This is a genomic window from Burkholderiales bacterium, assembly GCA_023511995.1.
GTDB lineage: Bacteria > Pseudomonadota > Gammaproteobacteria > Burkholderiales > Thiobacteraceae > Thiobacter.
In genome coordinates this window covers 1-51,046 of sequence record JAIMAL010000019.1, presented here as the reverse complement: position 1 = coordinate 51,046, position 51,046 = coordinate 1, and the positions used below count along the sequence as shown (strand labels likewise).

The 51,046-nt window shown below is 65.1% G+C and carries 49 protein-coding genes; 17 read left to right on the top strand and 32 right to left on the bottom strand.

What is annotated here, in order from left to right:
• Window positions 1-46 precede the first annotated feature (46 nt).
• From K6T56_10220 to K6T56_10195, 6 genes are all read right to left on the bottom strand, one after another.
• Complete coding sequence (locus K6T56_10220) at window positions 47-2,311, bottom strand: EAL domain-containing protein (GenBank protein ID MCL6556725.1); 2,265 nt, start codon at window positions 2,309-2,311, stop codon at window positions 47-49.
• Between the two features lie 199 nt (window positions 2,312-2,510).
• Window positions 2,511-4,148, bottom strand: coding sequence for a chaperonin GroEL (gene groL / locus K6T56_10215; protein ID MCL6556724.1), 1,638 nt, complete (start codon window positions 4,146-4,148; stop codon window positions 2,511-2,513).
• Between the two features lie 74 nt (window positions 4,149-4,222).
• Window positions 4,223-4,513 carry a co-chaperone GroES gene (gene groES, locus K6T56_10210; GenBank protein ID MCL6556723.1) on the bottom strand — a complete coding sequence of 97 codons (291 nt, stop codon included), beginning with the start codon at window positions 4,511-4,513 and terminating at the stop codon, window positions 4,223-4,225.
• Window positions 4,514-4,752: 239 nt separating this feature from the next.
• On the bottom strand, window positions 4,753-6,375 hold the full coding sequence (groL, locus tag K6T56_10205; GenBank protein ID MCL6556722.1) for a chaperonin GroEL: 1,623 nt from the start codon (window positions 6,373-6,375) through the stop codon (window positions 4,753-4,755).
• Window positions 6,376-6,411: 36 nt separating this feature from the next.
• Complete coding sequence (gene groES, locus K6T56_10200) at window positions 6,412-6,729, bottom strand: co-chaperone GroES (GenBank protein MCL6556721.1); 318 nt, start codon at window positions 6,727-6,729, stop codon at window positions 6,412-6,414.
• A gap of 148 nt (window positions 6,730-6,877) precedes the next feature.
• On the bottom strand, window positions 6,878-7,510 hold the full coding sequence (locus K6T56_10195; GenBank protein ID MCL6556720.1) for a diguanylate cyclase: 633 nt from the start codon (window positions 7,508-7,510) through the stop codon (window positions 6,878-6,880).
• Between the two features lie 101 nt (window positions 7,511-7,611).
• On the opposite strand from K6T56_10195, the gene K6T56_10190 reads away from it, so the two are divergent.
• Window positions 7,612-8,922: an adenosylmethionine--8-amino-7-oxononanoate transaminase gene (locus K6T56_10190; protein ID MCL6556719.1), complete on the top strand. Its 1,311-nt coding sequence runs from the start codon at window positions 7,612-7,614 to the stop codon at window positions 8,920-8,922.
• Between the two features lies 1 nt (window position 8,923).
• Here K6T56_10190 and K6T56_10185 read toward each other — a convergent pair whose 3' ends face one another.
• The gene (locus K6T56_10185) at window positions 8,924-9,682 is read right to left on the bottom strand and encodes a serine protease (GenBank protein ID MCL6556718.1); all 759 of its coding nucleotides are present in this window, start codon (window positions 9,680-9,682) and stop codon (window positions 8,924-8,926) included.
• Between the two features lie 114 nt (window positions 9,683-9,796).
• On the opposite strand from K6T56_10185, the gene K6T56_10180 reads away from it, so the two are divergent.
• The 3 genes from K6T56_10180 (at window position 9,797) to dacB (ending at window position 13,599) form a co-directional block, all read left to right on the top strand.
• Window positions 9,797-11,077 (top strand): nucleotide sugar dehydrogenase, encoded by a 1,281-nt coding sequence (locus tag K6T56_10180; protein MCL6556717.1) that lies wholly within the window; start codon window positions 9,797-9,799, stop codon window positions 11,075-11,077.
• 7 nt (window positions 11,078-11,084) lie between these two features.
• Window positions 11,085-12,128, top strand: a complete 1,044-nt coding sequence (gene tviC, locus K6T56_10175) for a Vi polysaccharide biosynthesis UDP-N-acetylglucosaminuronic acid C-4 epimerase TviC (protein ID MCL6556716.1) — start codon at window positions 11,085-11,087, stop codon at window positions 12,126-12,128.
• 100 nt (window positions 12,129-12,228) lie between these two features.
• A complete protein-coding gene (gene dacB, locus K6T56_10170) occupies window positions 12,229-13,599 on the top strand; it encodes a D-alanyl-D-alanine carboxypeptidase/D-alanyl-D-alanine-endopeptidase (protein ID MCL6556715.1) in 1,371 nt (456 codons plus the stop codon).
• A gap of 97 nt (window positions 13,600-13,696) precedes the next feature.
• Here the strand turns inward: dacB and K6T56_10165 are convergent, their stop codons facing one another.
• Together K6T56_10165 and K6T56_10160 are read right to left on the bottom strand one after the other, a co-directional pair.
• Window positions 13,697-14,452: a slipin family protein gene (locus tag K6T56_10165; protein MCL6556714.1), complete on the bottom strand. Its 756-nt coding sequence runs from the start codon at window positions 14,450-14,452 to the stop codon at window positions 13,697-13,699.
• Between the two features lie 15 nt (window positions 14,453-14,467).
• The gene (locus K6T56_10160; protein MCL6556713.1) at window positions 14,468-15,784 is read right to left on the bottom strand and encodes a nodulation protein NfeD; all 1,317 of its coding nucleotides are present in this window, start codon (window positions 15,782-15,784) and stop codon (window positions 14,468-14,470) included.
• Between the two features lie 39 nt (window positions 15,785-15,823).
• Between K6T56_10160 and K6T56_10155 the strand changes: the two genes are divergently transcribed.
• On the top strand, window positions 15,824-16,057 hold the full coding sequence (locus K6T56_10155) for a hypothetical protein (protein ID MCL6556712.1): 234 nt from the start codon (window positions 15,824-15,826) through the stop codon (window positions 16,055-16,057).
• 5 nt (window positions 16,058-16,062) lie between these two features.
• Here K6T56_10155 and K6T56_10150 read toward each other — a convergent pair whose 3' ends face one another.
• Together K6T56_10150 and K6T56_10145 are read right to left on the bottom strand one after the other, a co-directional pair.
• Window positions 16,063-16,626: a phosphoribosyltransferase domain-containing protein gene (locus tag K6T56_10150; protein MCL6556711.1), complete on the bottom strand. Its 564-nt coding sequence runs from the start codon at window positions 16,624-16,626 to the stop codon at window positions 16,063-16,065.
• Window positions 16,623-17,657 (bottom strand): aminopeptidase, encoded by a 1,035-nt coding sequence (locus K6T56_10145; GenBank protein ID MCL6556710.1) that lies wholly within the window; start codon window positions 17,655-17,657, stop codon window positions 16,623-16,625. The genes K6T56_10150 and K6T56_10145 overlap by 4 nt, the downstream gene beginning before the upstream one ends.
• A 161-nt stretch (window positions 17,658-17,818) precedes the next feature.
• Here K6T56_10145 and phoB point away from each other — a divergent pair, with 161 nt between their 5' ends.
• Window positions 17,819-18,508: a phosphate regulon transcriptional regulator PhoB gene (gene phoB, locus K6T56_10140; protein MCL6556709.1), complete on the top strand. Its 690-nt coding sequence runs from the start codon at window positions 17,819-17,821 to the stop codon at window positions 18,506-18,508.
• Between the two features lie 57 nt (window positions 18,509-18,565).
• Entirely contained in the window at window positions 18,566-19,897 is a 1,332-nt protein-coding gene (phoR, locus tag K6T56_10135) for a phosphate regulon sensor histidine kinase PhoR (protein MCL6556708.1), read from the top strand.
• A gap of 20 nt (window positions 19,898-19,917) precedes the next feature.
• Here phoR and K6T56_10130 read toward each other — a convergent pair whose 3' ends face one another.
• The 4 genes from K6T56_10130 to K6T56_10115 form a co-directional block, all read right to left on the bottom strand.
• On the bottom strand, window positions 19,918-21,549 hold the full coding sequence (locus tag K6T56_10130; GenBank protein ID MCL6556707.1) for a hypothetical protein: 1,632 nt from the start codon (window positions 21,547-21,549) through the stop codon (window positions 19,918-19,920).
• Between the two features lie 126 nt (window positions 21,550-21,675).
• Window positions 21,676-25,494, bottom strand: coding sequence for a DUF3683 domain-containing protein (locus K6T56_10125; GenBank protein MCL6556706.1), 3,819 nt, complete (start codon window positions 25,492-25,494; stop codon window positions 21,676-21,678).
• Between the two features lie 76 nt (window positions 25,495-25,570).
• Window positions 25,571-25,963, bottom strand: a complete 393-nt coding sequence (locus tag K6T56_10120) for a DedA family protein (GenBank protein ID MCL6556705.1) — start codon at window positions 25,961-25,963, stop codon at window positions 25,571-25,573.
• A gap of 35 nt (window positions 25,964-25,998) precedes the next feature.
• Window positions 25,999-26,517: a TlpA family protein disulfide reductase gene (locus K6T56_10115; protein ID MCL6556704.1), complete on the bottom strand. Its 519-nt coding sequence runs from the start codon at window positions 26,515-26,517 to the stop codon at window positions 25,999-26,001.
• A gap of 198 nt (window positions 26,518-26,715) precedes the next feature.
• Between K6T56_10115 and hemJ the strand changes: the two genes are divergently transcribed.
• Window positions 26,716-27,129 carry a protoporphyrinogen oxidase HemJ gene (gene hemJ, locus K6T56_10110; protein ID MCL6556703.1) on the top strand — a complete coding sequence of 138 codons (414 nt, stop codon included), beginning with the start codon at window positions 26,716-26,718 and terminating at the stop codon, window positions 27,127-27,129.
• A complete protein-coding gene (locus K6T56_10105; GenBank protein ID MCL6556702.1) occupies window positions 27,130-28,290 on the top strand; it encodes a methyltransferase in 1,161 nt (386 codons plus the stop codon).
• A 5-nt stretch (window positions 28,291-28,295) separates the two neighbouring features.
• Here K6T56_10105 and K6T56_10100 read toward each other — a convergent pair whose 3' ends face one another.
• Together K6T56_10100 and K6T56_10095 are read right to left on the bottom strand one after the other, a co-directional pair.
• A complete protein-coding gene (locus K6T56_10100) occupies window positions 28,296-29,432 on the bottom strand; it encodes a PilT/PilU family type 4a pilus ATPase (protein MCL6556701.1) in 1,137 nt (378 codons plus the stop codon).
• A 71-nt stretch (window positions 29,433-29,503) separates the two neighbouring features.
• The gene (locus K6T56_10095; GenBank protein MCL6556700.1) at window positions 29,504-30,541 is read right to left on the bottom strand and encodes a type IV pilus twitching motility protein PilT; all 1,038 of its coding nucleotides are present in this window, start codon (window positions 30,539-30,541) and stop codon (window positions 29,504-29,506) included.
• Window positions 30,542-30,735: 194 nt separating this feature from the next.
• On the opposite strand from K6T56_10095, the gene K6T56_10090 reads away from it, so the two are divergent.
• Genes K6T56_10090 through K6T56_10070 form a run of 5 tightly spaced genes read left to right on the top strand, consistent with a single transcriptional unit; the run spans window position 30,736 to window position 35,171 of the window.
• Complete coding sequence (locus K6T56_10090) at window positions 30,736-31,434, top strand: YggS family pyridoxal phosphate-dependent enzyme (GenBank protein MCL6556699.1); 699 nt, start codon at window positions 30,736-30,738, stop codon at window positions 31,432-31,434.
• Between the two features lie 49 nt (window positions 31,435-31,483).
• Entirely contained in the window at window positions 31,484-32,299 is an 816-nt protein-coding gene (gene proC / locus K6T56_10085) for a pyrroline-5-carboxylate reductase (GenBank protein MCL6556698.1), read from the top strand.
• Window positions 32,300-32,335: 36 nt separating this feature from the next.
• A complete protein-coding gene (locus K6T56_10080; protein MCL6556697.1) occupies window positions 32,336-32,938 on the top strand; it encodes a YggT family protein in 603 nt (200 codons plus the stop codon).
• A complete protein-coding gene (locus tag K6T56_10075; protein MCL6556696.1) occupies window positions 32,935-33,231 on the top strand; it encodes a DUF167 domain-containing protein in 297 nt (98 codons plus the stop codon). Before K6T56_10080 ends, K6T56_10075 begins: the two co-directional genes overlap by 4 nt.
• The gene (locus K6T56_10070) at window positions 33,228-35,171 is read left to right on the top strand and encodes a dynamin family protein (protein ID MCL6556695.1); all 1,944 of its coding nucleotides are present in this window, start codon (window positions 33,228-33,230) and stop codon (window positions 35,169-35,171) included. The genes K6T56_10075 and K6T56_10070 overlap by 4 nt, the downstream gene beginning before the upstream one ends.
• 3 nt (window positions 35,172-35,174) lie before the next feature.
• Here K6T56_10070 and lipB read toward each other — a convergent pair whose 3' ends face one another.
• The 10 genes from lipB to gshA all read right to left on the bottom strand — a co-directional run bounded on the left by lipB (window position 35,175) and on the right by gshA (window position 43,938).
• Entirely contained in the window at window positions 35,175-35,795 is a 621-nt protein-coding gene (lipB, locus tag K6T56_10065) for a lipoyl(octanoyl) transferase LipB (protein ID MCL6556694.1), read from the bottom strand.
• Window positions 35,796-35,802: 7 nt separating this feature from the next.
• Window positions 35,803-36,066 carry a DUF493 domain-containing protein gene (locus K6T56_10060; protein MCL6556693.1) on the bottom strand — a complete coding sequence of 88 codons (264 nt, stop codon included), beginning with the start codon at window positions 36,064-36,066 and terminating at the stop codon, window positions 35,803-35,805.
• Between the two features lies 1 nt (window position 36,067).
• Window positions 36,068-36,931 (bottom strand): D-amino acid aminotransferase, encoded by an 864-nt coding sequence (locus tag K6T56_10055; protein MCL6556692.1) that lies wholly within the window; start codon window positions 36,929-36,931, stop codon window positions 36,068-36,070.
• On the bottom strand, window positions 36,928-38,064 hold the full coding sequence (locus K6T56_10050; protein MCL6556691.1) for a D-alanyl-D-alanine carboxypeptidase: 1,137 nt from the start codon (window positions 38,062-38,064) through the stop codon (window positions 36,928-36,930). Before K6T56_10050 ends, K6T56_10055 begins: the two co-directional genes overlap by 4 nt.
• A gap of 45 nt (window positions 38,065-38,109) precedes the next feature.
• Entirely contained in the window at window positions 38,110-39,840 is a 1,731-nt protein-coding gene (gene ptsP, locus K6T56_10045) for a phosphoenolpyruvate--protein phosphotransferase (GenBank protein MCL6556690.1), read from the bottom strand.
• A gap of 35 nt (window positions 39,841-39,875) precedes the next feature.
• Window positions 39,876-40,145 carry an HPr family phosphocarrier protein gene (locus K6T56_10040; protein ID MCL6556689.1) on the bottom strand — a complete coding sequence of 90 codons (270 nt, stop codon included), beginning with the start codon at window positions 40,143-40,145 and terminating at the stop codon, window positions 39,876-39,878.
• Complete coding sequence (locus K6T56_10035; GenBank protein ID MCL6556688.1) at window positions 40,126-40,539, bottom strand: PTS sugar transporter subunit IIA; 414 nt, start codon at window positions 40,537-40,539, stop codon at window positions 40,126-40,128. The genes K6T56_10040 and K6T56_10035 overlap by 20 nt, the downstream gene beginning before the upstream one ends.
• A 118-nt stretch (window positions 40,540-40,657) precedes the next feature.
• Window positions 40,658-41,695 (bottom strand): FAD:protein FMN transferase, encoded by a 1,038-nt coding sequence (locus K6T56_10030; GenBank protein ID MCL6556687.1) that lies wholly within the window; start codon window positions 41,693-41,695, stop codon window positions 40,658-40,660.
• Window positions 41,692-42,627, bottom strand: a complete 936-nt coding sequence (gshB, locus tag K6T56_10025) for a glutathione synthase (GenBank protein MCL6556686.1) — start codon at window positions 42,625-42,627, stop codon at window positions 41,692-41,694. The genes K6T56_10030 and gshB overlap by 4 nt, the downstream gene beginning before the upstream one ends.
• A 21-nt stretch (window positions 42,628-42,648) precedes the next feature.
• Window positions 42,649-43,938, bottom strand: coding sequence for a glutamate--cysteine ligase (gene gshA / locus K6T56_10020; GenBank protein ID MCL6556685.1), 1,290 nt, complete (start codon window positions 43,936-43,938; stop codon window positions 42,649-42,651).
• A 144-nt stretch (window positions 43,939-44,082) separates the two neighbouring features.
• On the opposite strand from gshA, the gene K6T56_10015 reads away from it, so the two are divergent.
• Window positions 44,083-44,853, top strand: coding sequence for a hypothetical protein (locus tag K6T56_10015; GenBank protein MCL6556684.1), 771 nt, complete (start codon window positions 44,083-44,085; stop codon window positions 44,851-44,853).
• Between the two features lie 63 nt (window positions 44,854-44,916).
• On the opposite strand, the gene amt is transcribed toward K6T56_10015, so the two are convergent.
• The 3 genes from amt to K6T56_10000 are packed head-to-tail and all read right to left on the bottom strand — an operon-like array spanning window position 44,917 to window position 47,595.
• Window positions 44,917-46,419 (bottom strand): ammonium transporter, encoded by a 1,503-nt coding sequence (amt, locus tag K6T56_10010; GenBank protein MCL6556683.1) that lies wholly within the window; start codon window positions 46,417-46,419, stop codon window positions 44,917-44,919.
• 10 nt (window positions 46,420-46,429) lie between these two features.
• The gene (gene glnK / locus K6T56_10005) at window positions 46,430-46,768 is read right to left on the bottom strand and encodes a P-II family nitrogen regulator (protein ID MCL6556682.1); all 339 of its coding nucleotides are present in this window, start codon (window positions 46,766-46,768) and stop codon (window positions 46,430-46,432) included.
• A gap of 20 nt (window positions 46,769-46,788) precedes the next feature.
• Complete coding sequence (locus K6T56_10000; GenBank protein ID MCL6556681.1) at window positions 46,789-47,595, bottom strand: TorF family putative porin; 807 nt, start codon at window positions 47,593-47,595, stop codon at window positions 46,789-46,791.
• Between the two features lie 319 nt (window positions 47,596-47,914).
• Between K6T56_10000 and K6T56_09995 the strand changes: the two genes are divergently transcribed.
• Both K6T56_09995 and K6T56_09990 read left to right on the top strand, forming a co-directional pair.
• Window positions 47,915-48,163 carry an accessory factor UbiK family protein gene (locus K6T56_09995; GenBank protein MCL6556680.1) on the top strand — a complete coding sequence of 83 codons (249 nt, stop codon included), beginning with the start codon at window positions 47,915-47,917 and terminating at the stop codon, window positions 48,161-48,163.
• Window positions 48,164-48,191: 28 nt separating this feature from the next.
• Window positions 48,192-49,682: a YifB family Mg chelatase-like AAA ATPase gene (locus tag K6T56_09990; GenBank protein MCL6556679.1), complete on the top strand. Its 1,491-nt coding sequence runs from the start codon at window positions 48,192-48,194 to the stop codon at window positions 49,680-49,682.
• A gap of 80 nt (window positions 49,683-49,762) precedes the next feature.
• Here the strand turns inward: K6T56_09990 and K6T56_09985 are convergent, their stop codons facing one another.
• Together K6T56_09985 and K6T56_09980 are read right to left on the bottom strand one after the other, a co-directional pair.
• Entirely contained in the window at window positions 49,763-50,101 is a 339-nt protein-coding gene (locus K6T56_09985) for a hypothetical protein (GenBank protein MCL6556678.1), read from the bottom strand.
• Window positions 50,098-50,964, bottom strand: a complete 867-nt coding sequence (locus tag K6T56_09980; protein MCL6556677.1) for an STAS domain-containing protein — start codon at window positions 50,962-50,964, stop codon at window positions 50,098-50,100. Before K6T56_09980 ends, K6T56_09985 begins: the two co-directional genes overlap by 4 nt.
• Window positions 50,965-51,046 lie beyond the last annotated feature (82 nt).

The window sequence follows — 51,046 nt, the reverse complement described above, 5'->3', positions numbered from 1 at the left end:
TTGATGGGGCAAAATGCTCGCACATTCTGACCCACCTACCCGTTAATCAAAATTGCACTTCAAACTTGAATCCGCGAATGGTGGCAAGCCCCATCACATGGCCGATCCGCGTGATCGCCTCCACCATGGCGAAATCCACCGCATCGGTGAGCATGTCGCGCACGAAGCCACCGTCGATCTTGATGGAATCCACGGGCAGGGTCTTGAGGTAAGCGAAGGAGGACATGCCGCTGCCGAAATCGTCGAGGGAGAAACGGCAGCCGGCGGCGCGCAAGGTGTTCATCAGACGCAGCGCGCGGGAGAGGTTGGCGATGGCCACCGTCTCTGTGATTTCGAAGCAGATGTGGCGGGCGTCGATCCCCCGCTTGCGGATTTCATCGAGAACGAAATCGCCGAAGGCCTCATCCCCGAGGGACTGGCCGGACAGATTGATGGAAAGCAGGGCATCGGGGCACAGGCCATCGCGGTTGCGTGCCAGCCACTCGAAGGTAGTGCGCACCACCCAGCGGTCCAGGGTGGGCATGAGGTTGTAGCGTTCCGCGGCAGGGATGAAGGCCATGGGGGGCACCAGCTGCCCATCGCCATCCACCATGCGCAGCAGGATTTCCCGCCGGCGGCACGGCTGACCCAGGGGCAGGGGATGAATTTCCTGGAAATAAAGGCGGAAACGTCCCTCCTCGAAGGCGCGGGTCAAACGGTCCACCCATTCGATTTCCCCATGACGCCGGCGCACATCGGCATCGGCCGCCCGGTGGACGAAGACCCGGTTGCGTCCCCGTTCCTTCGCCATGTAACAGGCGGTGTCGGCAGCAGCCAGCACCGAAGCGAGCCCCCCGCAGTGGGGGCCCAGCTCCACCACGCCGACGGAAGCGCCCACGGTGAAGGTCTTGTCTTCCCAGACGAAGCGGAACTCGGCGATTTCCTGCCGCAGATGTTCCGCCACCGCCACCCCCTCTACGCTGCTGCGGCCGGGCAGGAGCACTCCGAACTCGTCACCCCCGAGGCGGGCCAGGGTGTCTTCCGCCCGCAGCTTCTGTCTCAGCACCGCCGCCAACTGGCGCAAAAGCTCGTCACCGGCGATGTGGCCGCAGACGTCGTTGACCAGCTTGAACTGGTCGAGATCGAGATAGAGCAGCACGTGATGTTCCTTGCCACTGCGCGCCCGCTCGGCCAAAACGGAAAGGCGCCGTTCGAATTCGTGCCGGTTGACGAGACCGGTCAAGGCATCGTGGCTCGCCTGCCAGGCCAGCTCCTGGGCGAGGGTGCGTTCCGTGGTGACGTCGCGGAAGACCACTACCGCGCCCAGGATGCGCCCGTCCCCGGCGCGGATGGGGGAGACCGTCTGCTCGATGGCGTATTCCGCGCCCTTGCGGCTGATGAGGAGCGGCATGGTGGGCGTGACGGTCGTGGGATCATTACCCAACGCCGCCTGGATGGCGCGCTTAAGAGGCCGGCGGTCCCGTTCATCCACGACGCGGTAGATTTCATCCACCTCCCGCCCCTTCGCCTCGGCCAATGACCAGCCGGTCAGCCGTTCCGCCATGGGGTTGAGGTGGAGGATGCGGCCGGCGGCATCGGTACTGATCACCGCATCGCCGATGGAATGCAGGGTGATTTCCGCGCGATCCCGTTCTTGGGCCAGGGCACGCTCGGCAGCAAGGGTGCGGCGCACCACACGCACGGAGACGATCACCGCCAGGCCCAAGGCGGAAAGACCCAGCAACATGACCAGGCCGAAGGCAAACTGATAACTGCGCCGCGCCTCCGCTGCCGCCTGCGCGCTGGCTTCCTCCTGCAGCGCGAGGAGTTCACGGAAATGGCCATAGACCGCCTGCTGCGCGGGCAACGCCTGCTCAAGCAGGAGACGATCCGCCTCGAAGTCGCGGTTTTCCTCCAGAAGCTGCACCACCTCCTCCATGAGGGCCGTGGAGGTGCGGATTTTCTGCCGGGCCGCCTCCAGCGCCTGCCGCTCCACCTCGGTCAAGGGCAGGGCCCTCAGGGCATCGCGGTGGCGGACGAATTCGGCGCCATACTCCCGGAAGCGCAACATCAGCGCGTCCCGCTCGAAGGGGTCCGTGGAAAGCAACATGGACTGGACCGCAAGCGCCCGCTCCCGGGAGGCGGACTGCATGGCGTTGACATGGGTGATTTTGGCGTTGGCCTCCTCGACGATGCGGGCAAGCCGCGCGTTGGTTTCGCGCATCTGCCACAGCGCCGTGGCCCCCACCACGGCAAGCAGCAGACAGACCACGGCAAACCCCGCAATCAGGGTGCGCGCGGAGCGGGAAAAGGAAAAAGCGCTTTCGGACATGGGATCAGCACAAGGGCGGCAGGCGCGCCCACCCGCCACCCGGGCCCCCGCCGGCGAAAACCGACTGAAGCGGCACATGATAACGGCAAATCCGGCCCGGGGGGCATGACCCTCTAACGGCCGCCGGCGGCGATTCTTGACCCCCCCAAAAAAAAAGAACCCCGCTTCGCGCGGGGTTCTTTGCCTGGGACCTTGGCGGTCACATCATGTCCATGCCACCCATGCCGCCCATGCCACCGCCGCCGGCCGCCGGTTTCTCCTCCGGCACCTCGGCGACCATGCAGTCGGTGGTGAGCATGAGGCCGGCTACCGAAGCGGCATTCTGCAGGGCGGTGCGGGTCACCTTGGTGGGATCCAGCACCCCCATCTCCATCATGTCGCCATACTGGCCGGTCTGGGCGTTGTAGCCGAAGTTGCCACTGCCCTCCATGACCCGGTTGACTACCACGGAAGGCTCTTCGCCACAGTTGGCCACGATCTGGCGCAGGGGCTCCTGCAGAGCACGCAGCACGATCTTGATGCCACAGTCCTGATCGTGGTTGTCGCCCTTGAGGGCGGCCACGGCCTTGGAGGCGCGCAGCAGGGCGACGCCGCCACCGGGCACGATGCCTTCCTCCACCGCCGCCCGCGTGGCATGCAGCGCGTCTTCCACCCGCGCCTTCTTCTCCTTCATCTCCACTTCCGTGGCGGCACCCACCTTGATCACCGCCACGCCACCGGCAAGCTTCGCCACTCGCTCCTGCAGCTTCTCCTTGTCGTAGTCGCTGGTGGCCTCTTCGATCTGCTTGCGGATCTGCTTGACGCGGGCCTGGATGTTTTCCGGTTTGCCGGCACCATCGATGATGGTGGTGTGTTCCTTCGCCACCTCGATGCGCTTGGCCTGGCCCAGGTCCGCCAGGGTGGCCTTCTCCAGGGTAAGCCCCACTTCCTCGGCGATCACCGTGCCGCCGGTGAGGATGGCGATGTCCTCCAGCATGGCCTTGCGCCGGTCACCGAAGCCGGGCGCCTTGACGGCGCAGGTCTTGAGGATGCCGCGGATGTTGTTGACCACCAGGGTGGCGAGGGCCTCGCCCTCCACATCCTCGGCGATGATGAGCAGCGGCCGCCCCGCCTTGGCCACCTGCTCGAGGATGGGCAGCAGATCGCGGATGCTGGAGATTTTCTTGTCGTGGAGCAGGACGAAGGGATTGTCCAGCACGGCAAGCTGGCGATCGGGATTGTTGATGAAGTAGGGGGACAGATAACCCCGGTCGAACTGCATGCCCTCCACCACTTCCAGCTCGTTTTCCAGGCCGGAGCCGTCCTCGACGGTGATCACGCCTTCCTTGCCCACCTTTTCCATGGCATCGGCGATGATCTTGCCGATGGATTCATCGGAGTTGGCCGAAATGGCGCCCACCTGGGCGATTTCCTTGCTGGTGGTGCAGGGCTTGGAAATCTTTTTGAGCTCCTCCACGGTGGCAGCGACGGCCTTGTCGATCCCCCGCTTGAGGTCCATGGGGTTCATGCCCGCGGCGACATATTTCATGCCCTCCTTGAGGATGGCCTGGGCGAGCACGGTGGCGGTGGTGGTGCCATCGCCTGCCACATCGGAGGTCTTGGAGGCGACCTCCTTCACCATCTGCGCGCCCATGTTCTCGAACTTGTCTTTGAGTTCGATCTCCTTGGCCACGGACACCCCGTCCTTGGTGATGGTGGGCGCGCCGAAGGAGCGCTCCAGCACCACGTTGCGGCCTTTGGGGCCGAGGGTGACCTTCACCGCATCGGCCAGAATGTTGACGCCGGCAACCATCTTGTGGCGGGCGACATCACCGAATTTCACGTCTTTGGCAGCCATTTATCTCTCCTGAAAGTCCATTCACCACCGCGCGCACGCAACAGCATGCGTCCACCGTGGCAGAAACGTCTCCATTACTTCTCGATCACACCCATGATGTCTTCTTCGCGCATCACGAGCAGTTCCTCGCCTTCCACCTTGACGGTCTGGCCGGCATATTTGCCGAACAACACCCGGTCACCCACCTTCACGTCCATGGGGATCAGCTTGCCAGAATCGTCCCGCCGGCCGGGGCCGACGGCGATGACTTCGCCCTGATCCGGCTTCTCCGCCGCGGTGTCGGGAATGACGATACCGGAGGCGGTGCGACGCTCTTCCTCCACACGCTTGACGATGACGCGGTCATGCAGGGGTCGGATTTTCATGTTGCGTTCTCCTTCTTCAGTCTGTTTCCTTCAAAAAAGGGTTGCCGGCGGCCGCGAGCTGCGTAAAGTGCCCAACACGCCGCCGGGGAGGATTGTTAGCACTCAAGTCTGGTGAGTGCTAATGATAGGCGGGAGGGCCGCAAAGTGCAACCGCAAAACGCGCCTTTTGCCCTTCGCCCCCTTCCCGGGAACAAAAAAAACCCCTCCCACGAGGGGAGGGTTGGGCCGGCATCAGGGGATCAGTACTCCATTTCCGGCATGGCCGGCGTGCTGGCCTTCTCCTCCTTCGGCGCCTCGGCGATGGTGGCGTCCGTGGTGAGGATCAGGCCGGCCACGGAAGCGGCATTCTGCAGGGCGGAGCGGGTCACCTTGGTGGGATCCAGCACCCCCATCTCCATCATGTCGCCATACTGGCCGGTCTGGGCGTTGTAGCCGAAGTTGCCACTGCCCTCCATGACCCGGTTGACTACCACGGAAGGCTCTTCGCCACAGTTGGCCACGATCTGGCGCAGGGGCTCCTGCAGAGCACGCAGCACGATCTTGATGCCACAGTCCTGATCGTGGTTGTCGCCCTTGAGGGCGGCCACGGCCTTGGAGGCGCGCAGCAGGGCGACGCCGCCACCGGGCACGATGCCTTCCTCCACCGCCGCCCGCGTGGCATGCAGCGCGTCTTCCACCCGCGCCTTCTTCTCCTTCATCTCCACTTCCGTGGCGGCACCCACCTTGATCACCGCCACGCCACCGGCAAGCTTCGCCAGCCGCTCCTGCAGCTTCTCCTTGTCGTAGTCGCTGGTGGCCTCCTCGATCTGGGCACGGATCTGCTTGATGCGCGCCTCGATCTTGGATTTCTCGCCCGCACCATCGATGATGATGGTGTTCTCCTTGTGCACCTCCACCCGCTTGGCGCGACCGAGATCGGCGAGCTTGGTTTTCTCCAGGCTGAGGCCCACTTCGTCGGAGATGACGGTACCGCCGGTGAGGATGGCAATGTCCTGCAACATGGCCTTGCGCCGGTCACCGAAGCCTGGCGCCTTGACCGCCGCCACTTTGAGCACGCCGCGCATGGCGTTGACCACCAAGGTGGCCAGGGCCTCGCCTTCCACATCCTCGGCGATAATGAGCAGCGGCTTGCCGGCCTTCGCCACCTCCTCCAGCACCGGCAGCAGGTCGCGAATGCTGGAGATTTTCTTGTCATGGATGAGGATCAGCGCGTCCTCCAGCACGGCCGTCTGCTTGTCCGGATTGTTGATGAAGTAAGGCGACAGATAACCCCGGTCGAACTGCATGCCCTCCACCACTTCCAGCTCGTTCTCCAGGGATTTGCCGTCCTCCACCGTGATCACGCCTTCCTTGCCCACCTTGTCCATGGCGTCGGCGATGATCTTGCCGATGGATTCGTCCGCATTGGCGGAGATGGCGCCCACCTGGGCGATTTCCTTGCTGGTGGTCACCGGCTTGGAGAGCTTCTTCAGTTCCTCCACCACGGTGTGCACGGCCTTGTCGATCCCCCGTTTGAGGTCCATGGGGTTCATGCCCGCGGCAACGTATTTCATGCCCTCCTGAACGATGGCCTGGGCGAGCACGGTGGCAGTGGTGGTGCCATCCCCCGCCACATCCGCGGTCTTGGAGGCCACTTCCTTCACCATCTGCGCGCCCATGTTCTCGAACTTGTCCTTGAGTTCGATCTCCTTGGCCACGGACACCCCATCCTTGGTGATTACCGGCGCACCAAAGGAACGCTCGATCACCACGTTGCGGCCTTTGGGGCCCAGGGTGACCTTCACCGCGTCGGCCAGAATGTTCACCCCGCGGACGATACGGGCACGGGCGGAATCATGGAATTTGACTTCTTTCGCACTCATGTCCAACTACTCCTTATGAGGAAAGGGTCCACTCCATCAGGCAGCCTTCTTGGCGCTGGCGCTTCCCTGTTCGATGATGCCGAGCACGTCTTCCTCGCGCAGCACCAGAAGTTCCTCGCCCTCGACCTTGACGGTCTGACCGCCATACTTGCTGAACAGCACGCGGTCGCCCACTTTCACCTCCAGTGGCCGCACGGTGCCATTGTCCAGCAGCTTGCCGGGACCGACGGCGAGGACTTCACCCTGTTCCGGCTTCTCCCCGGCGGTATCCGGGATGACGATGCCGGAAGCCGTCTGACGCTGCTGTTCGATCCGCTTGACGATAATCCGGTCGTAAAGGGGACGAATGTGCATCACAACTCTCCTATCCGATTGCAGATTACCCGAGGCACCCCCGGTGGGTGACGAAGGGGATGCCCATCAAAGCGAAAGCGGCCGCGGCACGCGGCCGGTGCCGGTTCCTCGGCCGGCGGGCAGGAAGATGGGGGCAGGCCCCCCGATTTCAAGAGGGGAGGATCAAGCGGGTGATACGGCCAAGCCGATAGACCGTGCGGCGGACGGCACGCAGGCTCCGCCCGTGGAGTGCCGGCGGCCGGGGGGCGACGGGGCAGGGGGGCTCCCGGCTGCCATCGGCAGCCAGTGTCTCATCGCCTGGCGTGGCCGCCCACACCCCGCCGCGCACAGGGCGGAACTGCCAGCGCACATAGCCCTTTTCCGCCCCCACCTTGAGCAGCACTTCGCGGTCCGGCGCCTCCGCAAGCAGCAGGGCCTCGGCCGCCCGGCGGTCGAGGTGTTCACCGAAGGCCTGCAGGCATTCCAGCGCCTCCCGGCTGCTTGCCCCCACCTGGTTGCAGGGGCGCCGCTCTTCCCGCTCCACATCCCACGCCCCCAACCGCCAGCCGGCCTCCAGCATGGCCTCATCGATCTCCTCCAGCGCCTGCCAGCGTTCGTTGATCTGCAGCGCGGAACCGGGAACAGGATGCACCTTGCGGGCCTGCCCGCTGCTGCGGAAGCCGTGCCAGTGCAGGAAAAGGAGCAGCGGTGTGTCCGCCCGGGGCACGGCGGTCAGGCTCACCGCATACAGCGGCAGGCCGACGGCGCTGATCTGCGCGGTGATCTTCTGGAAGATTTCCATGCGTGGCCTCCACGGGCAATGACCCGGAAAAATCTAGCGCAAGGTGCCAGCGCAGGCAATGCCGCCGGGCGGGTTAGAATGGCCCCTTGCGGAGAAGACCCATGTCCAATGAACGCTGGCTCAACCGCAGCCGTCAGGCAGTCTGGCATCCCTGCACCCAGATGAAGGTGCACGAGACCCTGCCCATCGTCCCCATCGCCCGCGGCGAAGGGGCGTGGCTTTACGACTTCGACGGCCGCCGTTACCTGGATGCCATCAGCTCCTGGTGGGTGAATCTCTTCGGTCACGCCAATCCCCGCATCAATGCCGCCCTCCGCGACCAGATGGAACGGCTGGAACACGTCATCCTGGCCGGCTTCACCCACCGGCCGGTGGTGGAGCTTTCGGAAAGACTCGCGCGCCTCGCCCCCGGCCGCCTGGGACACGCCTTCTATGCCTCGGACGGCGCCTCCGCGGTGGAAATCGCCCTCAAGATGAGTTTCCATTACTGGGCAAACCGCGGCCGGCCGGAGAAGACCGGGTTTGTCAGCCTGGAAAACGGGTACCACGGGGAAACCCTGGGCGCGCTGTCGGTGACGGACGTGCCCCTGTTCAAGGCCACCTATGCGCCCCTGCTGCGGCCCACCCATCAGGCGCCAAGCCCCGATCCCCGCCGTGCCCCGCCGGGCGTACCCCCCTTGCAGCGCGCCATGGAGGCCGCCCGCGCCCTGGAAGTCTGGCTCAGTGAAAACCACGCCACCACCGCCGCCCTCATCCTCGAACCCCTGGTGCAATGCGCGGGGGGCATGGCCATGTACGATGCGGAATATCTGCGGCAGGCGCGCCGTCTTTGCGACCGCTACCAAGTCCACCTCATCGCCGATGAAATCGCCGTGGGCTTCGGTCGCACGGGCACCCTCTTCGCCTGTGAGCAGGCCGGCATCGCGCCCGATTTCCTCTGCCTGTCCAAGGGCATCACCGGGGGCTACCTGCCCCTGTCGGCAGTGCTCACCACCGATGAGGTGTATGCCGCCTTCTATGACGAGGCGCTCAGCCGGGGCTTCCTCCATTCCCATTCCTACACGGGAAATCCCCTGGCCTGCCGGGCGGCACTGGCGGTGCTGGATATCTTCGAGGAAGGTCAGGTGCTGGAAGCCAACCGCAGACTCGCCCGCGCCCTCACGGAAGCGGCGGAGCCCATCGCCCGCCACGGGCGGGTGCGGCAATTCCGCCATCTGGGCATGATCTGGGCATTCGAGGTGGCGGATCCCCCCGCCGACTTCGCCCGCCGCTTCTTCACCCTTGCCCTGGAACAGGGGCTGTTGCTGCGCCCCTTGGGGACGACGGTCTATTTCATGCCGCCCTATGTCATCGGCGAGCCGGAAATCGACCACCTGGTACGGGGCACACGGGCGGTGCTGGACCGGCTGTAAGTCACGGCCGGGCGGCACCGGCCAGCAGATCGCGAATGAAATTCACCGGGATGACATAGCTGATGCCGGAGGGGTCGCTGAGCGCGGCCTCCTTGCTTTTCTTGACGAGGACGCTGTTCAACACGCCCAGCACCTCGCCGGTGCGGGGATCAAACAGGGGACTGCCGCTGTTGCCTGGGTAGGCCGTGGCATCGAGCTGGAAAACGAAGAAGGGTTGGCGCAGCCGTTCGATGGCCTGGGGGCTCAAATCCCGCGCCCCGCCCGCGCGGCTGGCCACCGGGGTGATGGCGGAGACGATGCCGCGGTGGGTGACAGGCACAAGCCCCAGGGCCATGCCCAGGGGGAAGCCGGTGAAGGCCACCTCCATGCCCTCCCGCACCCGACTGGCATCGCCCAGTGGGAGGCTGGGCAGCGGTGGTCCGTCGAGGGTGAGAAGCGCCAGATCATGGGCGATATCGATGCGCTCGACGCGGGCGGGAAGGACTCGCGGCCGGCCGTCCACCTGGGCGAGCACCACGAGGCGCTCCGGTTGCGCAGGATCGGGATTGCGGGGCAGGACATGGGCATTGGTGACCACCTGCCGGCCATCCCCGACGACGAAACCCGTGCCCTGGAAGACGTGCTGGGGCGCGCGGGTTGCCTGCTGAGTGCCCACCGCCACCACCGCCGGCTTGACGCGGACAATGGTGTCGGCAAGCTCCCCCCGCGCTGGCATGGAAGCTGCAGCCAGCATCGCCGCGAGGCACAATCGCCCACGCATCGTCTTCACCATGGGCGGATTATAGCCGGCCCTGGTCACGGCCCGCGGCTATCGGCGGCCGCTTCCCTTGGTTAGAATGCGGGAACATTGCAAAAGAAACAGGGGTTGATCACCATGAGCATCATCGGTGTCGTCGGGCTCGGCTATGTGGGCCTGCCGCTTGCCGTGGAATTCGGCAAGAAATTCCAGACCATCGGCGTGGACCTGTCGGAGGAGAAAGTGGCCCATTACCGCCGCCACTGCGACCCCACCGGAGAAGTGGCGACGGAAGACCTGCGGGCCGCCGTGCATCTCACCTGCACCACGGACGCCTCCCAGCTTGCGGCCTGCGACTTCATCATCGTCGCCGTGCCCACGCCCGTGGATGCCGCGCATCAACCGGATTTCGGGCCGCTGATCGGCGCCTCCACCTCCGTGGGCCGGCACATGAAAAAAGGCGCCATCGTGGTCTATGAGTCCACCGTCTATCCCGGCGCCACCGAGGAGGTGTGCATTCCCCTGCTGGAGAAACACTCCGGCATGAAGTGGAAGGAGGATTTCTTCGTCGGCTACTCCCCCGAGCGCATCAACCCCGGCGACAAGGAACACACCCTGACGCGCATCCTCAAGGTGGTCTCCGGCGACACGCCGGAAACCCTGGAAAAGGTCGCGGCGCTTTACGAATCCATCATCACCGCCGGCGTCTATCGCGCCTCCAGCATCAAGGTGGCGGAGGCTGCCAAGGTGATCGAGAACACCCAGCGGGACCTCAACATCGCCCTCATGAACGAGCTCGCCCTGATCTTTCACAAGATCGGCATCGACACCCTGGAAGTGCTGCGCGCGGCCGGCACCAAATGGAATTTCCTTCCTTTCCGCCCGGGACTCGTGGGCGGACACTGCATCGGCGTGGACCCCTACTATCTGACCTACAAAGCCGACATGCTGGGTTATCACCCGCAGGTGATCCTCGCCGGACGCCGCATCAACGACGGCATGGGCAAATACATCGCCGAGCAGACGGTGAAGGAGATGATCGCCGCCGGCAGCCAGATCAAGGGGGCGAAGGTGCTGGTGCTGGGCCTCACTTTCAAGGAGAACTGCCCTGATCTGCGCAATTCCCGCGTCATCGACGTCATCCGTGAACTGGAAAGCTATGGCGTGGAAGTGCACGTGCACGACCCCATCGCCGATCCCCGGGAGGCGGAGCACGAATACGGCATCACCCTAAAGAGCTGGGAGGCGCTGCCCACCGCCGATGGCATCGTCGCCGCCGTCGCCCACCGGCAGTTCATCGAGCGGCCGCTCGCCGATTACCGGGCGAAGGTGAACGGTCGCGGCGCGCTCATCGATGTCAAGGGGATTTTCGATCCCGATGCGGCACGCGCCGCCTTTGCCCGTTTCTGGCGTCTGTGAGGTCGTGATGCATGCCCCTGCCTACGCCGCCCTGTGCGAGGAGCTTGCCCGCAGTCCCCGCACCTGGCTCATCACTGGTGTCGCCGGTTTCATCGGCTCCAACCTCCTGGAAACCTTGCTGCGTTTGGACCAGCACGTGGTGGGGTTGGACAACTTCGCCACCGGCCACCGGCGCAATCTCGATGAAGTCCGCACCCTGATGAGCCCCACCCAGTGGCAGCGCTTCACCTTCCTCGAAGGGGACATCCGCGATCTTGACCTCTGCCGCCAGGCCTGCCGGGGTGTGGACTACGTCCTGCATCAGGCGGCATTGGGTTCGGTGCCCCGCTCCATCGAGGACCCCGTGGCCACCAACCAGAGCAATGTCGATGGCTTCCTCCACATGCTGGTGGCGGCGAGGGATGCGGGCGTGCAAAGCTTCATCTATGCCGCCTCCAGCTCCACCTACGGCGATCACCCGCGTCTGCCCAAGGTGGAGGACGAGATCGGCCAGCCTCTTTCCCCCTACGCGGTGACCAAGTACGTCAACGAACTGTATGCCGAAGTGTTCGACCGCTGCTATGGCTTTCGCAGCATCGGGCTTCGCTACTTCAACATCTTCGGCCCGCGCCAGGATCCGGAAGGCGCCTACGCGGCGGTGATTCCCAAATGGATCGCCGCCATGATCCGCGATGAGCCCGTCTACATCAATGGCGACGGGGAAACCAGCCGGGATTTCTGCTACGTGGAGAACGCCATCCAAGCCAATCTCCTCGCCGCCACCACCCGGGACGAGGCGGCACGCGGCCAGGTCTACAACATTGCCGTCGGCCGCCGCACCACCCTCAATGAACTCTTTGAGCTGTTGCGTGCCGAACTCGCCCCGCGCTTTCCCCACCTCAAGGACAAGCGCCCCCTCCACCGGGATTTCCGCCCCGGCGATGTGCGTCATTCCCTGGCCGACATCTCCAAGGCCCAACGCCTGCTGCACTACCAGCCCACCCACACCGTGGAGGAGGGACTGCGCATCGCCATGGACTGGTATGTGCGGGATTTCGCCCGCCACCGCTGAAGCCACGCCGGCGGCCAGGGCGGGGGCGCAACGGCTGGCTTTGTTTCACAAGTGCCGCCAACGGTGGCTATCGCGCGCCGGCTGGGCGGTGCTTTGTTTCTTGCTTTTCCCCCTCCCCGCGGCAGCGCAACTGCCGGCAGAGCTGGCGCGTGCCCTGGAGGAAACCGGCCTGCCGCCCACAAGCCTCGCTCTCTTTGTCCAGGAGCTGGGCAGCCCCACTCCCCTCATCGCCCACCAGGCGGACCGCCCCATGAACCCCGCCTCGGTGATCAAACTGGTGACCACTTTCGCCGCGCTGGAGGCCCTCACCCCCGCCTATCGCTGGCGCACGGAAGTCTATGCCGATGGGGAGGAGGACGGCGGGCGGCTGAAGGGCCGACTCTATTTCAAGGGTTATGGCGATCCCCGCATCACCCTCGAGACCCTTTGGCTTTGGCTGCGGGAGCTGCGCGCGCGGGGTTTGCGAAAGATCGATGGCGATGTGGTGCTCGACCGCAGTCATTTCGATTTGCCGCCGGAAGACCCCGCGGCCTTCGACGGAAAGCCCCTCCGGCCTTACAACGTGGGGCCCGATGCCCTGCTCCTCAATTTCCGCACCCAGCGCCTCCACATCCTGCCGCAAAGCGGCCGCCTTCACGTTCGCCTGGAAGCGGCAGCGGGTCTTGCCCTCGACAACCGGCTGCGCCCCGTGGCCGGCCCCTGCGGGGACTGGAAGAACAATCTCGCCGCCACCGTGGAAAAAACGCGGCGGGGGGTGCTGTTGCGGCTTGGCGGCGAGTATCCCCTCTCCTGTGGTGAGCAGTCGGCCCATTTCGCCCTCTTCGATGCCGACACCCAGGCCGAACTGCTCCTGAACAGCCTCTGGCAGGAACTGGGCGGCCGTTTAAGGGGGCGGGTCAAAGCCGGCACGGTTGCCGATGGGGCGCGGCTCATGGCCCGTTTCGAATCGGCGCCCCTTGCCGAGGTGGTGCGCGACATCAACAAGTTCAGCAACAATGTGATGGCGCGACAGGTTTACCTCACCCTCGGCGCGGAGCTCTTCGGCCCCCCCGCCACCCCGGAAAAAGCGGCCCTGGCGGTGAAGACGGTGCTGGCAAGCCGCGGCCTCGATTTTGTGGAACTGCAGCCGGGCAATGGCGCGGGACTGGACCGGGGCACCCGCATCACCGCGCGGCACCTTGCCGCGCTATTGGGGGCGGCAAGGGCCTCGCTCTGGTATCCCGAGTTCGCCGCCTCACTCCCCCTGGTGGGGCTCGACGGCACGGTGCGCCACCGCCTTGCGGGGCAGCCCGTGGCAGGACAGGCGCGTCTCAAGTCCGGCTCCCTCGACGATGTGCGGGCGCTGGCCGGCTATTCCCGGGATGCGAAAGGACGGGAGATGATCGTCGTCTGCCTGATCAATGACCCGCAGGCTGCCCGCGCCCGCCCCTTCCAGGACAGCCTGCTTGCCTGGCTGTTTGCGCGGCCGTGAGTTACGCCTTCCTGCCGGGAATTGCCCGCGGCCCTTTTCGGCTTTCCGCGGCGGCCCGGGCCGCGACAGTGAGCAAAAAACCTGGCGCGAGTCACCTTCAGGATTTTTTGTTCAGGATCGCATCGATGAGATCGATGGGCAGGGGGAAGACGATGGTGGAGTTCTTGTCGGCGGCGATCGCCGTCAGGGTCTCCAGATAACGCAGTTGGATGGCGGCCGGCTGCCGCGCCAGCACCTCTGCCGCCTGAGCCAGTTTCTGGGAGGCCTGCAGCTCGCCTTCGGCGTGAATGACCTTGGCCCGGCGCTCCCGCTCCGCTTCCGCCTGCCGGGCAATGGCCCGCACCATGGACTCGTCGATGTCCACATGCTTGATTTCCACATTGGACACCTTGATGCCCCAGGCATCCGTCTGCTGGTCGAGCACGGTCTGGATGTCCAGATTGAGCCGCTCCCGCTCCGCCAGCATGTCATCGAGCTCGTGCTTGCCCAGCACGGCGCGCAGGGTGGTCTGCGCCAACTGGCTGGTGGCCGAGAGGTAATCCTCCACCTGGATGATGGCCTTGGCGGGGTCCACCACGCGGAAATAAACCACCGCGTTCACCTTCACCGAGACGTTGTCGCGGGAGATCACATCCTGACTGGGCACATCCATGACGATGGTGCGCAAATCCACCCGCACCATCTGCTGGATGCCGGGAATGACCACCACCAGTCCCGGCCCCTTCACCTTCCAGAACCGTCCCAGCATGAACACCACGCCCCGCTCGTATTCGCGCAGAATCTTCAGCGCCGAGACGAGGAAGGCGATGATGAGAATGAGCAGCCAGCCCGAGCCGAAAATGAGTTCCACCATGAGATGCTCCTTGCTTCAGTTTTTGTCCACCTGCAGGGTGAGGCCATCCACCGACCGCACCTTTACCCTGTCGCCCACCGCGAGGGGCGTATCGCTTTGCGCCCGCCACAATTCACCGTGGACCCGCACCCAGGCCATCCCGTCCTTCACCTCCACCACCTCGGCGGCGCTACCCGGGAGTTCCTCGCGGCCGCTCACCACCGGGCGCCTGCGCGAGGCCAGGGCCATGCGGCCCACCACCAGAATGAAAACGGCGGTGGCCACGGTGAAGGCGCCGATGAGACCCAACGGCACACCGGCCCCCGCCACCTCGCGGTCCATGAGCATGATGGAGCCGGCGACGAAAGCAACGATGCCCCCCAGCCCCAGCACACCGAAACTGGGCACGAACACCTCGGCGATGAGCAGTCCCACCCCCAGCAGGATGAGGGCGAGCCCGGCATAGCTGATGGGCAGCAGTTGAAAAGCGAACAGGGCAAGGAGGAGACAGATCGCCCCCATCACACCGGCGATGCCGAAACCCGGATTGGAAAACTCGAAGATGAGCCCGTACATGCCCAGAAGGAGGAGGATGTAGGCCACGCCGGGATCGGTGATGACGGCAAGCAGTCGCGTGCGCCAGTCGGGCAGGCGCTCCTCCACCTGGGCATTACGCGTGGCAAGCGGGCGCTCGGCCTCCCCCACCCTGACCCGCCGGCCATCCACCGCGGCAAGCAGCGAAGGGAGATCCGCCGCGATGACATCGATCACCTTCTCCCGCAAGGCCTCTTCGGCGGACAGACTCACCGCCTCGCGCACCGCGCGCTCCGCCCATTCCCCATTGCGCCCCCGTAGCTGCGCCAACCCGCGGATATAGGCCGCGGCATCATGGATTTGCTTTTTCGTCATGGCGGAGGGCTCGGCGCCCTTCTCGGCGCCCGGTTGTTTTTTTGGTTCGCCAGGGCCTTCCGGCATGGGTCCCCCGATGGCCACCGGTGTCGCCGCCCCGAGATTGGTGGCGGGGGCCATGGCCGCCACGTGGGCGGCATAGAGGATGTAGGTGCCGGCGCTGGCGGCCCGCGCCCCCTCCGGTGCCACCCAGGCGATCACCGGCACGCGGGAGGCGAGGATTTTGCGGATGATGTCTCGCATGGCCGAATCGAGCCCGCCGGGGGTGTCGAGCCGCAGCACCACCGCTTCCGCTTGGCTCTCCTCGGCACGGGTAATGCCCCGCACCACATAATCCGCGCTGGCGGGCGAGATGGCCCCATCCACGGCCAGCATCACCACCCGCGGCGCGGCCACCGCCGGCAGCGCGACAAAGACCAGGAAAAGCAACAGGGCACGGCTCATGGCATTGACTATAGCGGCAAATCGGGCAAAGTGGTGGGCATGCTGAAAGTCATGGGCAAAATCCTCGCCGCCTTCACCTTCTTCGTGCTCTTCGTCGAGTCGGTGGCCGCCGCCGTGCGCTGGTGGCATGGGGATGCCCTGACCCTTTGGCAGAAGCTCGCCGCCCTTGCCCTGCCCCTCCTCATCTTCGTCTGGGCGCGTTATTTTTCCGTTTTCGGCTGCCACGGCAAAGCCTGCGTCGATGGGGCGGGACGGGGGCAACCCGGCCCGTGAGCGCCTCAGGCCCGCGCCGGGCGCAGCAGGTCGATCTTCAGGGTAGGTTCGTAGGGCGGCACGTTGCACTCGATGATGTCAGTGGGGGCGACGTTGAGGGTGACACCGACGATGTCGGTGCGCACCGGCAGTTTCGCCGCGCCCCGATCCACCAGCACCGCGGTGCGGATCTCCGCCGCCCCCTTGCCGGCCAGGTACTCCACCGCACGCAGCATCGAATAACCCTTGTACATCACATCGTCCACCACGATGAGGGAACGCCCGGAAAGATCGAGCCCCGCGTGGGCGGGGTTTTCTGTGAGCCGCGTCTCGGGGTGAAGCAGGGTGAGATCGTCCCCATAGCGTTTGATGGCAAGATCCAGGCGTGACAGACCCGGCACATGGAAATCCCGCGCAAGCCGCGTGAAAAGCATATCGGCCAGCGGGGCTCCGCGGCGCAGGATGCCCACCACGATCACGTCCCGCCGCCCGGTAAAAAGCCCCGCCGCCTGCCAGGCCATGGCATCCAGCACGGCGGAAAGTGCTTGGGTATCGTAGAGGCAAAAGCGGCTGCCCGGGACCTGGCTCATGGCGTGGAGGAAAGGGAGGAGGTCATGCCACCCATGATAGGGGTTGCCCCGGAGGGGGTCAAAACCACGCAGCGCTCTCCCCCCGCAAGCCCGGCGAGAAGGCTGTTGCGCTCAGGCGCGGGCAGCTTTGCCAGGCCGCGCGCCGCCTCATAGAAAGCCGGCAGATCACCGTCGAGACAACCCAGCAGGGTGCGGAAGGCCGGCAGGTGATCGAGATAGAGGGTGGCGGAAGCCAGCTTGGCGGTGTTAAGGGGGCTTGAACGGAACCAGCGGTCATAACCGGAATAGCCGCCCCAGCTTGCGCGCAGGCCTTCGTATTCCGCTTCCGCTGCGCGCAGGATGGCGGCCTTGCGGGCGCGGGCGTCTGCCTCGTCCGCGGCCTCGGCGAAAGCCCGGGCCAGTTGGTCGCGGATGCGGAACAGCAGGGCGTGGAAGTCCTGACGGCGTTGTCTCGTCTCCTCCCATGCCCGCGCCGGGGAGGAATCCGGCTGCCGGGCAAACCAGCGGCGCACGCCCGCCTCCTCCACGGCGGTGGCGAAGGATTCATTGAACGCGGTATCCCCCGGCAGGTAAACCGTCTGATGGGCCAGCTCATGGAAAATGAGGCCGACGAGCTCCCCTTCCGGATAACGGATGAAGGTGTTGAGTACGGGATCGGCAAACCAGCCCAGGGTGGAATAGGTGGGAATGCCGGCGACGAAGACATCGAAACCCGCTGCCGTAAGCTCGGCCGCTGCCGCCTGCGCCGCCGCTTCGGAAAAATAGCCGCGGTAGGCGACACAGCCCGCCACCGGGAAACACCACTCCAGCGGTTTGAGGGAAAACTCCGGCGCGGCGAAGACATTCCACACCGCGTAGCGCCGCCCGAGGTCCGCGTAGCGGCGGAAACTGTCGTTGTCCGGAAGTTTCAGCTCCCGGCTGGCGAACTCCCGCGCCGCCAGCACCACGGCAAGCCGCCGGGCAAGCTCCGGATCGGTGGCCGGATCGGCGAGGACATCGGTGATGGGTACGGCCTTGCCACTCACTTCCATCTGCCCGCCCGCAGCCTGCAGGTAATAGGCGAGCGGCGCGCAGCCAGTGAGCAGGAGGAAGGCGGACAGCAAAAGGATTCTCACCGGGGCAAAGCGGGGGGTGTCATCGAACCGTCACATTGACGTCATACTATGCCATCCGCCGTCATGAGGAGGAAGCCATGCCAGCGACAGTACTGGTGGTGGAAGACGAGCCCGCAATCCAGGCGCTCGTGAGTTTCAACCTGAAGCAGGCCGGCCACACGGTGGTCCAGGCGGAAAGCGCCGAGGAGGCCAGCCGGCTCATGAAGGAGGCCATCCCCGATCTCATTCTCCTGGACTGGATGCTGCCCGGCCAGTCCGGCATCGAGTTCGCCCGCCGGCTCAAGGCCGACCGCCACACGCGGGACATTCCCATCATCATGCTCACCGCCCGCGGCGAGGAGATGGACCGCGTGCGTGGCCTGGAAAGCGGCGCCGACGATTATGTCACCAAGCCCTTTTCGCCGCGGGAGCTCATGGCGCGCATCAAGGCGGTGCTGCGCCGGCGCGCCCCGCAGATGACGGACGAGCCGGTGGAGATCAATGGTCTTGTCCTCAATCCGGTCACCCATCGCGTCACCGGCAACGGCGTGCCCCTCAACCTCGGGCCCACCGAATTCCGTCTGCTGCATTTCCTCATGACCCATCCGGAGCGGGTGCATTCCCGCGCCCAGCTTCTGGACCAGGTGTGGGGCAGCCATGTCTTCGTCGAGGAAAGGACAGTGGACGTGCACATCCGGCGGCTGCGCCGGGCACTGGAACCCACCGGCCACGATGCACTCATCCAGACCGTCCGCGGGGCCGGTTACCGCTTCTCCGCCCAAACCTGACCCCAGGCCTTCGCCGGCGGCGTGCCATAATCTCTCAATTCTGTCCCGTCCTTGCCCATGTCTGATCTCTGGACGCGCGCCCTTGGCGCGCTCGCCCTCTACGTCCTCGGTGCCCTGATTCTGTGGCCGCTGGCAGGGGCCACCGTGGCGGCCGTTTTCCTCGCCCTGGCGATGGCCGGCCATGCCCTCTATCACCTGCGCCAGTTGGCCAAACTGGCCCGGTGGCTGCGCGATCCCCAGCTCAGCACCGTTCCCCAGGCGGGCGGCGCCTGGGGCGATGTGTTCGCGGAGCTCTACCAGATCGTGCGCCGGCAATCGAAAAGCCGGCATCAGTTGTCGGAGGCGCTGGCCCGCTTCCGTCGCGCCGGCGAGGCCATGCCCGACGGCGTGGTGATCCTGGACGAAAACGATGAAATCGAGTGGCTCAACCCGGTGGCCGAGCGGCAGTTGGGGCTCAACCTGGAAACCGATGCCGGCCGGCCCATCACCTATCTTCTGCGCCAGACCCAGTTCCACGAGTATCTCGCCGCGCAAAACTACGCCGAGCCGCTCATTCTGAAATCCGCCCGCAATCCCGAGCTCACCCTCTCCATCCAGCTCGTGCCCTTCGGTGCCAAGCAGAAGCTGCTCATTTCCCGCGACATCAGTCGCTTCGAGCAACTGGAGACGGTGCGCCGGGACTTCGTGGCCAATGTGTCCCATGAGTTGCGCACCCCCCTCACCGTGGTGGGCGGCTTCCTCGAAACCCTGCACGAACATCCCGACCTGCCGCCGGAAGAACGCAACCACCAGATCGAGCTCATGCTGGAGCAAACCCGCCGCATGCAGAGGCTGGTGGAGGACCTGCTCACCCTCTCCCGCCTGGAGAGCGCGTCCAACCCGTTGCAGGAAGCGCCGGTGAACGTGCCGGCACTCATCACCCGCCTGCTCAGGGAAGCGGAAAGCCTCTCCCGCGGCCGCCATCGGGTGCGCGCGGAGATCCACAGCGACGCCTGGCTGATGGGCGCGGAAGGGGAGCTTGCCAGTGCCTTCGGCAACCTCATCAGCAACGCCATCCGCTACACGCCGGCCGGGGGCGAAGTGGTGCTGCGCTGGGAACGCACCGGGGATGGTGCGCGCTTTTCCGTGCGGGATACCGGCATCGGCATCGAGCCGCAACACATTCCCCGCCTCACCGAACGCTTCTACCGTGTCGATCGCAGCCGTTCCCGGGAGACGGGCGGCACGGGGCTTGGGCTTTCCATCGTCAAGCACGTGCTCACCCGCCACCAGGCCCGTCTGGAAATCCAAAGCGAAGTGGGCAAGGGCAGCACCTTTGCCGCCTGTTTTCCTGCAAACCGCGTGATCGCCCCCAAGGAGCGCAGCGCTTTGGCGGAGGAGCGCGGCTAGCGCACCGTGGGGACGAAAAATTAGCCGCCGCCCGCCTCGAAGGTCACCCGGTCGAAATCGCTGCCGTGATGGAGAAGGCCGGTGAGCTTCACCGTGAGCCTGTCCTCGAAAAGAAGCTCCAGGGGCCGGTTGGGGCTATACCAGCCCAGGGGGAGGATGAGGCTCGCCGGCACCTTCAGGCGGGGAATCTCCGGCAACAGAAAGGCGGGTTGATACTTGGCCTGCAGGGCGGAAATCAGCACCGGCGGGCGTACGCCCACCGCCACCGGGATGCCGGGAAAGCTGTGAATCCCCATCTGCAGGGTGCCATCGGGACGATAACGCAACCAGCGCACCTCGCCGAGGACGAAACTTTTTGCATCCGGCGGCCGCACGGCAACGAGCTGGTTTTGCTGGATGCGTGCCCCATGCACCCCTTCCGCCGCCAGGCGGAAACCCAGCGCCGACTCATCGACGATGCGCCAGGTCTCCAGCGCATAGCCGCGCTGGGATGCCACCAGTTTCGCCGTGTGCGTGGAGACGTGCCCGAACACCTGCAGATCCTGCATCGCCTGCCAGGAGAGTTCCGGCGCCTCCCCCGGCTGACGCAGCGGCTTTTCCCCATTGCAGTAGAAGTGGATGGCGGGAATCGTGAACGCCACCTGGGCTTTCGCCTCGCCGGGTCGGCGTTCGTAGCCGCGGATGGGCAGCGGTTCGCACCACTGCTGATAGAGCATGGTGAGCAACGCCTCGCAGGCGGGTTGCACGCAATCCTCGCCCACGTCCAGCTCGCCGGGGCTCCCTCCCTTGCGCAGATGGCGGATGCGCTTGAGGAGGGTCACCGCGAGCTGGTTGGTATCCAGATAGCGGAGGGTTGCGGGGGGCGCCGGCGGCTCGATCATGGCCGGCCCCGCCGCGCACGCCAGGTCCACGGTGATGGGCGAAAGCCGCAGTTCCGGGTAAAGCGGCTGCGGCTTTTCCTTCACCACTTGCACCCGCGCCGCCCATTTGCCCAGCCAGCGGTCGATCTGGGCGAGCTGCCGCGCCGTCAGATGATAGGGATCGGCCAGCGCCGTGAGGAGGATCGCCCCATAGGCCGCCTCCACGGAAGAAATGTCGAAGAGCGGGTTTTGCGCATCCTTCACCGCCTGCCGGGCGACCCCTTCCTCCTCCGCCAAGGCGTAGGTCTGGTGCACCTCGCGCCAGAGTTTTTCCGGCACCGGCTGGTAGGCGTGGTGATATTCGAGGATCTGCCGGCCCAGGGCATGCATCAGGCGCTGACAGATGAACCCCAGATAGGTCTGGAGCTCGGGCTCCCCGGCCTGCAGACTTTCCAGACAATGCTGGTAACCCCTGGCCAGCGCCGCCCACAAGGCAAGCACCTTGCGCCAGAGGGAGAGCTCGGTGTTGTCGAAGGGCAAGGGTTTGCCGGCGTACTTGCGGCTCTGCTCCCCCTGCAGGTAGAGGATGGGCTCGCGCAGGATCTCCATCACCTTGAGCCGTTCCACCCCGCTCATGGCGTAGGTGTTGACGAGCTCCATCTGCACCAGCATCTCGGCATGGGCCGCCGGTACATTGGTGAGCGGCAGGCCCTGCAGCCACTGGCGGGTAGTCTGCGCGTCGGAGATGTGGGGCCGGGCCGTCTGCATTTCGCCGCTGCCAGGAAAAGTCATGACGTGGACCTTCAGGGGCCGATGCGATGACGATATCCTAGGAGCTTTGCACAGCCGCTTCAAGCGCCGCCCGCGGCGGCCCCGTCTTCCGTCTTGGCCAGCCGGCGCCGCGCTTCAAGGGCGGCTCTAGAGCAGCACCCTTTCGATGCCGCCGGCGGTGGCACGCCGGATATAGTCCTGCATCCAGTTCTCGCCGAGGATGTGGCGGGCAAGTTCCACCACCAAGTAATCCGCCACCAGACCTGTATCCTCCTCATAGCGGGCAAGCCCCTGCAGACAGGAAGGACAGGCCGTCAGCACTTTGATTTCCGCCGTTGCCTCCTCCGCCTTGATCATCTCCCGTCCGGCGATGAGCTCCTCCTCCTTGCGGAAGCGCACCTGGGTGGCGATGTCTGGGCGGCTTGCCGCCAGCGTCCCGGCCTCGCCGCAACAGCGGTCGGACAGCCGCACCCGTGGTCCCACCAGGCTTTGCGCCACCTTGAGGGGTGGGTGGGTTTTCATGGGCGTATGACAGGGATCGTGGTAGAGGTAATGCCGGCCGCTGATGCCGTCCAGGCGCACACCCTTCTCCATGAGGTACTCGTGAATGTCCAGTAGGCGGCAGCCGGGGAAGATTTTCTCGAACTGATATTTCAGCAACTGATCCATGCAGGTGCCGCAGGAGACGATGACGGTGCGGATGTCCAGATAGTTGAGGGTGTTGGCCAGCCGGTGGAAGAGCACCTGGTTGCGGGTGCTGATGGCCTGGCCGCGATCCTCGAAGCCGGCCGCCGTCTGTGGGTAGCCGCAGCACAGGTAGCCTGGGGGCAGCACGGTGATGGCTCCCACATGCCACAGCATGGCCTGGGTGGCCAAGCCCACCTGGGAAAACAGCCGTTCCGAACCGCACCCCGGAAAGTAGAACACCGCTTCCTGGTCCTCCTGGGCCCGCGCCGGATCGCGGATCACCGGCACGATGCCGGGATCGGTGAGACCGAGCAGTGATCGCGCCGTGCGCCGCGGCACTTCGGCGGGCAGCGGCTTGTTGATGAAATGCACCACCTGGGCAGGCACAGGCGGCGAGCCTACGGTGGCCCGCGGCCGTTTCTCCCCGGGCAGAAGGCCGAGCCGCCGCACGAGGGTGTGGGCAAGACGCTGGGCGCGGTAACCCCACTCGATGAGGGCCTTGCGCAAAAGATGCAGGGTGGCCGGATCGGTGACGTTGAGGAAGAGCATGGACGCCCAGGTGCCGGCGTTGAAGCGCTTCTGCCCCTGATGGCGGAGGAAGTTGCGCATGGCGATGGATACATCGCCGAAGTCGATGTCCACCGGGCAGGGGTTGGCGCATTTGTGGCAGATGGTGCAATGGTCGGCCACGTCGTTGAATTCCTCGAAGTGGCGCAGGGAAACGCCGCGGCGTGTCTGCTCCTCGTAGAGAAATGCTTCGATGAGCAGCGAGGTGGCGAGAATCTTGTTGCGGGGGCTGTAGAGGAGATTGGCCCGCGGCACATGGGTATTGCACACCGGCTTGCATTTGCCGCAACGGAGGCAGTCCTTGATGGAATCGGCGATACGCCCCACCTCCGACTGTTCCATGATCAGCGATTCCACTTCCAGGAGATTGAAGCTGGGCGTGTAGGCGTTGCGCAGGTCGGCACCGGGCAGAAGTTTGCCCTGGTTGAAATGACCCGCCGGGTCCACCCGCCGTTTGTATTCGGCGAAGGCGGAAAGCTGCGCCGGCTCGAGGAACTGCAGCTTGGTGATGCCGATGCCGTGTTCCCCCGACACCACCCCGCCCAGCGCCTTGGCGAGGGCCATGATGCGCTCCACCGCCCGGTTGGCGGTGGCCAGCATTTCGTAATCGTCCGAGTTGACGGGAATGTTGGTATGGACATTGCCGTCGCCGGCATGCATGTGCAGGGCAACGAACACCCGCCGCCGCAGCACCTGCCGGTGGATTTCGTCGCAGCGCTCGAGGATGAGGCGGAAACCCCGCCCGGTGAAAAGCTCCGCCAGCGGCGCTCGCACCTCCCGCTTCCACGACACACGCAGACTGTGATCCTGCAGGGCGCGGAACACCGTGGGCGCCGTTGCTCCCCGGGCATCAGAGAGGTGGGCGAAGGCCGCGGCGTAGTCCGCCAGCGGGGCGTCGAGATGATCCCGCAACCACTGCCAGCGGCGCCGCACCGAATGGATGAGATCGAGGGCGCGGTGGCGGCGGGTCTCGGTGAGCTCGGGATCGGCGAAGGCGTCCTCATCGCGGCTCATGGGCAAATCGCCGCGGAAAAAGCTTTCCAGCTCGTCGAGGAGCAGAAGCTTGTTGGCGATGGAAAGCTCGATATTGATGCGCTCGATGCCATCGCTATAGTCCGCCAGACGCGCCAGCGGAATCACCACGTCCTCGTTGATCTTGAAGGCATTGGTATGGGCGGCGATGGCGGCGGTACGCGCCCGGTCCAGCCAGAAGGTGCGCCGGGCCTCCGGGCTTGCGGCGATGAAGCCTTCGCCCCCGCGGGCATTGGCCAGACGCACGATGTGGGAGGCCGCCTCCCCCACTGCCTGCTCGTCATCGGAAACGATGTCGGCAAGCAGCACCATGTTGGGACGTTGCGGGCGGTTGGCCTTGGTCGCATACCCCACCGCCTTCACATAGCGCGCATCCAGGTGTTCCAGCCCCGCCAGCCGCGCCTGGGGATGCCGGTCAAGATAATCTTTGATCTCGACGATGGCCGGCACGGCCTCGTGCACCTGGCCGAAAAATTCCAGGCAGACGGTGCGGCCGAAGGCCGGCATGCGATGCAGGATGAAGGTGGCGGAGGTGATGATGCCGTCGCAGCCTTCCTTCTGGATGCCCGGCAGACCGGCGAGGAATTTGTCGGTGACGTCCTTGCCCAATCCCGCCCTGCGGAAGGCGCGCCCGGGAATTTCCAGCACCTCCTGGCTTTCCACCCCCTGGCCGTCCGCCCCATGGCGGGTGATGCGGAAGCGCGCCACCTCGACTTCGTGAATCTTGCCCAGGTTATGGTCCAGACGCTCCACGGTGAGCCACCGCCCCTGCGGGTCCACCATGCGCCAGGAGGCGAGATTGTCGATGGCCGTGCCCCACAGCACCGCTTTCTTGCCGCCGGCGTTCATCGCCACGTTGCCGCCGATGCAGGAGGCATCGGCGGAGGTGGGGTCCACGGCGAAGACGAGTCCCGCCGCCTCCGCCGCCTCCATCACCCGCCGCGTCACCACACCGGCACCGCAACGGATGACCGGCACGGGCGTCGCCACACCGGGCAGCATGACCCTTTCCACGCTGCCGAGGGTATCCAGCTTTTCCGTATTGATGACCGCCGAAAGCTTGGTGAGGGGCACCGCGCCGCCGGTGTAACCGGTGCCGCCCCCGCGGGGGATGATGGTGAGTCCCAACTCGATCAGTGCCCGCACCAGCGGCGCCACCTCCTCCTCACTGTCCGGCGTGAGCACGACGAAGGGGTATTCCACCCGCCAGTCGGTGGCGTCGGTGACATGGGAGACCCGGCTCATGGGATCGAAGGCGATGTTGTCGCGGCGGGTGAGGGGGGAAAGTTTCTTCAGTACCCGCGCCCGCAGAAGGCGGGTGTGTTCGAATTCCGCCGCGAAGGCATCCACCGCCTGGCTGGCGGCGGCAAGCAGCCGCGCCACCTGCTCGTTACCCTGGCGGCGCGCTTCGATTTCCCGCAGACGGTGACGCAGGGCGCCGATCAGCGCCTCCCGCCGGCGGCGGTTGGCGAGCAGATCATCCTGCAGATAGGGATTGCGGGAGACCACCCAGAGGTCGCCCAGCACCTCGAAGAGCATGCGTGCGGAGCGGCCGGTGCGGCGCTCGCTGCGCAGGGCATCGAGCACCTGCCACATCTCTTCCCCCAGGAAACGGATGACGATTTCCCGGTCGGAAAAAGACGTATAGTTGTAGGGGATTTCCCGCAGGCGGGTGGTCATGGCGGCATCGGGCAAAGCGGCATTTTAGCACCCGCCCCGCAGCTCGCCGCTCAAGGCGCGGGGCTTGCCGCCGCCATCAAAATCCCGCCGCCCAGGCCACCACCCCATAACGCGCCAGCTTGCCCGCTGCCATGAAGAGGGCACAAAGCCAGGCATTGAGGCGCAACCATCCGGCGGCGAGGGGCAGGGCATCGCCCACCACCGGCAACCAGGCAAAGAGGAGAGCAAGGCTTCCAAAGCGGCGGACCCAGGCAAGCGCCCGCCCTTCCGGGGCGCGCGAGGGCAAAAGCCGCCCCATCAGATAGGAGGTCATGCCGCCCAGGGTATTGCCCGCGGTCGCCACGGCAAGGGCCAGCGCCGCGCGGTCGGGGTGAAAACGCAGAAAGGCGAACAACGCCGCTTCCGACTGCCCCGGCAGCACGGTGGAGGAAAGAAAAGCCGTAAGGAAAAGCCCCGCAAGGGAAAGCATGCCGCCTCACCGCGGCGACCGGCGGCATGCCCCGCTCACAGCAGGGGCTCCACCAGGGCGCGCAAACGGCCGTAATGCACCTGGCCGTGCACCTTGTGCCGCAAGCGCCCCTCCCGATCGAGGATGTAGGAGGTGGGCAGGCGGCTTACACCCCCGAAAGCCTGCTGGATCGCCACATCGGCCATGGCGGCGGGAAAGGTGTAACCATGCTCCCGCATGAACGCCGCCACCCGCCCCGGGTCCTCATCCACACTGAAGGCGACGATCTCGAAGCCCCGCTGGCGGTGATCCCGATAGAAGCGCTCCATGGCGGGCATCTCGTGGCGGCAGTAGGGACACCACGTGGCCCAGAAATTGACCAGCACCACCTTGCCCCGCAAATCGGCAAGCGCGTGCACCGCGCCATCGAGGGTGGTGAAGCGCACCGGCGCCGGTTCCCCACTCACCGTCTCCACCCACGCCGGCGGCCGGAACCAGAGATAGACGATGAGCCCCACCAGGAGCAAAGGCACCAGCTTGCCGTTGTGGCGTCTGTAAAAGGCTTTCCAATCCAAGGGACCTTTCCCCGAAATGCGGTCCTGCAAGTTTAAACGAATACGATAGACGAAACGGGAAAGACGCGCTGACCGGTGATCCCCGTTTGACAGACAGCAGAAGCCCAAGTTGGGCACCGGCGGGTCTGGTAATGGGCTGCGCACCCTCCCCCGAGGCTCAAGGCGCTGCGGTATGATGCGCCTTTTCGGGAGTGAACGATGCTCTGGGTCAAGGCGTTCCATATCATCTTCATGGTCACCTGGTTTGCCGGCCTGTTCTACCTGCCGCGGCTTTTCGTCTATCACGCCATGAGCGAGGATGCGCCTTCCATTGCCCGCTTCAAGATCATGGAACGCAAGCTCTACTACGGCATCATGACGCCGGGCGCCGTCCTCACCGTGCTTTTCGGCTTGTGGCTGTGGCTCGGTTATGGCATCGAGGGCCGCTGGCTGTACGCGAAGCTGGCGCTCGTCGTCGTGCTCATCCTCTATCACCTCTGGTGCGGCAGACTTCTGCGGGATTTCCGCAACGACGCCAACCGCCACAGTCACGTCTGGTATCGCTGGTTCAACGAGTTTCCGGTGGTGATCCTCATCAGCGTGGTGATCCTGGTGGTGGTCAAACCCTTCTAGATGGACACGCTGGAAAATTTTTTTGCCACCTGCCCCCGGGGGCTGGAGGAGGTGCTGGCCGCAGAGCTCAGAGGGCTTGGCGCGACCGCTGTCGAACCCACGCCGGGGGGCGTCGGTTTTGCCGGCCCCTTCCCCCTCTGCTACCGCATCAATCTGCAAAGCCGCATCGCCGGCCGCGTCCTCTGGCGCATCGCCACCGCCCCCTACCGCAGCGAGGATGACATCTACCGTGTGGCAGGCGACGTCCCCTGGTCATCCCTGTTCACCGTCACCCAGACTTTCGCCGTCGCCACGGTCGGCCGCCACTGTCCTTTGCGCAGCCTCCACTTCGTGGCCCTGCGCATCAAGGATGCGGTGTGCGACCACTTCCGCGCGGTCTGCCAGGCGCGGCCCAGCGTCGATACAAAGGCGCCGGAGGTGCGCATCCACGCCTTCCTCGACGAGGCGCGGCTGAGTCTTTATCTCGACACCTCGGGCGAGGCGCTGTTCAAGCGAGGCTGGCGCAAGTCCAAGGGCGAGGCGCCCCTGCGGGAGAATCTGGCCGCCGGCATCCTGCACCTTGCCGGCTGGCAGCCCGGCGTGCCCCTCTTCGACCCCATGTGTGGCAGCGGCACTTTCCTCATCGAGGCTGCCTTGATCGCCCTCGACATCGCCCCCGGGCTGGGCCGCCGCTTTGCCTTCGAACGCCTGCGCAATTTCGATGCCGCCTCATGGCAAAGGATGCAGGAGGAAGCCCGCACGGCGGCAAAAGCGCCGGAGCGCTTACCCATCTGGGGGGCTGATCGCGATGCCGCCGCAGTGCGCCATGCGCAGGCAAACCTCGTCGAAGCCGGGCTTGCCGGAAGCGTGGAAGTGAAACAGGAGGATGTGCTCGACTGCCACCCGCCCGCGGCGAGCGGGCTATTGGTGACCAACCCGCCCTATGGCGAGCGCATGGGGGAGGCCCAGGCCCTGGCGGCGTTTTATCCCAGGCTCGCCAGCGTGCTCAAACAGCGGTTCGCCGGCTGGACGGCCTGGTTCTTCACCGCCGATCGCCGCATGCCCCAGCTCATGCGCCTTACCCCCTCCCGCCGCATCCCGCTCTACAACGGCCCGCTGGAGTGCCGCCTCTACGAAATCCGCCTGGTTGCGGGCAGTAACCGGCGGCGGGCCACTCCCTGACGCCCTCAGATGATGTCCAGGTGGTTGATGTTGGACATGATGTCCCGCTCCTTGGCCTCCTGGCCGTGGAGCTTGATCTGCAGGCGCAGGTCGTTGACCGAATCGGCGTTGCGCAGCGCATCCTCGTAGCTGATGAGGCCCGCCTCGTAAAGCTCGAAGAGGTGCTGGTCGAAGGTCTGCATGCCAATCTCGCGGGATTTGGCCATGACTTCCTTGATTTCGTGCACCTGCCCCTTGAAGATGAGGTCGGAGATCAAGGGCGAGTTGAGCATGATTTCCACCGCTGCCACGCGCCCCTTGCCTTCCCGGCGCGGAATCAGCCGCTGGGAAACGAAGGCCTTGAGGTTTAAGGAGAGGTCCATCAGCAACTGATCCCGTTTCTCCTCGGGGAAGAAGTTGATGATGCGGTCCAAAGCCTGATTGGCGCTGTTGGCATGCAGGGTGGACAGGCACAAATGGCCCGTCTCCGCGAACTGGATGGCGTATTCCATGGTTTCGCGGTCGCGGATCTCCCCGATCAGGATCACGTCCGGCGCCTGGCGCAGGGCGTTTTTCAGGGCAGAGAACCAGTCGTCGGTATCCACCCCCACCTCCCGCTGGGTGATGATGCACTTCTTGTGCTCGTGGACGTATTCGATGGGGTCTTCGATGGTGATGATGTGACCCTGGCTGTTTTCGTTGCGGTAGCCCACCATCGCCGCAAGCGACGTGGATTTGCCCGAACCCGTGCCGCCGACGAAGATCACCAGCCCCCGTTTGGTCATGGCCACGTCCTTGAGCACCTCAGGCAGGCCGAGCTCCTCGAAGGTGGGGATGACCGAGTTGATGGTGCGCAACACCATGCCGGTGCGGCCCTGCTGGACGAAGGCATTGACGCGGAAACGGCCGATGTCGGGGGGCGAGATGGCAAAGTTGCACTCCTTGGTGGACTCGAATTCGTAGGCCTGTTTGTCATTCATGATGGCGCGCGCCAGCTCCACCGTGTGCTGCGGCGTGAGGGTCTGGTTGGAGACGGGCACCACCCGCCCGTCGATCTTGAGCGCAGGGGGGAAGCCGGCGGTGATGAAGAGGTCCGATGCCTTCTTGCTCACCATCAGGCGCAACAGGTCATGCATGAATTTCTGGGCTTGTTCGCGCTCCATGAATTCCTCCTTCGAATTTGCCGGCCATTTCGGCCCCGATCATGCCCGCCGCAATACCCCTTACCGGTGCCTCAGAACTTGGCGTCCTTGCGCGCCGCCTTGGCGGCCTCCGCTTCGGAGATGATGTTGCGGCGCACCAGATCGGCCAGGCACTGCTCCATGGTCTGCATGCCCACGTTCTGACCGGTCTGGATGGTGGAGTACATCTGCGCCACCTTGTTCTCGCGGATCAGGTTGCGGATGGCGGGCGTGCCGATCATGATCTCGTGCGCCGCCACGCGGCCGCTGCCGTCCTTGGTCTTGAGCAGGGTCTGGGCAATCACCGCCCGCAGCGACTCCGACAGCATGGCGCGCACCATCTCCTTTTCCGCGGCCGGGAAGACGTCGATGATGCGGTCGATGGTCTTCGGCGCCGAGCTGGTATGCAGCGTGCCGAACACGAGATGGCCGGTTTCCGCGGCGGTAAGGGCAAGACGGATGGTTTCCAGGTCACGCAGCTCGCCCACCAGGATGACGTCCGGGTCCTCGCGCAGGGCGGAACGCAGCGCGTTGTTGAAGGAAAGCGTATGCGGTCCCACCTCCCGCTGGTTGATGAGGCATTTCTTCGATTCGTGGACGAATTCGATGGGATCCTCGATGGTGAGGATGTGACCATACTCCGTCTCGTTGATCTCGTTAATCATCGCCGCCAGTGTGGTGGACTTGCCGGAGCCGGTCGGGCCGGTGACCAGCACGAGCCCGTTGGGGTGGTGACAGAGATCCTTGAAAATCGCCGGTGCGTTGAGCTGCTCCAGGGTCAGCACCTTGGAGGGGATGGTGCGGAAGGCGGCAGCCGCACCCCTTTGCTGCACATAGGCATTGACGCGGAAGCGGGCGAGGTTGGGCACCTCGAAGGAGAAATCGACCTCCAGATTCTCCTCGTAGAACTTGCGTTGCGCATCGTTCATGATGTCATAGATCATGCTGTGCACCCCCTTGTGGTCCAGGGGTTCCACATTGATGCGCCGGATGTCGCCATTGACCCGGATCATCGGCGGCAGGCCCGCCGAAAGATGCAGGTCGGAAGCCTTGTTCTTGACGGTGAAGGCAAGCAGATCAGCGATTTCCATTTATAATCCCCCGCGGGTGAGTGCGCGATGCGCCTTGCCGATGGGTAGCCCCCGGCCACCCGACAATAACGGCCGTCGCGGCCGTTTCTTGAGGAAAATCCTTCGGCCGGTCAACCTTCGGCCCGCCCTGCCGCGGTCAGGCCGGAACGCCGGGCGGACCTTGCACCCATTCCTCGAAGCTGGGCCGAAGCATTATGACGACAATCCAAACGGCATTGCAAGGCGTCAGGCGCCGCATCGAGAAGGCCGCCGCCGAATGCGGCCGCGATCCCGCCACCATCACCCTGCTCGCGGTGTCCAAGACCTTCGGCGCTGACGCCATCCGCGCCGCCTATGCCTGTGGCCAGCGCGCCTTCGGCGAAAGTTACGTTAAGGAGGCGCTCGCCAAAATGGCCGCGCTCAACGATCTTGCCATCGAATGGCATTTCATCGGTCCGGTGCAGAGCAACAAGACCCGCCCCATCGCCGAACACTTCGCCTGGGTGCACAGCGTGGACCGGGAGAAAATCGCCCGCCGGCTGGCGGAACAACGCCCCGCCAGCCTGCCCCCCCTCAACGTCTGCGTGCAGGTGAATGTGAGCGGGGAAGCCGCCAAAAGCGGGGTGGCGCCGGAGGCGGTGGCGCCGCTTGCTCGCTTCATCGCAACACTCCCCCGGCTGCGCCTGCGGGGCCTGATGACCATTCCCGAGGCCACACCGGATGTCACGCTGCTGCGGCGCCGCTTTCGCCTGCTGCGGGAGCTCAAGGACGCCCTCGGCCGCGAGGGGCTTGAGCTGGACACCCTGTCCATGGGCATGTCCCAGGATCTGGAAGCGGCGGTGTGCGAAGGCGCCACCCTGGTGCGGGTGGGCAGTGCCATTTTCGGCGAACGGCGGAAAACGGCAAACCCATGAAACGTGAGGAGCACGGGGGCGCAACGCGCCCAGGGAAAAGGACTTCATCATGAACATCACCTTCATCGGCGGCGGCAACATGGCCAATGCCCTCATCGGCGGACTTCTGGGCCGCGGCTTCAGGGCCGCCGAGCTGCGCGTGGTGGACCCCGACCCGCAGGCGCGGGAGCGGCTTCAACGCCAATACGGCCTCATCGTTGAGCCGGCAGTGGATGCCGGCGTTCTGGCCTGCGACATCGTCCTTTTGGCGGTGAAACCCCAGCAGTTGCGGGAGGTGGCGAAGACCCTCGCCCCCCACCTCAAAAACCAGCTTGTGATTTCCATCGCCGCCGGCGTGCGCGCCGCCGATCTTTCCCGCTGGCTCACCTATCGGCGCATCGTGCGCGCCATGCCCAACACCCCTGCCCTGGTGCAGGCGGGCATCAGCGGCGTCTACGCCCTGCCCGAAGTGGGCGAGGCGGAACGCAGGCAGGCGGCAACGGTGCTGGAAGCGGTGGGCGAGGTGGTCTGGGTGGCGCGGGAGGAAGACATGGATACCATCACGGCGGTATCCGGCAGCGGGCCCGCCTATGTCTTCTATTTCATGGAGGCGCTGGAGGAAGCCGCCATCCGCCTCGGACTGTCCGCGGCGCAGGCCCGGCAGCTCACCCTCGCCACCTTCGCCGGCGCCGCCCGCCTGGCCGCCAAAAGCCAGGAGGACCTGGCCACGCTGCGTGCCCGCGTCACTTCCCGCGGCGGCACCACGGAACGGGCGCTGGCCAGCCTGGAAGCCGCTGCGGTGCGGCAGGCCATCATCGACGCCGTGGGCGCCGCCGCGGCCCGTTCCCGGGAACTGGGGGACGAGCTGGGCCGCAACGGCGGATGACATTTTTGTCATTTCACCCTGGACGGGACTCAAGCCATGCTCAGCGAAGCCGTTATTTTTCTTCTGGACACCATCGGCACCGCGTTTGTCGCGCTGCTTTTGCTGCGTTTTTATCTGCAACTTTTGCGGGTGCACCCGGGTAACCCGCTCAGCCAGTTCGTGATGACGCTGACGGATTTCGTGGTACTGCCGGCACGGCGCAGGCTGCCCGCGATGGGGGGCTGGGATGTAGCCACCCTTCTTGTCGCGCTGGCGGTGCAGTGGCTGCTGCTCATCGTCATCGAGGCGTTGGCCGGCCTGCCCCTGCTGCGGGGCGGCCCCATCATGTTTCTGGGCCTGGGTTTCATGGCGGCGGTGGAGCTCTTGCGCATGAGCCTTTATCTGCTGATGCTGGTACAGGTGCTGTTGTTCGTGGTGAGCCTTATCAACCCCATGAGCCCCTTCATGGGTGTGTTGGAGGCGCTGTCGCGTCCCTTCACGCGGCGGGTGCGGCGGATCATTCCGCCGGTGGCCAACGTGGACCTGTCGCCGATGGTGATCCTCATCGTCTGCCAGTTGCTGCTGATGCTGCCGGTGGCCTGGCTGGAACGGCTGGCCAAGGGAGTGATCCATGTCAGCATGGGAGGCCTGGGGTTGTGACGCATCCCTGGTACCGGCGCGGGAGCACGGGGACCCTCGTCCTCACCGTGCAGGTGCAGCCCAACGCGCCGCGCACGGAGGTGGTGGGTCCCCATGGCGATGCGCTGAAAATCCGTGTCGCGGCACCGCCGCTGGAGAACCGGGCCAATGAGAAACTGATCGACTTCCTGGCGCAGGTCTTCGACGTGCCCCTGCGTCAGGTGCAGGTGAAAAGCGGCGAACACGCTCGCCGGAAGATCGTGGAGATCGCAGGCAGTCGTATCGATCCGGAGCAGGCATTGCTCAAGCCATGACCGTCCTTATCAGACAACGGGTGGAGCAGTACCGCCGCTGGCGCGAGGATCTCCTTGCCGCCATCGAGGCCTATCAGGCGTGGCTGGATGCGCGCGGTGGGGTGGAGGCGGCGCAGTCGCTGAAGCTCTACGACCTCATGGAAAGCCTGCGCCACGACCGCATCACCCTGGCCTTCGTCGCCGAGTTCTCCCGGGGCAAGACGGAGCTCATCAACGCCCTTTTCTTCGCCGACTTCCGGCAGCGGCTGCTGCCCTCGGATGCCGGGCGCACCACCATGTGCCCGACGGAAATCTTTTACGATCCGGGCGAGCGCCCTTATCTGCGGCTGCTCCCCATCGAGACCCGCTATCGCGACGAGACTATCCGCCAACTCAGAAAAAAACCCGTCGAATGGGTGACGAGCTGGCTCGACCTCGACCACCCGGAGCAGATGGTGGAAATCTTCGAAAGCCTCACCGAAACCAAGCGGGTGAGCCAGGTAGAGGCACGCGCCCTGGGGCTGTGGGACGACCAGGATCCCATGCAGGCGGACATGCTGCGGGAGGACGGGCGGGTGGAAATCCCCAAGTGGCGCCATGCCCTCATCAACTATCCGCACCCGCTGCTGAAAAGCGGTCTGGCCATTCTCGACACGCCGGGGCTCAATGCCCTGGGCAGCGAACCCGAGCTCACTTTGAGCATGATCCCCAGTGCCCATGCGGTGCTCTTTCTGCTTGCCACCGACACCGGTGTGACGCGCTCCGACCTGGAAATCTGGCAAAAGCACGTGGCGCCCCATGCCGCCCACAGCATCGTCGTGCTGAACAAGGTGGACACCCTGTGGGACGAGTTGAAGCCCTGGGACAAGGTGCAGGCGACCATCGAGCGGCAGAAGCAGGCCACCGCCCAGCAACTGGGCATCGCCCCCGGCCAGGTGCTCGCCCTGTCGGCGCAGAAGGCACTTCTTGCCAGAATCCGCGGCGATGAGACCCTGGCGGCGCGCAGCGGCATCGCCGCGCTGGAACAGCTGCTTGCCCGCGACATCATCCCCAGACGCCAGGAAATCCTGCGCACGGCGGTCACCCGGGAAATCGGCGCGCTGGTGCTCGCCGCCTACAAGAGCGCCAGCAGCCGGCTTGCCGCCGTGCGCCACGAGCGCGCCGAGCTGTCATCCCTTTCCGGCAAGAACCGGGAAGTGATCCACAAGATGCTGCAGAAGCTAAACGAGGACAAGCTGACCTACGAGGAAACCCTGCACGCCTTCAACGTCACCCGTTCCGTCATCACCCGCCATGGCCACATTCTTCTGAGCAACCTGAGCATGGAACGGCTGGATGGCATCCTGGAAAGGGCGCACGCCTCCCTCAAGGGAAGCTGGACCACGGCGGGGCTGATGCGGGGCATGCAGTCCCTGATCCGCCACACCGCCCAGCAGTTCCAGCACATCCACAAGCATGCGCGGCAGATCAAGGGGCTGGTGGACAGCGCCTACGTCCGCTTCCATGTTCAGCATGGTTTCGAAAGACGGGAAGCGCCGTTTCTCGACCTCGACCCCTGTCAGGCCGCCTTCGACGAACTCAAACGGCGCACCGAAGCCTTCTGCCGCGATCCGGTGAACATCCTCACCGAGAAGCATTTCCTGGTGCGGCGGTTCTTCCTCAACCTGGCCGCCGAGGCACGCGCCATCTTCGAGCGCGCCCGCCACGATAGCGAAATCTGGTTGCGCAATGCCCTGGGCCCGCTGCTGAGCCAGATCACCGACTACAAAATGGACATGGAGCGGCGCATCGAAAACGTCCGCAAAATCCACGAAAACATCGACAGTCTGCAGGAAAGGCTGAAGGAGCTGGCCGCCACCGAAGCAGCACTCGACCGTGAAGTGGAAACCCTGGGCGGTATCCTCAGCCGCCTGAAACCCCCCACACAGGCAAGTCAGGCGAAAAACCGCGACGCGGCCTAGCCCTCAGAGGCAGCGGGCAAGCCTCGCGGCCAAGCGTTCGGCCACCGCCGGCAAAGGCTCCGCCACCCCCAGATCGCGCAACTGGGTGACCTCAAGGCCCGGATAGCCGCAGGGATCGATCCAGGTGAAGGGCGCCAGATCCATGTCCACATTGAGGGCGAGACCGTGATAACTCCTGCCCTGGCGGATGCGCAGACCCAACGCGGCGATTTTCTTTTCCGCCACATAGACCCCCGGCGCCTTGTCACGACGTCGGCCCTCGATGCCATAGTCGGCGAGGAGATCGATCACCGCCTGCTCCATGCGCTGCACCAGCTCCCGCACGCCGTATCCGCGCCGGCGCAAATCCAGGAGCAGATAGGCCACGATCTGCCCCGGCCCGTGGTAGGTCACCTGGCCGCCGCGGTCGCTGGCGATGATGGGGATGTCGCTGGCGCGCAGGATGTGGCTGCGTCTGCCCGCAAGCCCTAGGGTGAAGACGGGCGGGTGTTCCAACAGCCACAGTTCGTCCGCAGTGTCGGGCCCGCGCTGGGCGGTGAATGCCTGCATCGCCTGCCAGGTGGTGGAATACTCCACCCGCCCCAGCCGGCGCACGACGAGCAGGGGGTTGGCGGTGTGGGCCATGGCTGCCTCAGAGCACCACCTTGACCCAGGGATGCCGGCTCAACTCGCCATAGAGGGCGTCGAGCTGGGCGCGGGAGACGGCGTGGATGGTGCAGGTGAGGCTAAGATAACGGCCGTTGCGGGAGGGCCGCATCTCCGTGGCGGCCGGATCATAATCCGGTGCGTGGCGCAGGACGATCTCCACCATGGTCTGCGCAAAATCATCGCGCGCCTCGCCCATGATCTTGATGGGGAAGCGCTGAGGGAATTCGAGCCCGCTGCCGTCACTCATTTCAACCGCCCCGCATGGCGGTGGCCTTGAAGGCCTGATAGAGGGCATCCATGCGCGCAAAGAGAGGCCCCGGCCGGCCGTTGCCCACCACTTTTCCGTCGAGCCGCGTGATGGGGAGCACTTCTCGCGTCGAGGAGGTGAGCCACAGTTCGTCTGCGTTGCGCAGCTCCGCCTCAGCAATGCGCCGGATGTGGACCGGAATGCCGTCGGCCTGGGCGAGCTCCACCACCACATCGTAGGTGATGCCGGCAAGCATCAGGTTGTCCTTGGGTGGGGCATGCAATGCCCCGTCCTTGACGACAAAGATGTTGCTCGCCGCGCCTTCGGTGAGGAAACCATCGCGTAGGAGAACCGCCTCCATGGCCCCCGCCTCCACCGCCAGTTGCCGCAGCAGCACATTGGGCAGCAGGGAGATGGATTTGATGTCGCAACGCAGCCAGCGGTTGTCGATGGCGGTGATGGCGGTCACCCCCTCCTGCTTGAGGACGGGGTCGGGCGGCAAAAGGGGCGTGCTCATCATGAACACCGTGGGCCGAACCACCGGCGGAAAGGCATGGTCCCGCTTGGCCGGACCGCGCGTCACCTGCAGATAAAGATACTGGTCCTCCCCCTCGTTGCGGGCGATGAGCGCTTCGATCAACGCTGTCCACTCCGCCTCTCCATGGGGGTTGGCAAGCTTGATCGCGGTGAGACTGTATTGCAGCCGGCGCAAATGCTCCCGCAGGCGGAAGGGGCGCCGCGAATAGACGGGGATCACCTCATACACCCCATCGCCGAAGATGAAGCCCCGATCCAGCACGGGCACCATCGCCTCCTCCATCGGGAGCCAGCGGCCATTGAGATAGACCGTCATCGTCTCCCTCATCGCCACCACAGGCGCACCGTATCCCAGGCGCGGCGGAACAGGCCCGCCACGCCCACCTCCTGCATGGCCTGCAGCGTGAAGTTGGCATAGGGCCTACCCCCCACCTCGATGGTGAGCGTTCCCACCGGCTGCCCTTTGGCAAGGGGCGCCAGAAGGGGCTGGCGGCTTGCCAGGCTGGCCTTCGCCTGGGCATAGTAGCCCTTGGGCAGGGAGAGATACACATCCTGGTCGAAGCCCGCCGCCACCGTCTTTGCCGCGCCCTTGTACACCGGCAGGGTGGCGACGGTCTGCCCTTTGCGGTAGAGGCGGTAGGTCTCGTAAAACTGGAAGCCGTAGTTGAGGAGCTTCTGGCTTTCCATGGTGCGGGCATTGTCGGAAGCGGCGCCGGCCACCACTGAAATCAGCCGCATCTCCCCCCGTTTGGCAGAGGCGATGAGACAGTAGCCCGCCCCTTCGGTGTGGCCGGTCTTCACCCCGTCCACATAGGGGTCCTGCCACAGCAGGCGGTTGCGGTTGGGTTGGGTGATTTTGTTGTAGGTGAATTCCTTCAGCGAGTAGAGGCGATAGAACTCGGGAAAATCTCGGATCAGCGCCGCCGCCAGCCGCGCCAAGTCGCGCGCCGTGGAATAGTGTTGCGGATGGGGCAGCCCCGTGGAATTGGTGAAATGGGTGTTGGCAAGCCCCAGGCGCTTCGCCTCGCGGTTCATGAGTTCCACGAAGGCCTCTTCGCTGCCGGCAATCCCTTCCGCCAGGGTGATACAGGCATCATTGCCCGACTGCACGATCATGCCCTTGAGCAGATCCTCCACCCGCGCCGGCTGCCGGGGATCGAGGAACATGCGGGAGCCTTCGCTACGCCAGGCCTTCTCCGACACCGGCAGGCTGTCGGTGAGCTTGAGCCGACCCTGCCGGATGGCGGTGAAGGCGAGATAGGCGGTCATCAGTTTGGTCAGCGACGCCGGTTCGATGCGCTCGTCCGCATTCTGGGCCTGCAACACCTGGCCGCTCTGGAAATCCATGAGCAGCCACGAACGCGCAGCAATATCCGGCGCAGCCGGCGGCGGCACCAGTCCCTGCGCCTGCGCCGGCAGCCAGGGGAGAAACATGAGCAGGGTGAAAAGGATTTTTTTCATGCTTGCATCCGCAGGGGTTCACCAAGGGCAGGGGATTATACCGGCTCACAGGCTGTTCAGCCGGGCGAGCAGGGCGCGTATTTTTTCCGGCTCTTCGGTCTTCAGCATCTTGCTCACCAGATTCTGCACTTCGGGCAGGTTGGTTTTCAGCACCTGTTGCTTGACCGCCAAGAGATGTGCCGGATGCATGGAGAATTCCCGCAGGCCGAAGCCAAGCAGCAGGCGGGTGAGTTTCGGGTCCCCCGCCATTTCACCGCACACCGCCACCGGCGTGCCGCTGCGGTTGGCGGTGCGGATGGTGTGGGCGACGAGCTGCAGCACCGCCGGATGCAGGGGATCATAGAGGTGGGCCACGCTGTCATCGGTGCGGTCGATGGCCAGCGTGTACTGGATGAGGTCGTTGGTGCCGATGGAAAGGAAATCCAGCTTGCGGACGAAGGTCTGCGCCATGAGTGCGGCGGCGGGAATCTCGATCATGCCCCCCACCTTGACCGCCCGGTCGTAAGGGATGCCATCGGCGTCGAGACTTTTTTTCGCCACCTCGATGAGATGCAGGGTGTGCTCCAGTTCCTGCACCGTGGCCAGCATGGGGATGAGAATCTGCACCCGGCCGTAGTGGGAGGCGCGCAGAATGGCCCGTAGCTGGGTGTGGAAGAGCTGCGGCTCGGCAAGACAGAGGCGGATCGCCCTCAGCCCCAGCGCCGGGTTGGCGCTGGGCGGCCGTTCCGCGTGGCTCAACTGTTTGTCCGCGCCTAGATCCAGGGTGCGGATGGTGACCGGCGCACCCTCCATCGCCGCCACCACCTGCCGGTAGAACTCGAACTGTTCGTCCTCGCCGGGCAGGTCGCTGCGATTCATGAACAGGAATTCGCTGCGGAAGAGGCCGATGCCGGTGGCACCGTTTTCCTTCACCTGCGCCACGTCCTGCGGCAACTCGATGTTGGCATGCAGCTCCACCGGCGTGCCGTCGAGGGTGCGTGTCTTCGTCTGCGCCAGCCGCTTGAGTTTCTGGCGTTCCAGCTCCCACTGGTTCTTGCGCAGACGATATTCCGCCAGCACGTGCTGGTCGGGGTTGACGATGACCACGCCCTGGTCGCCATCGACGATGATCAGCTCGTGCTCGCGGATGAGACTGCGCGCGTGGTGCAAGGCCACCACCGAGGGGATGTTGAGACTGCGGGCGAGAATGGCGGTGTGGGAAGTGGCCCCGCCCACGTCGGTGATGAAGGCGGCGAATTTGTGCCGCTTGAAGAGGATCATGTCCGCCGGTGACAGATCGTGCGCCACCAGGATGCTATCTTCCTCGGGGGTGCGCGCCTCCGCGGGCACGCCCGGGTGCCCGAGGAGCTCCTTGAGCACCTTTTCCACCACCTGGATGACATCCTGCTTGCGCTCCCGCAGGTAGGGGTCCTCGATGCGCTCGAACTGGTCGAGGAGATTCTCCATCTGCTGGGTGAGTGCCCATTCGGCATTGCACTGCTGCGCTTCGATGAGCTGCTTGGGCACCTTGGACAGGCTGGAGTCGTTGAGGATCATGAGGTGGACTTCGAGGAAGGCTTCCACCTCGGGCGGCGCATCCGGCGGGATGTGGGCGCGCATGCCCTCGAGCTCGGCACGCACCGCCGCCACCGCGGCATCGAAACGCGCCTTTTCCTCCTCCAGCAGATGCTGGGGCAGGACATAGTGGGGGACATCGAGGGCGGCATGGGAGACGAGATGGGCAAAGCCGATGGCAATGCCACCGGAGACGGCCACCCCGTGCATGGTGAAGCTCATGGGCGCCCTCCCCTCCCCTTAAGCGGCGACGAGGGTCATTGCCCCTCGCCGAATTTGTCATGGATGAGGTCCATGAGGGCGGCCATCGCTTCCGCCTCGTCCGGCCCGTTGGTCTCGATACGGATGACGCTGCCCTTGCCGGCGGCCAGCATCATCACGCCCATGATGCTCTTGGCGTTGACCCGGTTGCCGTTGCGTTCGAGAAAGACATCGCTCTGAAAACGGCCGGCAAGCTGAGAAAGCTTTGCCGAAGCACGCGCATGCAAACCCAGCTTGTTGGTGATTTCAACGTCCTGTTGCAACACGACATGCTTCCTTGGACACCTCGATGACTCCCTCCCGGCCACCGGTGACGGCCTTCTCCACCACCACCTGCAGCGGCTGTTCCCGATAGGTAAGCACCCGCACCAGCATGGGCAGGTTCACGCCCGCCACCACTTCCACCCGTCCCGCCTGCAAGAGCTGACAGCCCACGTTGCATGGTGTGGCACCATAGATGTCGGAAAGCACCAGCACACCGCTGCCGTCGTCGAGCTCCGCCACCAGCGCCCGCGCCCGCGGCAGCAGCACGGCGGGATCATCGTGCACGCTTACGCTGAGGGCGCCCAGTCGCGGCGGCCGCGTGCCGAACACGTGGTTCGCACAGTGGATGAGACTCTCGCCCAGGTTGCCATGGGCGATGATCAGAATACCAACCATGATGCCATCCCTGCCGGGCCATCCCGGCATCATTGCAGCAACTCCGCGTTGCCTGCGGCCGGCGTACCCTGCGCCGGCCTTGTTCATCAAGAAAAATCCGTGCCAGTAGCTCCGGCCTTCAGGGCACGATCACCGGCTTGGGGGCGTCGGCAGAAAATTTCAGCCGCCGCGCAAGACGCTGTGTGACGAATATTTTACCCTCCCCGTCCACCAGCAGGGCGTGGCTTATCCCCATGCGCTGCGCCGCCTGCTGCCAGCCGGCGGGACCGGCAATGAAAAGGGGCTTGGAGGCCACATCCGAACGCACCCCCGCCTTGGGCCCACCCGGGATGAGCACCGTCACCGCCTGCACACCCTGCGCCGGCCAGCCGGTGGTGGGGTCGATGAGATGACAATAACGTCGGCCATCCAATTCGAAATAGCGCTGGTAGTCTCCGGAAGTGCCGATCGCCTCGCCGTCGTAGAGGTCCAGCTCGGCGAGCACCCCGGGCTTGCGCGGATGCTGGATAGCCACGTGCCAGGGCCGATCACCCGCACGTCCCAAGGCCAACACATTGCCGCCGATATTGATGAGGGCGTTGCGCACACCCATCGTGGAAAGCTCCCGCGCCGCCACATCAAGGGCAAGGCCCTTTGCGTAACCGCCGAAGTCGAGGGCAACGAAACGATTGCGGCTCATCGCCTGTCCTTTCGCGATGGTGATGTCCCCCATGCCGGGGCGGGCGACCACCACCTCGGCAATGGCGGCGTTGCTGGGACGCTGGGGGCGGAACTCGTCACCATGGAAGCCCCACAACGCAACCAGCCGGCCGATGGCAGGATTGAAAAGCCCACCGGAAAGCGCCCACCAGTGGCGGGCATCCTCGATGGCGGTGGCCAGTTCCGGCGAGACCGGCACCGCCTCGCCCCGGGCAAAGGCGGCATTGACAGTGGTCACCTCGCTGGGTTTCCAGGCATGGAACTTCGCGTGCAGGCGATCGAATTCCCGCAACACTCGGCCAGCGGCCTCCCGCGCCCGGCCTTCCGGCTCACCATAGATGGTGACCTCCACCAGGGTGCCGAAAACATAGGCCTGCTCCTGATGCACCGGCGGGCGTCCACAGCCAGCGAGCTGCAGCACAAGGGTGAGAATGAGAAGGCGAAGCGCCCCCTTCATTGCCGCTCCAGGGCATCCAGGAACAGGGCTGCCACATCGAAACCCGTCTGCGCCGTGATCTCCTGCATGCCGGTGGGACTGGTCACGTTGATCTCGGTCAGCCAGTCGCCGATCACATCGAGCCCCACCAGAAACAGGCCTGCCTGCTTCAGCACCGGACCCACGGTTTCGGCAATCTCCCGGTCCCGCGCTGAGAGGGGTTGAGCCACGCCGCGGCCCCCCGCCGCCAGATTGCCCCGCGTCTCCCCTGGCCTGGGGATGCGCGCGAGCGCCCAGGGCACCGGTTCGCCGTCGATCAAAAGAATGCGCTTGTCCCCTAGCGCGATCTCCGGGATATAACGCTGGGTCATCACCGTGCGCGTGCCCATCCGGGTCATGGTCTCCACGATGACGTTAAGATTGGGATCCAGGAGGCTTGTGCGGAACACGCTGGTGCCCCCCATGGCATCGAGCGGCTTGATCACCGCCTCACCCTGCGTTGCGATGAAGGCGCGGATACGGGCCATGTCGCGGCTCACCAGGGTGGGGGCCATGAAACGGGGGAAGCGGGCAATGGAGAGTTTCTCGTTATAGTCGCGGATGGCGGCCGGACGGTTGAGGATGCGCGCCCCCGCCCTTTCGGCGAGCTCCAGCAGATAGGTGCTGTACACGTATTCCATGTCGAAAGGTGGGTCCTTGCGCATGAGCACCCAGTCGAAATCCGTGAGCGCATGGGTTTGCGCCTCCTCCACGGAATACCAGGCCAGCGCGTCATCCACCAGGGTGAGCCGGCTCACACGGGCGAGCACCTCACCACCTTCAAGCCAGAGATCGCCCTGCTCCATGACGAAGAGCCCATGCCCCCGCCGCGCCGCCTCGCGCATGATGGCGAAGGTGGAATCCTTGTAGGTCTTGATGTGTTCGAGGGGGTCGAGAATGATGGCAATGCGCATGAACGCCTCCGCAGCGTAGCTTCATCTCCGGGGCGCAGCGGGCACACCCATCTGCTCAAGCTCCAGCGACGCCGCCAACAGCGCCAGCCGCGCGATCACCCCGTAGGTGTAAAAGCGGTTGGGCGGCGCATCGGGGCGGGCATCGGTTTCCGGCAGGGAGCAGGTGGTTTCGAAGGAAAGCGGCACGAAATGCATGCCGGGTGAATTGAGATTCTCATCCTTGCCCCTTGCCGTGTGCACCCGGTAGAACCCCCCCACCACGTAATGGTCGATCATGTACACCACGGGCTCGGCGACCGCCTCGTTGATGCTTTCGAAGGTGTAGACGCCCTCCTGGATGAGCACATCCCTCACCACCAGGCCTTCCTTCACCACAGCCATTTTCTTGCGCTGGTTGCGGTTGAGCTGGCGCACCTCGTCGGGGCTTTTTACGCTCATGATGCCCATGCCATAGGTGCCGGCATCGGCCTTGACGATGACGAAGGGCGGCTCCGTGATGCCATTTTCCCGGTAACGGGCGCGGATTTTGTCAAGCAGCGTCTCCACCTTGGCGACGAGACATTGGACACCCTCGGGGTTACGGAAATCGATCGCCCCACAGGTTTCGAAGTAGGGATCGATGAGCCAGGGGTCGATGCCGATCAGTTGGGCGAACTCAGCCGCCACACGGGAATAATGGGCGAAGTGCACCGACTTGCGCCGCGCATGCCAGCCGGCGGCAACGGGCGGGATGATGGGCTGGGCCACCCCTTGCAGAATTTCCGGCACGCCCGCGGAAAGATCGTTGTTGAGGAGGATGGCGCAGGGATCGAAATCCGAAAGCCCCAGCCGGTCCCCCTTGCGACGCAGGGGTTCCAGCACCACCTCCTCCCCCGTGGGCAGCTCGATCCGGGTGGGCTGGGTAATGTCCGCAATCAGCGTGCCAATGCGCACCTCGAGCCCCGCGTGGCGCAGGATATAGGCGAGCGCGGCGACGTTGGCGAGGTAATAGAGATTGCGCGTGTGGCTTTCCGGGATGATAAGGAAGCGGCGCGCATCGGGGCAGATTTTCTCCACCGCCGACATGGTCGCGTGCACACACAGGGGCAGGAAATCCGGGTTGAGATTGTTGAAGCCACCGGGGAAGAGATTGGTGTCCACCGGTGCCACCTTGAACCCCGCGTTGCGCAGATCCACGGAAGCATAGAAAGGCACCGGATGCTGCTGCCATTGGCGGCGGAACCAGTGCTCGATTTCCGGCATCGCCTCCAGGATGCGCTTTTCCAGGGACAGCAGGGGGCCGGTGAGGGCGGTGGAGAGATGGGGGACCATGGCAGCCGCCTCGTGAAGAAAGCCGCGATTCTAACTTGAAACGCCGCTGCGGCGCGAAGGGCGGCCTTGGCCTCGCGGGGAAGGAGTGGCGGGGCGCGTCCTCGCCTTCTACAATTTCGTGTTTCTTCCTTGCCTTGAGCCATCATGCGTCCCCCCGTCGTCATCATCGGTCTTGGCCAACTGGGCCGCGTTTTCGCCGGCGGTTTCCTGCGGGCGGGGCATCCGGTCTATCCCGTCAACCGGGGTGAGGACATGGGTCGGCTTGTCGGTGAACTGCCCCATCCCGCTCTGGTTCTCGTGGCGGTGGCGGAAGCCGACTTCCATACCGTCCTGGCGGCCCTGCCCTCTGTCTGGAAAGATCGCGTGGCCCTCATCCAGAATGAGCTTCTGCCCCGGGACTGGCAGGCGCACGCCATTTCCCAGCCCACCGTGGCGGCGGTGTGGTTCGAGAAGAAACCCGGCACCGATGCCAAACCCCTCCTCCCCACCCCTGTGCATGGGCCGCAGGCCCCCCTGGTGGTCGCCGCCCTGACCGCCATCGGACTGCCGGCCCGGGAGGTGAAAAGCGAAGCCGAGCGGGACCATGAGCTCGTGCGCAAGAATCTCTACATTCTCACCACCAATATCGCCGGGCTGATCACCGGCGGCACGGTGGGCGAGCTGTGGACGCAACACCGCCCCCTGGCCGAGGCGGTGGCGCAGGAGGTACTGGACATCCAGGATGCCCTCACCGGCGCCTGCCACGACCGCGCCGCCCTGCTGCGGGGTCTTGAGGAGGCCATCCACGCCGACCCGCAGCACGCCTGCCGGGGCCGCAGCGCCCCGGACCGGCTGCGCCGCGCCCTCGCCCACGCCAATGACAGGGGGCTCACGGTGCCCAAACTGCGGGAGATTGCCGCCGCCACCTTCACCTGAAACAGCCCAGGGCGAAAAAAAGGGCGCCGGCGGCGCCCGAACCCCACGGCTGGGAGGAGACACTCAGACGGTGTAGGCCCGTTCCCCGTGTTCGGCCACATCCAGACCTTCGCGTTCCTGTTCTTCGGCGACCCGCAGTCCCACCACCAGATCGACGATCTTGTAGGAGATGAAGGCGGCGACGGCGGACCAGACCACCGACACTCCCACCGCCTTGGCCTGGATCCACAATTGGTCGAGGATGCCATTGGAGCCCACGGTGGCGGTCACCCAGTCGGTGACGAGTCCCGGCCCGCCCAGGGCCTGGTTGTTGAAGACCCCGGTGAGGAGAGCACCGACGATGCCGCCGACGCCGTGCACGCCAAATACATCCAGGGCGTCATCGGCCCCCAGCATTTTCTTGAGGCCCGTCACCCCCCACAGGCAGGCCACCCCGGCGACGAGTCCGATGATGAGGCCCCCCATCATGCCCACATTGCCGGCCGCGGGCGTGATGGCCACAAGACCCGCCACGGCCCCGGAGGCCGCACCCAGCATGGAGGGTTTGCCCTTGACCATCCATTCGGCGAAGCTCCAGCTCAACACGGCGGCGGCGGTGGCGAGCAGGGTGTTGAAGAAGGCCAGTACCGCACTGTTGCCCGCCTCGAGGGCGGAACCGGCGTTGAAGCCGAACCAGCCCACCCACAGCAGCGAGGCACCGATCATGGTCATGGTCAGGTTATGGGGCGGCATGGCCTCCCGCCCGTAACCGATGCGCTTGCCAACGAGATAGGCGCCCACCAGCCCGGCCACCCCCGCGTTGATGTGCACCACCGTGCCACCGGCGAAGTCCAGCGCCCCCCACTGCCAGAGCAGGCCCGCCTTGGCGTTCATGGCATCCACGACCTCCGGTTTGATGTAGGCATCGGGCCCCATCCAGAACCACACCATGTGGGCGATGGGCACGTAGGAGAGGGTGAACCACAGCACCATGAAGAGAAGCACCGCCGGGAACTTCATGCGCTCGGCGAAGGCACCCACGATCAGGGCACAGGTGATGCCGGCGAAGGTGGCCTGGAAGGCGGCGAACAGAAGTTCCGGAATCACCACCCCCTTGCTGAACGTCGCTCCCATGGAGAAGCTGCCATCGGCGGCATTGAACATGCCCTTGAGAAACAGCCGGTCGAAGCCACCGATGAAGGCATTGCCTTCCGTGAAGGCCAGACTGTAGCCGTAGATGGCCCAGAGCACGACGATCAGGGAAAAGGTCACCATCACCTGCATGAGCACGGACAGGGTGTTTTTTGCCCGCACCAGCCCGCCGTAGAACATGGCCAGGCCCGGCACCACCATCATGAGCACGAGGAGGGTGGAGACGAGCATCCAGCTCACATCCCCCTTGTTGGGCGTGGGGGCCGCGGCTGTTGCGGGGGCTGCGGGAGCTGCCGCCTGCGCCGCCGGTGCCGCCGGTTGCGCCGCGGGTGCCGCCTCCACCGGGGCTGCCGCAGGCGGTGCCTCTTCGGCAAGCGCGCCAGCGGTGAAGAGGACGAGCACGCTCAAGAGGAGCGAGGTCAGAATTTTTTTCATCGTCGCCTCCTTACAGTGCGTCCACACCGGTCTCGCCGGTGCGGATGCGAATGGCCTGTTCGAGATGGAACACGAAAATCTTGCCGTCACCGATCTTGCCGGTCTGCGCCGCCTTCTGGATGGCCTCCAGCACCGGCTCCAGCATCTCGTCGCGGATGGCCACCTCGATCTTGATCTTGGGCAGGAAATCCACCACGTACTCGGCACCCCGGTAGAGCTCGGTGTGTCCCTTCTGCCGTCCGAAGCCCTTAACCTCGGTCACGGTCACCCCCTGCACGCCGATGGCGGACAGGGCTTCCCGCACCTCGTCAAGCTTGAACGGCTTGATGATCGCCGTCACGAATTTCATGTCACACTCCTTTCCATCCCTCAGAAGGACTTGGTGAAGGACACCACCAGCCGGCCGGTGGCAACCTTTTTGAAGTTGTCCCCATTGGCAGAGGTGGACCAGTCGTAGATCCACTCCTTGGCATTGGTGTCCGTGTAGGCAAGCGAAACCACCCCAAAGCCCAGATCCTTCGCCACCCCCACTTTCCAGTCGGTGTAGCTGGCGTCACTCACGTTCTTCACCTTCTGGTGCCCGATATGGCCCTGGAGACTTAAGCCACCACCCAGGTCATAGTTGGCGTTGAGCTCGAGATAGTTTGAGCCGCGGCTGCTGCGACCGTTGGCATAGTCGTACCAGCCGATGAAGTTCTCGGACACCACATGGCTGTATTTCACCGACAGCCACTTCCAACTGCCTCCCACATAGACCTCGGTGGTATCCGGCGATTTGACGCTGGTCTTGTTGCCCGGGTAGTAGTAGGTGATGACGCCCAGGTCATAGCCGAAGTCGCCGCTTCCACCCCGGAAGCCGCCGTAGAGGTCCAGCTCCATGGAGTTGTTCTCCTTGAAGGGATCGCCCGTGGTCACGGTACCCGTGCTGTCCTTGAAGGACCGCACCGACACCCAGGACACGTTGGAGCCGAAAGTGCCCACATAAAAGCCGCTGGCGTGGGCATATTCCAGACTGCCCTGGATCGCGGGCCCATTCTGGGTCTGGGAGACCCCGCGGAAGATGTAGTCACTGGTCAGCGTCAGGCTGCCGGTGAAGCTGTGGGGACTGTCTGCGGCAAGGACGGGGCATGAGACCGACGCGAGGCCCAACAACATGGAAAAAAAACGTCGCTGCATGGAAATCTCCTTGTTGAGTGAGGGTGCAGCCCTTCTCTAGCAGGCGCCGTGCCAGCACGGAATCGGCCGTAAAAACAGGGAGATAAGTGCGACCGCCGCGGTCCCGGCGCAAACCCCGCCCCAGACCGGTGCACGTGCCAAACGCTTTGCACCGCAATCGAGCGCAGGGCGTCTCAGCCGCCCCTGCCCCCCCTCAACGCTTGCGGCAGGTGAGCGGCGCCCCACGGCAGCGCAAGGAACCGCCCGCGCCTTTTGCGGGGGATCAGCGTGTCCGGCGCAGGGGATTTCACGCTAGACTTCCATTTTCTGGAGAAGACCCATGCAGAACCCCAAGTTTCTCGACGAGCTGGCCAGCCGCATCCGCGAGGTGTTCGGGCAGTCGCCGGCGGCGGATGTGGAGAAGAATCTGCGGGCGGTGTTGACGAGTTTTTTCAGCCGCCTCGATCTTGTCACCCGTGAAGAGTTCGAGGTGCAGCAGGCCGTGCTTGCCCGCACCCGGGAAAAGCTCGAAGAGCTGGAAAAAAAAGTCGCCGAGCTCGAAGGCGGCAAGCCAGCCGGCGGGACATGAGCCACCTTCAGCGAAACATCTTCGCCGCATGAGTCTCGCCGTTGTGCACAGCCGGGCGCTATCGGGTGTGGAGGCGCCGCTGGTGACGGTGGAGGCGCATCTGGCCAATGGGCTGCCGGGCTTCACCATCGTCGGCCTGCCCGAGGCGGAAGTGAAGGAGGCCCGGGATCGGGTGCGTGCCGCCCTGCAGACGGCGCGCTTCGAATTTCCCGCGCGGCGCATCACCGTCAATCTCGCCCCTGCCGATCTGCCCAAAGAAGGGGGCGCCTTCGATCTGCCCATTGCGCTGGCAATCCTCGCCGCCTCCCAGCAGATTCCCCGGGATGAGCTGGACCGCTATGAATTCGCCGGTGAACTGGCGCTCACCGGTGCGCTGCGTCCGGTGCGCGGGGCGCTCGCCATGGCCTGGCGCGCCGGACAGGCAGGCCGTGCCTTCATCCTGCCGGCAGCCAATGCCGCCGAGGCCGCCCTCGCCGGCAAGGTGGCCATCCATCCCGCCCACACGCTGCTCGAGGTGTGCGGGCATTTCGCCGGCGGCGCCCGCCTGCCGGTTTACGCCGGCAGGCCACCAGAGTCTCCCCGGCCGGAGGCGGATTTCGCCGAGGTGAAGGGCCAGGCGCAGGCGAAACGGGCGCTGGAGGTGGCCGCCGCCGGTGGCCACAGCGTGCTCATGAGCGGGCCGCCGGGAACGGGGAAATCCATGCTGGCCGCCCGCCTGCCCGGCATCCTGCCCCCCATGAGCGAGGAGGAGGCATTGGAAGCGGCGGCCATCCAGTCCCTCGGCAGCCAGGGCTTCCGTTTGGATCAATGGCGGGTGCGTCCCTTCCGCGCCCCCCATCACACCGCTTCCGCCGTGGCCCTGGTGGGAGGCGGCAGCAATCCCCGGCCCGGGGAAATCTCCCTCGCCCACAACGGTGTGTTGTTCCTGGATGAGCTGCCGGAATTCGACCGGCGCGTGCTGGAGGTGTTGCGCGAGCCGCTGGAATCGGGGCGCATCCACATTTCCCGCGCGGCGCAGCAGGCGGAATTCCCGGCACGGTTCCAACTGGTGGCGGCAATGAATCCCTGCCCCTGCGGCTATCTGGGGCATCCCAGCGGCCGCTGCCACTGCACGCCGGATCAAGTGAAGCGCTACCGCAGCCGCCTGTCGGGGCCGCTGCTGGACCGCATCGACATCCAAATCGAGGTGCCCGCACTCACCGAGGCGGAGCTTTTTGCCGCACCCGTGGGGGAGCCGTCGGCAGCCATCCGCGCCCGGGTGGAAGCCGCCCGTGCCCGGCAGATGCAACGCCAGGGCAAGCCCAACGCCCAGCTCGCGCCGGGGGAGGTGGAGACCCACTGCCCGGTGGACGCCGCCGGCACCGCCTTGCTCAAACAAGCCATCTCCCGCCTCAACCTTTCCGGTCGCAGTTACCACCGTATCCTGCGCGTGGCGCGCACCATTGCCGATCTGGAAGGCGAAAGCGGCATCACCCATCGCCACCTGGCGGAGGCGATCCAGTACCGGCGGCTGCTCTAACCGGCACCAACACGAAGCGTTGAGCCGCCCTTCGCCCCCTCTCCCCCTTGGGGAAAAAAAGGGCAGGCAGGCGCCCTGCCTTAGCCGGATTCCATGTCCAGGGCGGTGTGGAAGCTGGGCTTGTCCTGAATCAGGGTGGCGAGGCCGAAGGCCGCGGTGGGCTGCATGTGGATGCACACCATGCGCACGTTGATCGCGCGGCAGGCGCGGCCGAGGGCATCGAGCCAGGCGAAATGAACACGGTCGATCACCGGCACTTCGGCGAGGTCGTAATAAAGGCAATTAGCCTTGTTGGCCTGCAATTCACTGAGGATCGCCTCCATGACCGGCGCGGTGTCCGAGAGATCCAGGGCGCGCGTGGGCTCGGCCAGCATGGCGCCGCCGCCCACCCGGGTGAGATGGATGCCCCCGACGTTCATGCCGCGCGACTCACCTGCACGCCGAGCTGCCGAAAGGCCTCTTTCAGGCCATCGGAGAGGGTGGCCCGGGTGGTGACGTTGCCCAGATCGATGTTCAGGCTGGTCATGGCGCGGGCGATCTCCGGGCGGATGCCGGTGAGGATGGCCGTGGCACCCATGAGCTGGATGGCGCGCACCATCTGGATCATGTGATGGGAGACCTGGGAATCGACGGTGTGCACGCCGGTCACATCCATCACCACCGCCTGCGCCCGTTCCTGGGCGATGCGGTTTAACAGCGCTTCCATGATGATGAGGGTGCGTGAGGAATCCAGCGTGCCGATGATGGGCAGGGTGAGCACGCCGTCCCAGATTTCCGTGATCGGAGTGGACGTGGCGCGCAGTTCCCGCTGCTGGGCATCGATGGTGCGCTCCTTTTCCTCCAGGTAGGTCTGGAACACCGCTAGCAGCAGTTCATTGAACACACTGGAGAGCAGAAGCAGGATCGCGCGCATGTCCTCCGGCTGCACGTCCTCGTCCTGCCCCAAAGCCTCGATGAAGCAGCGCTGCAGAAACTGCATGTAGCGCACGAAGTCCTCCATGCGTCCACCCCGGGCCACGATCTGCTGGGAGATGTTGCCAAAGAAGGTCTTCAGGGCGCGGAAGGCCGGCTGGTGGGAATCGAGGGGATCCTCGGCATCCAAGAGCACCACCATGAGCTCCAGGAATTCCACGCTGAGGTCGGTGATCTCATCGGTGGACAACACGTTGTTGTCGCCGAACACCGCGTGGCCGTGGGCTTCGATGCGGCTGGAAATGTTGCCCACCTGCAGCTTGAGCTGCTCGATGAGGGTCAGGCTGGCTTTCTTGGCGTCTTCGGCCATTGGGCTTCCGCGGATTCAAGTTTGAAGTGCAATTTTGATTAACGGGTAGGTGGGTCAGAATGTGCGAGCATTTTGCCCCATC

What these genes read in the sequence shown, in the direction of transcription:
- K6T56_10220 (MCL6556725.1), bottom strand. Translation starts at nt 2,311, where the DNA reads ATGTCCGAAAGCGCTTTTTCCTTTTCCCGCTCCGCGCGCACCCTGATT.
- groL (MCL6556724.1), bottom strand. Translation starts at nt 4,148, where the DNA reads ATGGCTGCCAAAGACGTGAAATTCGGTGATGTCGCCCGCCACAAGATG.
- groES (MCL6556723.1), bottom strand. Translation starts at nt 4,513, where the DNA reads ATGAAAATCCGACCCCTGCATGACCGCGTCATCGTCAAGCGTGTGGAG.
- groL (MCL6556722.1), bottom strand. Translation starts at nt 6,375, where the DNA reads ATGAGTGCGAAAGAAGTCAAATTCCATGATTCCGCCCGTGCCCGTATC.
- groES (MCL6556721.1), bottom strand. Translation starts at nt 6,729, where the DNA reads ATGCACATTCGTCCCCTTTACGACCGGATTATCGTCAAGCGGATCGAA.
- K6T56_10195 (MCL6556720.1), bottom strand. Translation starts at nt 7,510, where the DNA reads ATGGAAATCTTCCAGAAGATCACCGCGCAGATCAGCGCCGTCGGCCTG.
- K6T56_10190 (MCL6556719.1), top strand. Translation starts at nt 7,612, where the DNA reads ATGTCCAATGAACGCTGGCTCAACCGCAGCCGTCAGGCAGTCTGGCAT.
- K6T56_10185 (MCL6556718.1), bottom strand. Translation starts at nt 9,682, where the DNA reads ATGCGTGGGCGATTGTGCCTCGCGGCGATGCTGGCTGCAGCTTCCATG.
- K6T56_10180 (MCL6556717.1), top strand. Translation starts at nt 9,797, where the DNA reads ATGAGCATCATCGGTGTCGTCGGGCTCGGCTATGTGGGCCTGCCGCTT.
- tviC (MCL6556716.1), top strand. Translation starts at nt 11,085, where the DNA reads ATGCATGCCCCTGCCTACGCCGCCCTGTGCGAGGAGCTTGCCCGCAGT.
- K6T56_10165 (MCL6556714.1), bottom strand. Translation starts at nt 14,452, where the DNA reads ATGGTGGAACTCATTTTCGGCTCGGGCTGGCTGCTCATTCTCATCATC.
- K6T56_10160 (MCL6556713.1), bottom strand. Translation starts at nt 15,784, where the DNA reads ATGAGCCGTGCCCTGTTGCTTTTCCTGGTCTTTGTCGCGCTGCCGGCG.
- K6T56_10155 (MCL6556712.1), top strand. Translation starts at nt 15,824, where the DNA reads ATGCTGAAAGTCATGGGCAAAATCCTCGCCGCCTTCACCTTCTTCGTG.
- K6T56_10150 (MCL6556711.1), bottom strand. Translation starts at nt 16,626, where the DNA reads ATGAGCCAGGTCCCGGGCAGCCGCTTTTGCCTCTACGATACCCAAGCA.
- K6T56_10145 (MCL6556710.1), bottom strand. Translation starts at nt 17,657, where the DNA reads ATGGAAGTGAGTGGCAAGGCCGTACCCATCACCGATGTCCTCGCCGAT.
- phoB (MCL6556709.1), top strand. Translation starts at nt 17,819, where the DNA reads ATGCCAGCGACAGTACTGGTGGTGGAAGACGAGCCCGCAATCCAGGCG.
- phoR (MCL6556708.1), top strand. Translation starts at nt 18,566, where the DNA reads ATGTCTGATCTCTGGACGCGCGCCCTTGGCGCGCTCGCCCTCTACGTC.
- K6T56_10130 (MCL6556707.1), bottom strand. Translation starts at nt 21,549, where the DNA reads ATGACTTTTCCTGGCAGCGGCGAAATGCAGACGGCCCGGCCCCACATC.
- K6T56_10125 (MCL6556706.1), bottom strand. Translation starts at nt 25,494, where the DNA reads ATGACCACCCGCCTGCGGGAAATCCCCTACAACTATACGTCTTTTTCC.
- K6T56_10120 (MCL6556705.1), bottom strand. Translation starts at nt 25,963, where the DNA reads ATGCTTTCCCTTGCGGGGCTTTTCCTTACGGCTTTTCTTTCCTCCACC.
- hemJ (MCL6556703.1), top strand. Translation starts at nt 26,716, where the DNA reads ATGCTCTGGGTCAAGGCGTTCCATATCATCTTCATGGTCACCTGGTTT.
- K6T56_10105 (MCL6556702.1), top strand. Translation starts at nt 27,130, where the DNA reads ATGGACACGCTGGAAAATTTTTTTGCCACCTGCCCCCGGGGGCTGGAG.
- K6T56_10100 (MCL6556701.1), bottom strand. Translation starts at nt 29,432, where the DNA reads ATGGAGCGCGAACAAGCCCAGAAATTCATGCATGACCTGTTGCGCCTG.
- K6T56_10095 (MCL6556700.1), bottom strand. Translation starts at nt 30,541, where the DNA reads ATGGAAATCGCTGATCTGCTTGCCTTCACCGTCAAGAACAAGGCTTCC.
- K6T56_10090 (MCL6556699.1), top strand. Translation starts at nt 30,736, where the DNA reads ATGACGACAATCCAAACGGCATTGCAAGGCGTCAGGCGCCGCATCGAG.
- proC (MCL6556698.1), top strand. Translation starts at nt 31,484, where the DNA reads ATGAACATCACCTTCATCGGCGGCGGCAACATGGCCAATGCCCTCATC.
- K6T56_10080 (MCL6556697.1), top strand. Translation starts at nt 32,336, where the DNA reads ATGCTCAGCGAAGCCGTTATTTTTCTTCTGGACACCATCGGCACCGCG.
- K6T56_10070 (MCL6556695.1), top strand. Translation starts at nt 33,228, where the DNA reads ATGACCGTCCTTATCAGACAACGGGTGGAGCAGTACCGCCGCTGGCGC.
- lipB (MCL6556694.1), bottom strand. Translation starts at nt 35,795, where the DNA reads ATGGCCCACACCGCCAACCCCCTGCTCGTCGTGCGCCGGCTGGGGCGG.
- K6T56_10060 (MCL6556693.1), bottom strand. Translation starts at nt 36,066, where the DNA reads ATGAGTGACGGCAGCGGGCTCGAATTCCCTCAGCGCTTCCCCATCAAG.
- K6T56_10055 (MCL6556692.1), bottom strand. Translation starts at nt 36,931, where the DNA reads ATGAGGGAGACGATGACGGTCTATCTCAATGGCCGCTGGCTCCCGATG.
- K6T56_10050 (MCL6556691.1), bottom strand. Translation starts at nt 38,064, where the DNA reads ATGAAAAAAATCCTTTTCACCCTGCTCATGTTTCTCCCCTGGCTGCCG.
- ptsP (MCL6556690.1), bottom strand. Translation starts at nt 39,840, where the DNA reads ATGAGCTTCACCATGCACGGGGTGGCCGTCTCCGGTGGCATTGCCATC.
- K6T56_10035 (MCL6556688.1), bottom strand. Translation starts at nt 40,539, where the DNA reads ATGGTTGGTATTCTGATCATCGCCCATGGCAACCTGGGCGAGAGTCTC.
- K6T56_10030 (MCL6556687.1), bottom strand. Translation starts at nt 41,695, where the DNA reads ATGAAGGGGGCGCTTCGCCTTCTCATTCTCACCCTTGTGCTGCAGCTC.
- gshB (MCL6556686.1), bottom strand. Translation starts at nt 42,627, where the DNA reads ATGCGCATTGCCATCATTCTCGACCCCCTCGAACACATCAAGACCTAC.
- gshA (MCL6556685.1), bottom strand. Translation starts at nt 43,938, where the DNA reads ATGGTCCCCCATCTCTCCACCGCCCTCACCGGCCCCCTGCTGTCCCTG.
- K6T56_10015 (MCL6556684.1), top strand. Translation starts at nt 44,083, where the DNA reads ATGCGTCCCCCCGTCGTCATCATCGGTCTTGGCCAACTGGGCCGCGTT.
- amt (MCL6556683.1), bottom strand. Translation starts at nt 46,419, where the DNA reads ATGAAAAAAATTCTGACCTCGCTCCTCTTGAGCGTGCTCGTCCTCTTC.
- glnK (MCL6556682.1), bottom strand. Translation starts at nt 46,768, where the DNA reads ATGAAATTCGTGACGGCGATCATCAAGCCGTTCAAGCTTGACGAGGTG.
- K6T56_10000 (MCL6556681.1), bottom strand. Translation starts at nt 47,595, where the DNA reads ATGCAGCGACGTTTTTTTTCCATGTTGTTGGGCCTCGCGTCGGTCTCA.
- K6T56_09995 (MCL6556680.1), top strand. Translation starts at nt 47,915, where the DNA reads ATGCAGAACCCCAAGTTTCTCGACGAGCTGGCCAGCCGCATCCGCGAG.
- K6T56_09990 (MCL6556679.1), top strand. Translation starts at nt 48,192, where the DNA reads ATGAGTCTCGCCGTTGTGCACAGCCGGGCGCTATCGGGTGTGGAGGCG.
- K6T56_09985 (MCL6556678.1), bottom strand. Translation starts at nt 50,101, where the DNA reads ATGAACGTCGGGGGCATCCATCTCACCCGGGTGGGCGGCGGCGCCATG.
- K6T56_09980 (MCL6556677.1), bottom strand. Translation starts at nt 50,964, where the DNA reads ATGGCCGAAGACGCCAAGAAAGCCAGCCTGACCCTCATCGAGCAGCTC.